The sequence below is a fragment of the Sphingomonas sp. Leaf339 genome, assembly GCF_001426195.1.
Lineage (GTDB): Bacteria > Pseudomonadota > Alphaproteobacteria > Sphingomonadales > Sphingomonadaceae > Sphingomonas.
In genome coordinates this window covers 1-55070 of record NZ_LMRS01000056.1, presented here as the reverse complement: position 1 = coordinate 55070, position 55070 = coordinate 1, and the positions used below count along the sequence as shown (strand labels likewise).

Genomic DNA, 55070 nt, shown 5'->3' with positions numbered 1-55070 from the left:
ACCGTACCCGAAGCGCCGCCGCGCAGCATTCCGGCGGGGACCACGGCTCTGCCGGTTCCCGTTCCGACGACCACTCCCGTAAGCGAGACCCGTTGATGGCCGACCAGAACACCGATGAATTTCTGGGCGTAAAACCCGTCCCGGCGTGGCGTCGTTACGTCAAATGGGTGGTGATCGTGGTCGTCGTGGTGGCGCTGGCGCTGTTGCTCAACCGCTGTTTCGGCGGATCGGATGCGGTGCAATATTCGACCGCTCCGGCGCAGCGCGGCAATTTGACGGTCAGCGTATCGGCGACGGGCAAGCTGGCGCCGACCAATCAGGTGACGGTCGGATCGCAGTTGTCGGGCCTCGTCACCAAGGTCGTGGTCGATGTGAACGACCGGGTCACCGCCGGCCAGCCGCTGGCGCAGATCGATCCTGAACAGATCGACGACCAGATCCGCGCCGGGCAGGCGACGCTGGCCGCCAATCAGGCACAGGTCGGGCAGGCGCAGGCGACCGTGTCGGAGGCCAACGCGCAACTGGCGCGGTTGCAGGAAGTATATCGCCTGTCGAACGGTCGCGTACCATCGGCCACCGAACTCCAGACCGGCCGCGCCAACGCGCAGCGGGCGATCGCAGGGCTGAAGACCGCGCAGGCCAACGTCGCCGCCGCGCGCGCGCAGTTGGCGCAGTCGCAGACGCAGCGCAGCCGGGCGATCATCCGCAGTCCGGTATCGGGCGTGGTGCTGGCCCGGCAGGTCGATCCCGGCCAGACCGTGGCCGCCTCGTTCAACACGCCGACGCTGTTCGTGATCGCCGAAGACCTGACCAAGATGAAGCTGGAGGTCGCGATCGACGAGGCGGACGTGGGCGAGGTGAAGCTGGGGCAGAAGGCGACCTTCACCGTCGATGCCTTTCCGGGGCAGACTTTTCCGGCGGAGATCACGCGGGTCGACCTGGGATCGAATCTGACGGTTAGTTCCGCGACTGCCTCCACCTCGACCAGCACGGCGGCGACGACGGGCCAGGTGGTGAGCTACGCCGCCGATCTGACGGTGGCCAATCCATCCGGCCAGTTGCGGCCGGGGATGACCGCGACGGCCGATATCGTGACGTCTGATAAGCGCAACGTGCTGCTGGTCCCGAACGCGGCGTTGCGGTTCAAGCCGACGGCCGGGGCTGGTGGCGCGCAGGGTGGCATCGCCGGCTCGCTGACGTTCCGTCCGCGCCGCGACCGGCCGGAGCGGACCGCGACGCTGGGGCGGGGTGCAACGCAGACGGTGTATGTGAAGTCGGCGGACGGCACGCCGCAGGCGGTGCAGATCACCACCGGCGACAGCAACGGCACGATGACCGAGGTGCTGGGCGGCGATCTGAAGCCCGGTGCGCAGGTCATCACCGGGCAGTTGGCGAGTGGCGATGGCGCGACCACGTCGCGACGTGCCGGTGGCCAGCGTCGACAGGGTGGCGCCGGTGGGCAGTGAAGCGCACTCCCCCTCTCCTTCCGGGGAGGGGGCAGGGGCAGCCCCGCCGCTGATTTCCCTTCGCGGCGTGACCAAGGTGTATGGATCGGGCGCGACGCAGTTTCAGGCGTTGAAGGGCGTCGATCTGGATATCACCGGCGGTGATTTTGTGGCGGTGATGGGGCCGTCGGGATCGGGCAAGTCGACGACGATGAACATCCTCGGCTGTCTCGACATGCCGTCAGCGGGCGAGTTCACGTTCCGGGGCCACCATATCGAAACGCTGGACCGCGATCAGCGCGCGTTGCTGCGGCGAAAGTATCTTGGCTTCGTGTTTCAAGGGTTCAACCTGTTGTCGCGTACCTCCGCCCTGGAGAATGTCGAGCTGCCGCTGCTGTATCGCGGTGAGGACAAGAAGGCGCGGCGCGAGCTGGGGATGGCGGCGCTCGACAAGGTCGGGCTGGCCGACTGGTGGGACCATACGCCGGCCGAACTGTCCGGCGGTCAGCAACAGCGCGTCGCGATCGCGCGGGCGATCGTGACCAGTCCCGACGTGCTGCTGGCGGACGAGCCGACCGGCAATCTGGATTCGGAACGTTCGGTGGAAATCATGCAATTGCTCACCAACCTGAATCAGGAGAGCGGCATCACCGTGCTGATGGTGACGCACGAGCCCGACATGGCGGCGTTCGCGCGGACGGTGGTGCATTTCAAGGACGGGCTGGTGGAGCGGATCGAGGCGCAACACCTGCAGGGTGAGGCGGTGGAGGCGTAATGTTCGGCACCACACTCGTCCTCGCGCTGCGGTCTATCCGGCGGCATTTGTTGCGGTCGTTCCTGACCATTCTCGGCATCGTGATCGGCGTCGGCGCGGTCGTGACCATGGTGACGCTGGGCAAGGCGACCACGGCGGCCGTGCAGCAGCAGATTTCGGCGCTGGGCACCAACGTGTTGCAGGTCCGGCCGGGGCAGGGCTTCGGCCGGGGCGGCGGTGGACCGCGGCCGCCCGATTTCAAGCCGGAGGACGTGACCGCGATAGCCAATCAGGTCGCCGGCGTGACCGCCGTGGCACCACAGGCGAGCGCGACGGCCACCGCGATCTATGAAGGTGCGAACTGGTCGACGACGATCAACGGCACCACCGCGGCGTTCCTGACGGTGCAGCCATGGCCGCTGACCGCCGGGCGATACTGGACACCGGCGGAGGAAGAGGCGGGCAAGGCGGTGTGCCTGATCGGCAATACCGTGCGCCAGAACCTGTTCCGGGGCGGCGCGGCGGTCGGCACGCGGATGCGGCTGGGCAATATCAGTTGCGACGTGATCGGCACGCTGTCGACGCGCGGGCAGGGCGGGTTCGGCGATCAGGACGATGTCGTGGTCATGCCGATCAAGGCGGTGCAGCGCCGTTTCACCGGATCGCGCGATATCCGGTTGATGCTGGTCGGTGTCGATACCGCCTATTCCACCGCCACGGTGCAGGCGGGGATCATGGACCTGCTCCGCGAGCGGCGGAACATCGTCGGCGGCAAGGAAGATGATTTCAACATATTCGACACCAAGCAGATTTCGGACACGCTGACCGGCACGACGACGTTGTTGACGCGCATCGTCGCGGCGGTGGCGGGGATCAGTCTGGTAGTCGGCGGCATCGGCATCATGAACATCATGCTGGTGTCGGTGACGGAGCGGACGCGCGAGATCGGCATCCGTCTCGCCATCGGTGCGGTCGCGCGCGAGGTGCTGTTGCAGTTCCTGGTCGAGGCGGTGGCGCTGTCGTGCCTAGGCGGGTTGATCGGGCTGGCGCTGGCGCAGCTCGTAATCCTGGCGCTGGTGCCGGTGATGCAGGTGCCGTGGACGTTCGATCCGCAGATCAACGTGGTCGCCTTCGCGATCTCGGCGGTGATCGGTGTCGTGTTCGGTTACTTCCCCGCCCGGCGGGCGGCGGCGCTCAATCCGATCGACGCGCTCCGGCACGAGTGAGCGCTTCCGGCGCGTTGACCAGCTCGCGGAGTTCTTCCAGTTCCTCGGGCGTATCGACGTCGATCAGTTCGGCCGGGGCGGTCACGACATGGCGGCCCGCCTTGATCATCTGGTTGGCGCCGTGTTCGCCGGTCAGCGCGAGCAGATCGTCGAAGCGGTCGCGGCCGAATAGCGCGGGTGGCTTGGGCTTGGCGCCGTCGCTCGACGCCACGACCGCGCTCACGCCGTCCACCGCATCGTACAGGCGATAGATGTGCGTGGCGGTGACGCGGGGCATGTCGGCCAGCGCGATCAGCACCGCGCTCGCGCCCAGTTCCTTCGCGCGCGCCACGCCGATCTTCACCGATTTCGACATGCCCTCGCCCGGATCGGGATTGTGCAATTGGGTGAAGCCATAGGGCGTGTAGTCGATCCGGCCGCCATCGACGATCGCCAGCCGCTCCATGAACGGCATGCTTTCCAGCGCGACGGCGACGTGCAGGCCGAGTGCGCGACCGAGGAACGGTTCGGTCAGCTTTGACCCCACATCGCCGAACCGGCCCGACTGGCCGGCGGCGAGCAGAATCAGGACGGTGTTCTCAACGCTTATCATGGAACGCGCCCACCATGGCGGCAGCGATCGACAGCGCGATCTCCGACGGGCCGATCGCGCCGATATCGATGCCGACGGGGGCGTCGATGCGATCGATCTTGTCCGCCGTGACGCCTGCCGCCGCTAGCCGATCCCGCCGCGCGGCATGGCTCCGGCGGCTGCCGAGCGCGCCGACATAGGCGGCGTCGCTGGCGAGTGCGGCGATCAGGCCGGGGTCGTCGATCTTGATGTCGTGGCTGAGCGTGACGACGGCGGTGGCAGGACCGGGCCGATACGCGGCGATCGCCTCGTCCGGCCAGCGATCGTCCAGCGTTACGCCGGGGAACCGTTCCTCGGTCAGGAAGCGCGCACGGGGATCGATCACGACCGTCGCGATGCCCAGTTCGCGGGCTAGGCCAGCGAGCGCCTGCGCGATCTGGACTGCGCCGACGATCAACAGGCGGCGCGGCGGGTCGTAGCGGTTGAGGAACACCTCGCCGGTCTCGGCCCCCATCAAAGTATTACTTTGATGGGAACTCTCAGCGGGGCGCAGGTCGGAATGGCCGGTCGCCAGATCGGTGGTGACGGTCAGGGCATCGCCCTGACCGCGGGCCTCGGCGATGCGGTCGAACAGTTCGGGGTCGAAGCCCTCCGCCGACACCGGCTGCACCATCACCGCGATCTCGCCGCCGCAGGGCAGGCCGACTTCCCATGCCGCCGCGTCGGCGACGCCGTAGTTCCTGACCTGGAACGGCGCGCCCGCGATTACCTCGGCGGCGGTCTGGAGGATGTCGCTTTCGACGCAGCCGCCCGAGACGGACCCCTCGAACCGGCCATCGGCGTGGACGAGCATATGGCTGCCGCGCGGACGCGGGGCGCTGCCCCAGGTCGACACGACGGTCGCCAGCGCCAGTTTCTCGCCCTTCCAGTCGCGTGCTGCCGCCAGCACGCTGTCATTCTCGGCCATGTCTCTTCTTTCGTTCTTCCCCTGACGCGGGGCGGATGGTCAGATCGGCGGCAGGTCCGCCAGCAGTTTGTCCAGTGTCACGGGCATGGCGCGGACGCGGATGCCGGTGGCGTTGTAGATCGCGTTCACCACCGCCGCGCCAGCGCCGGAGATACCCAGTTCGCCGACGCCCTTAGCGCCTACAGGATTGGCGGAATCGTCGATCTCCTCGACGAAATGCGCCTCCAGGGCGGGAATGTCGGCGCTGACCGCAACGTGATATTCGCCGAAATCGGGGTTCACGAAGGTGCCGGTGCGCGTATCGACGACCGCATCCTCGGACAAGGCATAGGCGATGCCCCACGCCATGCCGCCGATCAGCTGGCTGCGCGCGGTCTTGGCGTTAAGGACGCGGCCGATATCGAACACGCCGAGCATCCGCCGCACGCGTACCTCGCCGGTGACGGCATTCACCGCGACTTCGCAGAAATGGACGCCGTGGCTGGCCTGGCTGGTGCGTTGGCTTTCCTTGCCGGGGCCGGTCTTGCCATAGCCGGTCAACGGCTCGCCGCGTAGCAGATCGGCGAGCGGCACCTGTCGCCCGCCGGCGGTGACGCAGCCGTCCTTCAGGCGCAGTTCCTCGGGCGAAGCGTTCATACGGCGGGCGAGTTCGGCGAGGATATCCTCGCAGGCCAACACCACGGCGGAACCGGCGCTGCCCGCGCCGAACGATCCACCCGATCCGGCGCTAGGTGGCAGATCGGTGTCACCGAGCCGGGCATCGACGCTGGCCATCGACAGGCCGAGCATCTCGCCGGCCACCTGTGCCAGCACGGTATAGGTGCCGGTGCCGATATCGGTCATGTCGCATTCGACCACCGCGCGAGCGTCGGCCGTCACATGGACCCGCGCCTCGGCCTTCACGGTGAAGTTGCCACGCAGCGCCGCCGCCATGCCGATACCGACCAGCCATTCGCCATCGCGGACCGATGCCGGATCGGGCAGCACGTCCGGCCAGCCGAACCGGCGCGCGCCCTCGTCATAGCAATCGAGCATCCGCCGGGTGGAAAAGGGCTTGCCGCTGGTCGGATCGACGGTCGGTTCATTGAGCCGGCGAAAGGCGAGGGGGTTCATCCCCAGTTGTTCCGCCATCTCGTCCATCCCGCATTCGACCGCGAAGGTGCCGACCGCTTCACCGGGCGCACGCACGGCGCCGGTTTCGGGCAGGTCGACGCGAACCAGACCGGTGGTGAACTTGCGCGCCTTGCCGGCATAGAGCGGCAACGTGCCGAAGGGGACGGGCTCCAGGAACTGGCCCTGATCGTTCTGGGCGACGACGCTTTCATGCGCCATCGCGGCGATGTGCCCGTCCGCGTCGCAGGCGATGCGGATGCGCTGCACCGTGTCGGAGCGGTGGTGGACCATATAGGCGGTCTGACGGCGAGGGAGGGCGATCTTGACCGGCCGGCCAACATGTTGGGCCGCGATCGCGGCCAGGATCGCCTCCGCGCCGACGCCGGTCTTGCCGCCGAAGCCGCCGCCGACATAGGGGGCGAGCACGCGGACCTTGTCCTTGTCGATCTTCAGCGCCTGCGCGATCGTGTTACGGGCGGCGCCGATCACCTGATTGCTGATCCGCAGCGTCACCGCGTCACCGTCCCACCAGGCGGTGGTCGCATGTGGTTCGAGCGCGGCAGGGAAGTGGACCGGCGTGGTATAGGTCGCGTCGAGTGTGACCGCTGCTGCCGCGATTGCGGCATCGACATCGCCGATCTCGATCGGGGGCAGGAAGCCGATGGCGGGTTTCGCCTCGACCGGTTGGGCGCGTGGATCGAAACGACCGGGGGTGGCTTCGATCTCGACCTGAACCAGCCGGGCCGCTTCGTTGGCGATGGCCTGCGTCTCTGCCACGACGATCGCTACGGGCTGGCCGTAATGGAAGATCGTATCGGTCTGGAACGCCGGCATGGCGCGGGAATTGGCTTGTCCCGATGGCATGCGGGGATCGTCGGTGATAACGGCCAGCACGCCGGCGGTCGCCTTGGCGATCGCGGTATCGATCCGGACGATCCGTCCGGCCCCAGCGGGGGTGCCGACGATCGCCGCCACTGCCACGCGGTCCGGCGCGTGTTCGAACGCGTAGGTCGCAGCGCCGGCTACCTTGGCCGGCCCATCGACGCGGTCGAGGGGGCGGCCGAGAACCTGTTGCTGCCCCTGCGCCAGACCGGACGGGCGCAGGGGGTTGTCCATCATCACGTCACTCACCCGCGCCATCCTTTTGTTCCTGGCGGATGTAAGAGCGCGGGGACCATCATTACAGGGGCGGCAACCCGTCCAGCAGCTTGTCGCAGGTGATCGGCATGTCGCGGACGCGGACGCCACAGGCGTTGTAGATCGCGTTCACCACTGCCGCTGCCGCGCCGGCGATACCCAGTTCGCCGATCCCCTTGGCATGGATCGGGTTGGCGTGGATGTCGCGTTCGTCGATGAAATGCACCTCCAGTTGCGGCACATCGGCGTTCACCGGCACATGATATTCGGCGAGGTCGCGGTTCACCAGCTTGCCGTCGCGGGTATCGTGGATCAGATCCTCGGTCAGCGCGGTGCCGATGCCGAAGGTCATGCCGCCCAGACATTGCGAGCGCGCGGTCTTTGCATTCAGCACCCGGCCGGCGGCGAAGATGCCGAGCATCCGCCGAACGCGAACCTCGCCCGTCACCACGTTCACGCCGACTTCGGCGAAATGGGCGCCATACGACGCCTGCGTGGTTTCCTTTTCCTGCTTGCCCGGCTTGATCTCGCCGGTGGCATCCATGCCTTCGCCGACCAGATCGCCGATGGGACGCGAGCGGTTGTCGCCTATCGCCATGCCATCCTTCAGCGTTAGCGAATCTTCCGGCACGTCCATCGCCTTGGCGAGATTGCTGCGCAGCATTTCGCAAGCCAGATAAACGGCCGATCCGGCTGACCCGGCCCCCCATGAGCCACCCGATCCGGCGGCGGGGGGATCATTGGTGTCACCGAGACTCATTGTGATCCGGTCGACCGGGATACCTAGGATTTCCGACGCGATCTGCGCCAGGATCGTATAGCTGCCGGTGCCGATATCGGTCATCGCCGACGAAACCGTCGCAGACCCGTCGGGATGGATTTCCACCTTCGCCGAGGATTGCTGCAGCATGTTGGCGCGCGTGGCGGAGGCGACACCCATGCCGACCAGCCATTCGCCCTCACGCTGGGTCGCGGGTTGCGTGTGGCGCTTGTCCCAGCCGAACAGGCGTGCGCCGTCATCCAGCGCGCGGCTCAAATGGCGCGACGAATGCGGCACCTGCTTTTCGGGATCGGTCTGGGTGTCATTGACCTTGCGCAGCGCGATCGGATCCATGCCGAGCTTTTCGGCCAGTTCGTCCATCGCGCATTCCAGCCCGACCATGCCAACCGCCTCGCCCGGCGCGCGCATCGATCCGGACAGCAGCAGGTTCAGTCGCACCATATCGTGCGTGATCGAGCGGTTCTCACCGGCATACAGGAAGTGGGTGCCGATGCCGACGGGTTCGAAATACTCTTCGCTGGCGAGGTTAGAGGTCAGCGAGTCATGCCCGATCGCGGTCAGCTTGCCGTCGCGCCCGGCGGCCAGCCGCACGCGCTGCTCGGTGTTGGAACGGCGGACGGTCGCGTCGAAGACCTGACTGCGCGCCATTACCGCCTTCACGGGGCGGCCAAGCTGTTTGGCCGCGATCGCCGCGGCGACGCTTTCCGGGGCGATACCCAGCTTCGATCCGAAGCCGCCGCCGATATAGCGCGCGATGATCCGCACCTTCTTGGCGCTGATGCCGAGTGACTTGGCGAGCTGTTGCGCGCCGGACGTCGGCATCTGATGCGAACTGTAAAGCGTCAGCGCATCGTCTTCCCACACCGCGATCGAGGCATGCGGTTCCATCGCCGCCGAATTCTGGCTGGGGGTGATGTATGTCAGATCGACGGTGACGTCGGCATCGGTCATCGCCTGATCGACATCGCCCTGCGTGTAATGGGCGGGGATCATGGCGTCGGCGGGCTTGTCGGCCTCGTCGCGGTGCGCGGCGAAGTCGTATGTGCCTGCCGATTTCTCGTAGGTGATGGGCAGTCGCTGTGCTGCCTCCCGTGCCGCCTCGAAACTGTCGGCAAGCACGATTGCGACGATCTGGCCGAAATAATCGATGTCCTTGACGCCCTGTGTCGGCGCGCCCGTCTCACCACCTTGTTGCGGCACCTTGATGAAGGTGTCGAAGTCTGTGACGACGTCGATCACGCCGGGCAGGCACTTCACCGCGTCGGCATCGATCGACACGATCTTGCCGTGGCCGATCTTGGCACCGACCAGCACGCCGTGCGCCAGATTGTCGATCTGATATTCTGCCGAATAGGTCGCGCTGCCCGACACCTTCAGCGGCCCGTCCACTCGGTCGAGCGGGTGCGAGATCACACCCTGCACGCCGGTATCGAGCAGGCTGACGGGATGCGGCTTGTCCATCGTCAGGCTGTTGGTCTTGCTGTCGCCGAAACCGAACATCGCTTATGCTCCCGTCAGCTCACGCAGCGACGCGATCAGCGTGCGCCGCATGAGCGGAATCTTGAAATCGTTGGACCCGAAGCCGCGAGCCTCCGCCAGCAGCGCATCCGCCGCCGCCTCAAATGTCGCGGTCGTTGCTTCCTTGCCGACCAGCGCGGCCTCGACCGCGTCGGTGCGCCACGGCATTGGGCCGAGGCCGCCGAAGGCAAGTGCCGCAGACTTGATCGTGGTGCCGTCCATCACAATGACGCCGGCGACAGACACCAGCGCAAAGGCATAGGAGGCGCGGTCGCGGACCTTGCGGTACAAATGCCGCGCGCCCTCGACCGGCTTGAGCAGTTCGATCGCGGTGATGAGCTCGCCCGGTTCCAGCGCCGTCTCGATCTCCGGCGTCTCACCCGGCAGGCGATAGAAATCGGCGATGGCGATGCGGCGACGGTCGCCGTCCGCCTTCTGCGTCACGATCGTCGCATCCAGCGCACGCATGGCGACGGCCATGTCGGACGGGTGCGTCGCGATGCATTTGTCGCTGGTGCCGAGCACGGCGAGGATGCGATTGAAGCCGCCGATCGCCGAACAGCCGCTGCCCGGTTCCCGCTTGTTGCAGGGGGTGGCGGTGTCGTAGAAATAATAGCAGCGCGTTCGCTGAAGCAGATTGCCGCCGGTCGTCGCCTTGTTGCGCAACTGGCCGCTGGCCCCCGCGAGCAACGCGCGGCTGAGCACTTCATAGCCCTCGATCACGCGTGGTTCGGCGGCGAGATCGCTGTTCGGCACCAGCGTGCCGATCGTCAGCCCGCCATCATCGCGCGTTTCGATATAGCCCAGGGGCAACCGGGTGATATCGACCAGCTTGCCCGGCGTTTCGATCTGCAATTTCATCAGATCGAGCAGGTTGGTGCCGCCCGCGATGAACTTCGCGCCCGGGGTGGCCGCATCGGTCGCAGCGGTTTCGGCGCTGGTGGCGCGTTCGTATTGGAAGGTCTTCATGCGCCGACCTCCGCAGCCGCTACCCGCACCGGCTCGCGATCGCCGAGGCCGGCGACCTCGCGGATAGCATCGACGATGTTAGGATAGGCGGCACAGCGGCAGATGTTGCCGCTCATCCGCTCCGAAATTTCGGCGTCGGTCAGCTCGGCATCGGTCAGCGAGGCGGAGGCATGGCTGGCCCAGCCCTTCTTCGCCTCGTCCAGCATGCCCACCGCCGAGCAGATCTGACCGGGTGTGCAATAGCCGCACTGATAACCGTCATGCTTCACGAACGCGCTCTGCATCGCGTGAAGGTTGCCGACCTGACCCAGGCCCTCGATCGTCGTGATCTCGTCGCCGTCGTGCATCACCGCCAGCGTCAGGCAACTGTTCACGCGGCGACCGTTGACCAGCATCGTGCAGGCCCCGCACTGACCATGGTCGCAGCCCTTTTTCGAGCCGGTCAGGCCCAGATGTTCGCGTGCCAGATCGAGAAGCGACGTCCGTACGTCGACTTCCGCTTCATATCGCTGCCCGTTGATCGTCCACTGCATGCCGCTAGCCCTTTGAGCTGAATATGAACTCCCCAACGCGGGCGGACGGTCACGGCTCCCGTTGCGAGTGGTTATCAGGGCAGCTACTCTGCCGGGACATCGACAAAATCTTCATCGCTGCCCGCTAAGGCGGCGCGGTCCGTCGGAGTTCTTGATATGCGTCAATTTTTGCCCCTGATCCTCGCGTTGCCGTTGATGGTCGGTGGCTGCATCAGCACCGCCGCGTCGATCGTGAAGGCGCCGTTTCAGGTCGCCGGCAAGGCGGTCGACTGGACGACGACCAGCCAGGAGGAATCCGACCGCAATTACGGCCGCAAGATGCGCAAGGCCGAGGCGCGCGAGGGTAAGGAACGGCGCGAATGGGAAAAGCAGTGCCGCCGGGACCCCGACGATTGCCGGGCCTATGACGGGTATGTCGCGGGCCGGGGCTGAACCCTCAATCCTCGCCGACGATCGCGTCGATCGCCTGCGCCATCTCGATATCGCGTGACGACAGCCCGCCGGCATCGTGGGTGGTCAGCAGCACATCGACCCGGTTGTAGACGTTCGACCATTCGGGGTGATGGTTCATCCGCTCCGCGACCAGCGCGACCTGCGTCATGAAGCCGAACGCCTCAATGAAATCGGCGAACACGATGCGGCGGACGATGGCGTCGCGTGCCTCGTCATGATCCCATTCGGGCAGGCCATCCAGCGCGTCGGCCCGTTCGGTTTCGCTCAGCGACTCGATCATCCACCCCTCCGTCTTGCCGCCACCCGGCCACCCCGCCTATGGCGGTCGGCATGGATCGGCAAGGCTTCCCCGGCACGGCACCCGACGCCGCCCAGATCGAAGCGATCGCGCGCGCGACGATCGAGCGGTTGCCGCCCGAGTTCGCCCGGCATCTGGGCGATGTGGTGTTGCTGGTCGAGGAGTTCGCGGACGACGAGACGCTCGCCGCGCTGGGCATCGAGCATCCGCTGGACCTGACCGGCATCTATAGCGGGCGGCCGGCGGGCGAGAAATCGTCGGGCGAATCGGGGGCGCTGCCCGATCGCATCCATCTGTATCGCCGTGCGATCCTGGACGAATGGGTCGAAACCGGCGTTCGCCTCGACGATCTGGTCGCGCATGTCACCATCCATGAGATCGGCCATCATTTCGGCCTGTCGGACGCCGACATGCACGCGCTGGAGGACGAAGTGGGGGAGGAAGAAGTGGGCGAGCGCGGTTGAGCGTCGGACTGGTCGCCACTGGTCTCGGCGCGCGGCGGGGTGGCCGGACGGTGTTCGCCGATCTGTCGTTCTCGTTGCATCCTGGGGAAGCGCTGCTCGTCACCGGCCCCAATGGGGTCGGTAAATCGACGCTGATCCGCGTCTGCGCCGGGCTGTTGCTGCCTGCGGTCGGCGTGATGGATTATACGCCGGCCCCTGATCGCCCCGCCGTCGCGCTGCTGGCCGAGTCGGCGGCGTTGGACGGGGAGTTGCCGCTGGGCGACGCGCTGCATTTCTGGGCGCGGCTGGACGGACGGGCCGATCCTGCCGATCGTGTCGCCACCGCGCTGGCCGAGGTCGATCTGGCCGCGCTGGCGTCGGTGCCGGTGCGGTTGCTGTCGACCGGGCAGCGCCGCCGTGCCGCGCTGGCACGGGTGGTTGCCAGTGGCGCCCTGCTCTGGTTGCTCGACGAGCCGGCCAATGGGCTGGATGCCGCCGCCACCGCGCGGCTGGAGGTGCTGGTCGAACGGCATCTGGAACGCGGCGGCATGGCGATCGTCGCCACGCATCTGCCATTGCGGTTGCCGGGGGTGCGGACGCTGGGGTTGAGTGGCGTGGCATGAGCGGATCGCTGTGGCCGCTGATCTGGCGCGACGTGCGGCGTGGCTATGCCGGCGGCGGCGCGACGCTGGTGGTGGTGTTCTTCCTGCTCGTCGCGACGCTGTTCCCCTTTGCGATCGGGCCTGATGCGGCGTTGCTGGCGCGAATCGGCGGTGGCGTGATCTGGGCGGCGGCGTTGCTCGCGGCGCTGATGCCGGTTGAGCGGCTGGTCGCGCCCGATCTGGAGGCGGGGGTGTTCGATCAACTGGCGATCCGGGGCCAGTCGCTGGCGGCGGTCGCCGCGGCGCGGATGCTGGCGCATTGGCTGGCCTTCGCGCCCCCGTTGATGCTGGCGACGGTGATCGCGGCGGGGTTGCTCGACCTGTCGGCTGAGACGCTGTTGCTGGTTGAGGCGGGGCTGGCGATCGGGACGCCCGGTCTGGCCGCGCTGGCGGTGGCGACGGCGGCGCTCACCGCTTCGCTCCGCGGCGCGGGGGCGATCGCGGGGCTGGTGATGTTGCCGCTGGCGGTGCCGTTGCTGATCTTTGGCGCCGGCGCGCTGTCGGGCGGGGCGAGTGCGCTGAAGCTGCTGGCGGCCGTCAGCCTGTTGTTGGTCGCCGGGGCGCCGTTCGTGGCGGGGGCGGCGATCCGCGCGGCGATGGAGTAGCGTCCCGCCAGATGCCCGGCGCCAGATCGCCCAGCGTCCAGTCGCCGATCCGCCACCGTACCAGCCGCAGCGTCGGCAGACCGATAGCGGCGGTCATCCGGCGGACCTGCCGGTTCCGACCCTCCTCGATCGTCAGCCGCAGCCAGGCATCGGGCACCGTCTTGCGGAAGCGGACGGGCGGATCGCGCGGCCAGAGATCGGGGGTGTCGATGCGCTCCGCCTGAGCGGGACGGGTACGGCCGTCCTTCAGGTCGACACCGCCCCGCAACATCGCGAGATGCGAATCGGCCGGATCGCCCTCCACCTGCACCAGATAGGTCTTGGGCATCTTGAACTTCGGATCGGCGATCCGCGCCTGCATCCGGCCGTCGTCGGTCAGCAGCAACAACCCCTCGCTATCGAGATCGAGTCGGCCGGCCGGATAGACACCGGGCAGATCGATGAAATCGGACAGGGTGGAGCGCGGCGATACGGTGCCGCGATCGGTGAACTGGGTCAGGACGCCATATGGTTTGTTGAAGAGGATCAGCCGCGACATAGCCTCAATCCTTGTCGAAACGGGGCGTCAGCGGCTCCACCGCGCCCAGATGGCCGTGGGCAGCACCAGCCCGCGGGCTTCCTCGCGCACGCCCAGCTCGCCGCATTCCACCGTCCCCGGCAGGTCGGCGAACGCCTGGCGCAGCAGCTCGCCGATCGCCAGCGCCGACATGCGGACGGCATAGACGGTCAGGAACAGGAAGCGCGAATTTTCGTCGAGTAACTGCCGGCAATTCGCCACCAGCGCGGGGAGATCCTCCTCCAGCCGCCATATCTCGCCCTCTGGCCCGCGCCCATATTTGGGCGGATCGAGCAGGATGCCGTCATAGCGCCGACCGCGCCGAACCTCGCGCGCGACGAATTTGGCGGCGTCGTCGATCAGCCAGCGGATCGGTGCGTCGGCCATGCCGGACAGGGCGGCATTGCCCTTGGCCGCCTCAACCGATTTCTTCGACGCATCGACATGCACCATCCGCGCGCCCCTTGCGGCCAGCGCCAGCGTGCCGACACCGGTATAGCCGAACAGGTTCATACATTCCGGCGCGTCCATCCCGGCCACGCGTTCGCGCATCCAGCCCCAGACCGGCGCCATGTCCGGGAAGAACGCCAGATGGCGGAACGGCGTACATTGCGAATTGAACGACACCGCGTCCCATTTCAGCCGCCAGCCGTCGCGGGGAACCTGATCGTTATAACGCCACTGGCCGCCGCCATCCTCGTCCGATCCCGGCACGAATTCGGCCGCCGCCTGCCAGTCGTCGCCGGCGGGCGCCCACATCGCCTGTGGTTCGGGGCGGATGAAGCGGTAGCGGCCATAGCGTTCGAGTTTCCGGCCGTGGCCCGAATCGATCAGGCCGTAATCGGCCCATGGCTCGCCGATCAGCGTACCCGGCGTCATGTCGTTCACCGCGAGGGGTGGGCGTGGGCGGCGACGTAATCGCCCACCGCCGCCAATGTCGCGGGCATGGTGACGTAGCGTTCCTCGCGCTCGAACAGGTCGCCAACGCGGGCGGGCAGCACCGGCCGGGCCCCTGTAGCCCGTTCCACGGCGTCGCGGAACTTGGCGGGGTGGGCGGTGGCCAGCGTGACGATCGGTATGCCCGGGGCCAACTGTTGCCGGCGCGCGGCGGCCAAGCCGATCGCCGTGTGGGGGTCGATGACCTGCCCGGCGTTCTCGCAGGCCCAGCGCATCGCCATCGCCATGTCGTCGGGATCGACCCGTTCGCTGCCGAACAGGCCGGCCGCGCCCTGACTCTGCGCGTTGGTGAGGCGCATCGCCCCGGTCGCTTCGAAGCCCTTCATCTGGGCGGCCAACGCATGACCGTCGCGCCCGCCGAGATCGAACAGCAGCCGTTCGAAATTGGACGAGACCTGGATATCCATCGACGGCGTCGCGGTCTGTTCGACGGTGCCCTTGGAATAATCGCCAACGGTCAGCGCGCGGTGGAGAATGTCGTTGACGTTGGTGGCGACCACCAGCCTGGCGATCGGCAGTCCCATCCGGGCAGCGACATAGCCGGCGAAGACGTCGCCGAAATTGCCTGTCGGCACCGCGAACGCCACCGGCCGCGCCGGCCCGCCGAGGCGGACGGCGGCGTAGAAATAATAAACCACCTGCGCCATCAGCCGCGCCCAGTTGATCGAATTGACCGCCGACAGCGCATAGGTGTCGGCCAGCGCCGGCGTCGCGAACATCGTCTTCACCAGCGCCTGCGCGGTGTCGAAATCGCCCTCGATCGCGATGTTGTGGACGTTGGGCGACAGCACCGTCGTCATCTGGCGGCGCTGCACGTCGGACACGCGGCCGACCGGGTGGAGCATGAAGATGTCGACGCCCTCTCGCCCCGCCACCGCATCGATCGCCGCCGACCCCGTATCGCCACTGGTCGCGCCGATGATCGTGAGGCGTTTGTCGGTGCCGGTCAGGAAGCGTTCGAAGAACAGGCCCAGCAACTGCAACGCCACATCCTTGAACGCGAGCGTCGGGCCGTGGAACAGTTCCAGCAGCCACTGGTCGTGATCCAGCTGGACGAGTGGCGTGACGGCGGCGTGGCTGAAGCGGCCATAGGCGGTTTCGCAAAGGTCGCGCAGTTCGTCTTCGGTCAGCGCATCACCGATGAACGGCGCCATGATGCGGATCGCGGTTTCGGCATAGGACAGGCCGGCCAGTTCGGCGATCGCCTCAGGCGACATCGTCGGCCATGTCTCCGGCACGTAGAGCCCGCAGTCAGCGGCCAGCCCGGCGAGCGTCGCTCCACGGAAATCGAGAACGGGCGCGGTCCCGCGCGTGCTGAAATAACGCATGGGCAGGTTCGCTAGCGGCGGGGCGGCCCCGACACAACCCGCTGCGCCGTGCGGCGGCCCAAAGCCACGCTACCCATCGCTCCGCCGCCTAGCCGCCAGCACATAGATGATCCCGGCGATCGCGGCGAAGAAGAACCACTGGCCGGCATAGGCGAGGTGGTTGTTGGGCACCGACGCGATATCGGGTGGGGCGTTGGGTTCAAGACCGGCGAGCGGCGGTGTCGCAACCAGCATCAGTTGCGTCGGCTGCGGGCTGAGCGCGGCACCGATTAGCGAGCGGCCATCGGGCGCGTGGCCGATATAGCCCGTCACCAGCCCGCCGGCCCAGGTCACCGCCGCCTTGGGATCGCGGGTCGTGCCCAGCTGGACCGTCATGCCGTTGCTGCAATCGGCGATGGCTCGGAACCCCGCCTTGCCGGCGCCGGCCAGCCGCACCGTGACCGGTGGCACGCATTGCCCCAAGGACGGGCGGAACAGCAGCCGGTCGTCGGGGACACGCGGAAAGGGGACCGGCGATTTCGCGGGGTTGCTTTGCAGCTGCGCGAGAAACGCTTCCTTTCGCGGCAGCCGATCGAGCAGTTGCCACAGGCCGAGTGCGATCATGATCACCACCGCGAGCGTGACCAGCAGCGTCGGGATCGGCCGGAACCTCGTCATTGGTCGCTCGCGATCCGGCCTTCGCGGGCCGCATTATGGTATTCGGCGGCCATCAACGCGCCCTTGGCAATTCGCAGCGCGCCGATCACGCCGCCGGCGGTTAAGGGTATCCAGATCAGGACATGCACCCACCAGGGCGGTCCGATCGCCAGTTCCAGCCAGACCGCAAGCCCGACGACAATGGCGCCGAGGATGAGGGTGAGGAACGCCGCCGGCCCGTCGCCGACATTGAAGATCGTGAAGTCGAGCGCGCACACGCGACAGCGATCGGCGAAACCGATCCAGCTGGCGAACAAGGTCGGCTTGCCACACCGCGGACATAGGCCGCGCAGGGCGACCTGAGCCATCGTCGGTTCGCCCGATCCGGTGGGTAGGGCGGCGGCCGGGATCGACCGGCCGCCATCGTCGTCAGCGTTGCCGCTCAACCCGCATGGACCGGTGCGCCCCAGCCGCCCCAGACATAGACGGTCACGAACAGGAACAGCCACACGACGTCGACGAAGTGCCAGTACCACGCCGCCGCTTCGAACCCGAAATGCTGGCGCGGCGTGAAGTCGCCCTTGTAGGCGCGGATCAGGCAGACGGCGAGGAAGATCGTGCCGATCAGGACGTGGAAGCCATGGAAGCCGGTCGCCATGAAGAACGCGGCGCCATAGTTGATGCCCTTGAACGGGAACGGCGCATGGGCATACTCATATGCCTGGATCGCGCTGAATACCGCGCCCAGCACCACCGTCAGCCAAAGGCCCTTCAGCACGCTGTCGCGGTTGCCGACGCCGAGCAGGCCCCACGCACCGGTCTTCTCACCGCCGCGCTGATTGTGGATCAGCGCATGGTGCGCCCAGGTCACGGTCGTGCCCGACGTCAGCAGGATCAGCGTGTTGAGCAGCGGCAGTTCGAAGGCGTTGATGACCTCCAGACCCTTGGGCGGCCAACTGGCCGCGATCGCGGCCGCACCCTCGGCGGCGCGTTCAACCTGGCCATCGACGATCTGCATCGCGGTGGGGAACAGCGAGAAGTCGAAGAACGCCCAGAACCAGCCGACGAAGAACATCACTTCGGATGCGATGAACAGGATCATGCCGTAACGGAAATGAAGCTGCACGACGGGGGTGTGATCGCCGTGATGCGCCTCACGCACGACATCCGCCCACCACGAATACATGGTGAACAGGACGGCGGTCAGCCCGCTGAGGAAGACCCAGCCACCGCCACCGTAATCATGCATGAACATGATGCCGCCGACCGCCATGACGAAGGCGGACATCGATCCGACCAGCGGCCACGGGCTGGGTGGCAGAATATGATAATCATGGTTTTTGGCGCCGGCCATCGTCGCATCCCTGTCCGTATATTTTTCTGATCCTAGCCTGCCGTCTTGCCGGAATCCACCGGGTAAAACGTATAGGACAGCGTGATCGTCTCCACGTCGGCCGCATCCGGGTCTGCCAGGATCTTGGGATCGACGTAGAAGACGACCGGCATCCGCACCTTTTCGCCCGGCTGCAACGTCTGTTGCGTGAAGCAGAAGCACTGGATCTTGGTGAAATACTTGCCCGCCTGCGCCGGCGTGACGTTGAACGTCGCGGTGCCGGTGATCGGCTTGTTCGAGGTGTTGGTGGCGGAGAAGAACGCCATGTCACGGGCACCAACCGCGACGGTGTCGGATGGCGTTTCGGGGCTGAACTTCCATGGCAGCTTCGGGCTGACATTCGCGTCGAAATCGATCCGCACCTGCCGATCGGTCGCGCCGGGGGCGGCAAGCCCGCGCTGCGTGGTGCCGTTCAGACCCGTGACCTGACAGAACAGGCGGTATAGCGGCACGCTGGCCCAGGCGAGCCCGGTCATGAAGCAGATGCCGATCACCGCCAGCATCGCCGTGCGGCCGCGCCGATCGATCCGGCGTGCCGTCATCCGTGCATGCCCAATTGGATCTTGGCGATGGAGATCGCGAAGATCAGCAGGACGAGGCTGCCGAGCAGGATCGCCATCACCCGGGCACGGCCGCGCTGGCGCTTGCGGATCAGCTCAAGTTCGTCGGGCGTCATGCGAGCACCCAGCGGTCGACGACCAGCGCGCCGAAGATGACGAACAGATACAGGATCGAATATTTGAACAAGGCCTTCTCCGGCTTCATCGAATCGCCATCCGCGGCGGTGGTCCGCGTCGCCACGCGGAAGGCAAGCGCCCCGAAGATCGCGGTCGTCACCGTCGCCACGCCGCCATAGATCGCGCCGGTCAGGCCCAGCGGCCAGGGCAGGACGGCGGCGAGCGCCATCGGTATAGTGTACAGCCCGATCTGGGTCCGCGTGACCCGCTCACCCGCGACGACGGGCAGCATCGGCACGCCGGCATTGGCGTAATCGATCTTCACGAACAGGGCGAGCGCCCAGAAATGCGGTGGCGTCCACAGGAACACGAGCATGAACAGCAGGAAGGGGAGCAGCGCGACCTGTCCCGTTGCCGCCGCCCAACCGATCAACGGCGGAAACGCCCCCGCCGCGCCGCCGATGACGATGTTTTGCGGCGTCCGCCGCTTCAGCCAGACGGTGTAGACGAGGACGTAGAACAGGATCGATACGAGCAGGATCGCGGCGGCGGCGATGTTCACCGCAAGTCCCATCAGCAGGACGGAGAAGGCGGACAGGCCGACACCGAAATGCAGCGCGGCCTGGCGGTCCATACGGCCCGCCGGCAGCGGCCGTTTCTGCGTTCGGCGCATCACCGCGTCGATATCTGCCTCGTACCACTGGTTGAGCGCGCCCGCGGCACCGGCACCGAGCGCGATGCACAGGATGGCGGTGAAGCCGATTACGGGATGGACCGTTCCGGGCGCGGCAAGCATTCCACACAAGCCGGTGAAGACGACCAACGTCATCACGCGCGGTTTGGTCAGCGCCAGGAAGTCGCGCCAGTCGGCCGGCGGTAGCAGGGGGGCGGCAATGGTCATATCAGGAACCGGCCTATACGCCGCCACGCGGGCCATGGACAGTCGAACTTGCGGTACGGTCGACAGCTTAGGCGGCGATCGCGGCGGGGCCACGCCGACGTTCCCAGGTCGGCAGCACCAGATGCTCGATGAATGCGATCAACTCGGTCCGGCGCCGTGGTTCCTCGGCCACCTGAGCGTCGATGCCGAGACGCCACCAGAGCGCGTGGTCGTCGGGCGCATCGTGCAGGGCGTCGAATAGCGCGGCCTGTGCCTCGACATCATCGCCATCGCGCGCCAGTCCCGCCTCGACCAGACCATCCGCCTGCCGACGCAGCGCCGCACCGATCTCGCCGGGGGCCAGTTCGGGGTGATATTGCACGCCCCAGAATATGCCGTGGTCGCCGTGACGAATCTCGACCGCCTGCACGCGGACGGCGGCATTGCCGGCCAGCAGCGTGGCGCCTTCAGGCAGGGTTTCGACCTCGTCGCCGTGGATCGCGGGGGCGTCCCATACCGCCGGGCGGGCGGCCAGCATCGGGTGATCGCGCCCGGCGGCGGTGGCGGTCAGGCGTCGGGCGAGGCCGGCTTCCTGTCGGTGCGGCATTTTGCGCACTGTGCCCCCCGCCGCCGCGACCGCGACCTGCAAGCCGGCGCAGGAGCCGAAGGCGGGGGTGCCGCTGGTATAGACGGCACGCATGAAATCGAGCTGCCGGCGGGTTTCGGGTTGGTCTTCCCAGACGTGGAGCGGTGATCCTGACAGGAATACCGCGTCATAGGCCGCGAGCGTGTCTGGTCGCATGGGTGTGTGATCGGCGTCTGATGGGGTGACACGGTCGATCGTGCTGCCGGGCATCAGTTGCGCGAGCGTGGCGGCATAGCTTTCGCCGGCGCTGCGGCCGGCACTGGCGCGGCGCTCCTTGCGTTCCTCAGGAGTTTCGCTTTCGGCGACGAGCACGCGGAGGGGTGGGGATGTTGGCATGGGCGGTAAACGTGCCGGCGGTGCCGATGGTGCATCGGTGGGTGTGAAATGTTGATGAGGAAACGAAAACACCCCGGTTTTTAGCCGGGGCGCTTCGGTTCTCGTGGCCGGACACGGGAGTGAATCCCGTGTCGTCGATCGCGGCTTTGCCACGTCGGCCATGATGGTGCGTGCGTTTGCCGCACCGGTGCGTAGCCCTAGGCTACGCACTTCGCACCATCAGTCAATCCGCGGCAGGGTTTCGAACTGGTGGTACGGCGGCGGGCTGGAGATCGTCCATTCCAGCGTCGTGGCACCCTCGCCCCAGGGATTGTCGGCGGCCTTCTTACCGGCGATCAGCGACCAGATCAGGTTGACGAAGAAGATCGCCATGCCCGCGGCCATGATCATGTAGCCGACCGTCGCCACCGTATTCCAATGGGCGTAGGCGTCCGGATAATCCGGATAGCGACGCGGCATGCCCTGCAGGCCCAGGAAATGCATCGGGAAGAACATGACGTTCACGCCGATGAAGAATACCCAGAAGTGCAGCTGGCCGAGGACCTCGTTGTACATCTTCCCCGACATCTTCGGGAACCAGTAGTAGAAGCCCGCGAACAGCGAGAACACCGCGCCCAGCGACAGGACGTAGTGGAAGTGGGCGACGACGTAATACGTGTCCTGCATGTAGTCGTCGATGCCGCCATTGGCGAGGACGACGCCGGTGACGCCGCCGACGGTGAACATGAAGATGAAGCCGATCGCCCAGACCATCGGCGTCGGGAAACGCATCGATCCGCCCCACATCGTAGCGATCCACGAGAAGATCTTGATGCCGGTCGGCACCGCGATCACCATCGTCGCGGCAGTGAAGTACATCTTGGTGTTCACCGACAGGCCGGTCGTGAACATGTGGTGCGCCCACACGACGAAGCCGACCACGCCGATCGCGACCATGGCATAGGCCATGCCGAGATAGCCGAAAACCGGCTTGCGGCTGAAGGTCGCGATGATCTGGCTGACGATGCCGAAGCCCGGCAAGATCATGATGTACACTTCGGGGTGACCGAAGAACCAGAACAGATGCTGGTACAGCACCGGATCGCCGCCACCGGCCGGATCGAAGAAGGTCGTGCCGAAATTGCGGTCGGTCAGCAGCATCGTGATCGCCGCCGCCAGCACCGGGAGCGCCAGCAGGAGCAGGAATGCGGTTACGAGCATCGACCAAACGAAAAGCGGCATCTTGTGCAGGGTCATCCCCGGCGCGCGCATGTTGAAGATCGTGGTGATGAAGTTGATCGCCCCCAGGATCGACGAGGCACCGGCCAGATGCAGCGACAGGATCGCCATGTCGGTCGACGGCCCCGGCTCACCATAGGTCGAAAGCGGAGCGTACAGCGTCCAGCCATTGCCCGCGCCGCCGAAGAACGGTGAGGCAAGGAGCAGCGTAAAGGCGGGGATCAGCAGCCAGAACGACACGTTGTTCATGCGCGGGAACGCCATGTCGGGCGCGCCGATCATGATGGGCACGAACCAGTTGCCGAACCCGCCGACCATCGCCGGCATCACCATGAAGAACACCATGATGAGACCGTGCGCGGTGATGAGCACGTTCCACAGATGCAGCGACTGGTCGAGGCTCTGTGGCCCGCCGTGCAACATCGATGCCCAGGTGCCCAGATACTGGATACCGGGATGTGCCAGTTCGGCGCGCATCAAGCCCGAGATCGAGCCGCCGATGATACCCGCGACGATCGCGAAGATCAGATAGAGGGTGCCGATGTCCTTGTGATTGGTGGACATGAACCAGCGCGCGAAGAAGCCCGGCTTGTGATCGGCATCGTGATGATGCGCCTCACGGCCGTGGTCGTGCGCCTGGAACGCGGACGGGTGGAGAGCGGTGTCGGTCATCTTACTGTCCAGCGTTGCCCGTGGCGGGGTTGTTGGTGGCACCCTGCGGCACGGTCGGCGCGGCGGTGGTGACGTTTTCGGTCGGGCCGGTTACGGCATCGGTGGCGTTGGCGGTCGTCGCCTCGGCCGCCGATCCGTCGGCACCCGGCTGCGGAATGACCTTGTTCGATGCCTGACCGCGCGCCGGCATCGTGCCGCCCTTGGCCGCGATCCATGCCGCGAACTGGGCGGGCGTTACCGCCTCGACCGCGATCGGCATGTAAGCGTGACGCGCGCCGCACAGCTCCGAACACTGGCCGAAATAGACGCCAGGCTTGTCGATGGTGAAGCTGGTCTCGTTCAGCCGACCCGGGATCGCATCCAGCTTGATCCAGAAGGCAGGCACCGCCCAGCTGTGGATCACGTCATTCGACGTGGTGATGAGCCGGATCGGCACACCCACCGGCAGCACGATGCGGTTGTCGGCCGCCAGCAGTCGGGGGCCATCGGCATCGGTGCGGGTGCGCTCGCCGGGGGCGGCCTCACCCTTTTCCTTCAGCAGATTGGCGGTAATTTCGAACCCGCCATGATCGGGATATTGATAGGTCCAGTACCACTGGTTGCCGATCGCCTTCAGCGTCACGGCGCCAGCGGGAGCGGGCTTGAACTGCGCCTGCAACAGCCCGATCGACGGGACCGCGATCAGCACCAGCGCGAGCACCGGGAGCAGCGTCCACAGCACCTCGATCGTGGTGTTGTGGCTGGTCTTCGACGGCACCGGGTTGGCGGCGGCACGGTAGCGGAAGACGACCCAGCCGAGCAGCGCCAGCACGAACAGCGAGATCGCCGTGATCGTCGGCACCAGCACGATGTTGTGCATCCAGTGCGCAAATTCGCCGTTGCGTGTCACCTGCGGCTGCAGACCGTACACGCCGTTCACCGGCTGACCGATGCCTGCCTTGATCTCGGCACCCGGCGCGCCGTCGCGCGCCAGCATCGGGCTGGCGGGAGCGGCGGGCGGCGTGGCAGCGGCGGTGGTCGGCGCGACGTTGGAGACGCCCGCGGGGGCGGCGGCAGCCTGCGGCACCGGTGCCGCGGCATGGCCGGCGATGCTGCCCAGACCCGCCATGGCGAGTCCGGCGGCAATCGCGATTCGTTTAAACCCCTTGATCGACATCTCTCTTCGTTACCCCGTTGCTCGAATGATAGCCCGTGGCACGACCGGGCAGACAGAATGGGTCGACCCATGCCTGTTTGGCGACGACCTATAGGGCGGGGGTGCCGCCGCCTCAAGCGTTCGTGACGGAAATCGGCGCAGACGTTGCTTTGCGTTGCTTGGCGACGCTCGCGGCCCTATCCGCACGGCCGATACTGGCCCTATGGGAGCGACCATGACCGACGACGATGTGCTGGCCGAATTCCGCGCGGCAGAAGCCCTGCTGGAGGGGCATTTCATTCTGTCGTCCGGCCTGCGTTCGTCGCGGTATCTGCAGTGCGCGCGGGTGTTGATGGACCCGCGCCGGGGCGCCCGCTTGTGCGAGGCGCTGGCCGCGCGCCTGCCCGCTGACATCCGCGCCGGCATCACTGCCGTCGTGGCGCCGGCGATGGGCGGCGTGATCGCGGGACACGAAATGGCGCGCGCACTGGGCGTCGAGGCGATGTTCCTCGAACGGCCCGAGGGAAACTTCGAGCTTCGTCGCGGCTTCCGCCTGCACCCCGGTCAGCGGGTGTTGATGATGGAGGATGTGGTGACGACCGGGCTTTCTTCCCGCGAGGCGATCGCGGCGATCGCGCGCGCCGGCGGCGAGACGGTGGCCGCGGCATCGCTGGTCGATCGTTCGAACGGCGCGGCCGATCTGGGCGTGCCATTCTTTCCGCTGATCCGCCTCGATGTGCCGAGCTACGCCGCCGACGCGCTGCCGCCCGAGCTAGCCGCTATCCCCGCGAGCAAACCGGGCAGCCGGGCCGCCGCATGAAGCGCCTGCTGACCGCCCTGATGCTGTTCGCCGCACCAGCCACGGCCCAGACTGCTGCGGCGGGCGATGTGGCACGGGCGGACGCGGCGGCGAAGGCGCGGATCGACGCGGCTGTGCCGGCGTCTGGCTTTGCCGGCGTCTATACGGTCTATCAGGGACCGCGCCGGATCACCGGCGGCAGCGTCGGTGTGGCGGTGGTCGGCGAGCCCGGTGGCTTCGCGGCCGAATCGGTGTGGCCATGGGCATCGGTGACCAAGCAGGTCGTGGCGACCATGGTGATGCAGGAGGTCGACAAGGGCCGTCTGTCGCTGGATGTGCCCGCCGGCCGTTACCTGCCCGCGCTGGATCCGTCGGCGCCGACGCTGCGCCAACTGCTCCAGCATCGCGCCGGGCTTCGTAATCCCGATGACAGCGCGAAGGACGCGAAAGGGGAGCCGGGCTTCTATACGTCGGGCGAAACCGGGTTGGGCTGGTGCCTGAAGCGGCGCGGGGCGGCCGGGGGGCAGTGGCGGTATAATAATTGCGACTACATCGTGCTGGGCGCGATCCTGGAGCGGACGACGCGGACCGCATTGCCGGCCTTGTTCGCGCAGCGGATCGCCGCACCGCTTGGCCTGACCGCCCATTTCGCGACAGCGGCGCCAGTGACGGTCGATGAAGCATGGACCGGCGGGCCGGATGCGGCGGAGCGGGCGATGCTGGTTCGTTATGGCGCGGCCGGCGGGCTCGTCGGCACTTCCGGTGATATGGCGGCGTTCGATCGCGCTCTGCTGTCGGGAACGTTGCTGACCCAATCCGCGCTGACGACCATGTGGAAGGGCGATCCCACGCTCGGTTATATGGCGCTGGGTCAATGGACGTTCAACGCGCAGTTGAAGGGCTGTGCGGCACCCGTCCGCATCGTCGAGCGGCGAGGCGCGATCGGGCGGTTTCAGGTCCGCAATGTCATCCTGCCCGACCGGGGGATGACGATCGTCCTGCTGACCAATCGCGGCGATTTCGATTTCGGCGAGATCTGGCAGGGCAAGGGGCCGAGCTACGCGATCCTTTCTTCGGCGGCCTGCGCATGAACCATCCCCTTCGTCTCGGCGTGAACATCGATCATGTCGCCACCGTCCGCAACGCGCGGGGGGCGGGTTATCCCGATCCGGTGCGTGCCGCGCTGATGGCGGCGGAGGCGGGGGCGGACGGCATCACCGCGCATCTGCGCGAGGATCGCCGGCACATCACCGACGACGATATCGCCCGGCTGGCGGCCGAGCTGACGATTCCACTGAATCTGGAAATGGCGGCGACGGACGAGATGCTGGCGATCGCGCTGCGCCACCGGCCGCACGCCGCGTGCATCGTGCCGGAGAAGCGCGAGGAGCGGACGACGGAGGGCGGCATCGACGCCGCCGGGCAGCATAACCGGCTGGCGCCGCTGGTAAGCGAACTGGCGGCGGCGAACATTCGGGTGTCGCTGTTCATCGAACCCGACGCGCGCCAGATCGAGGCGGCGATCCGGTTGGGCGCGCCGGTAGTCGAGCTTCACACCGGTCGTTATGCCGAACTGGACGAGGAGGCCCGGACCGACGAGCTGCGTCGCCTGTCCGATGCGGCGGCGCTGGCGGTGAAGAACGGGATCGAGGTTCATGCCGGACACGGCCTGACATACGACAATGTCGGGCCGATCGCGGCCATTCCGCAGGTGCGCGAACTGAACATCGGCCATTTCCTGATCGGCGAGGCGCTGTTCCTGGGGCTGGGCGACAGCGTACGCCGGATGCGGGCGGAAATGGATGCGGCGCGTGGTTGATGGGTGGTCCTTCCTGGCCCCGATCCTCAACGGCATGGGATGACCGGTCGGTGATTATCGGCCTGGGGTCCGACCTCTGCAATATCGAGCGTATTCAGGCGTCACTGGACCGGTTCGGCATGCGTTTCGAGAACCGGGTCTTCACCGAGGTCGAACTGGCCCGCGCCGCCCGCCGCCCGTTCACGCGGGCCGGCACGCTGGCCAAGCGGTTCGCGGCCAAGGAGGCGTTTTCGAAGGCGGTGGGCACCGGATTTCGGGCCGGCGTGTTCATGAAGGACATCGGCGTCGTCAACGCCCTTTCGGGCGCGCCGACGCTGGCGTTGACCGGCGGCGCGCAGGCAAGGCTTGACGCCATGATCCCGCATGGCATGGCGGCGCGTATACATTTGACCATGACCGACGATCATCCCTGGGCGCAGGCTTTTGTGATTATCGAGGCGATACCGGACCCTGCCACATGAAGGACGCGCTGTTGGACGGCAATCAGGGCCCGCAGGCCAGCCCGAGCGAAGGCACTCCGCCCGATCCGGCGAAAAGTCCACGCGACGTGCGGCGCGGTGGCACCGACTGGTGGGCGGAGGTGAAGGGCATCTTCTGGCTTATCCTGATCGTGCTGGGCTTCCACAGCTTCATCGCCAAGCCGTTCTACATCCCGTCCGAATCGATGTTGCCGGGCCTGCAGGTCGGCGACCGGCTGGTGGTGTCGAAGTTCGCTTATGGCTGGTCGTTCGTATCGCCGACCATTCCCGATCCGATCTCGATCTTCCGTGGCGCGGTGCTGCGCCAGCCGGTCGACAGCTGGAGCGCGCAGTTGCCGTTCATCAAGGGACGGCTGTTCGGATCGCTGCCGACGCGGGGCGACGTGGTGATCGTGACGCCGCCGGGGACGCATACCGATTATATCAAGCGGGTCATCGGTCTGCCGGGCGATCGGCTGGAAGTGCGAAGCGGCGTCGTCATCCTGAACGGACAGGCGGTCCGCCGTGGCCGCGTACATGACACGCTGATCCCGGTCGATACCAACACCCCCTGTTCGGACACCGATTATCCCGGCGCGCGCGAGACGTTGGGGTCGGGCAAGATCGTCTGCCGCCTGCCGACGATCACCGAGACGCTGCCCAATGGTCGCCATTACGACACGATCGAACTCGGCTGGAGCCCCGGTGACGATTATGGTCCGATCACGATCCCTGCCGACCATGTCTTCCTGATGGGCGACAATCGCGATCGCTCTGCCGACAGCCGGTATTCGCTGGTCGAGCAGGGGCTGGGCGGACCGGTGCCATACGAAAATCTGGGCGGTCGCGCGGAATTTGTGACGTTCAGCCTGGATGGCGATGCATCGCTCAATCCGCTGACCTGGTGGGGATCGCTGCGGTCGGGTCGGGCGGGCACCTCGTTGCATCCGACCGAGGCGGAGAAGTGAGCGAACGGCCGACGCCGGCGGCGGATGTGCCGGTCGAGGCCGGGCCGATCGAATCGCGCGACCCGTTCGTCGGCAAAGAGGTAAAGCGGGCGGCGGTCTGGCTGGGCATGGCGGGTGCCATTGCCCTTGTGGTCCTGCTGATCCAGCCGCTCCTCATCATCTTTGCCGGGCTGGTGTTCGCGGCGTTGCTGGATGGCGGCGTGCGCCTGTTGGGGCGGGTGTTGCCGATCGGGCGTGGCTGGCGACTGCTGATCGTCGTGCTGCTGACGGTCGCGTTCCTGTTCGGCACCTTTTACCTGACCGGTGTGCAGGTCACCGAACAGGTGATGCAGTTGCGATCGACGCTGGAAACGCAGGCGAACCGCTTCACCACCTGGTTGAGCGCGCAGGGGCTGATGCCGGGGGCGTCGGACGTGAACGGCATCGTCAAGCAGGCGCTGGGGTCGGTCGGGCGGATTACGTCGTGGGTCGGCAGCGCGGTAGGTGCGCTGACCAGCATGTTCATGATCATGATCATCGGTCTGTTCGTGGCGATGGATCCGACGGCGTATCGACGAGGGCTGGAATGGATGGTCCCGCGCGACCACAGGGCGGAGTTCTCGATCACGATCGAGCGGATGGGCAATACGTTGCGCCGTCTGCTGGCCGGGCGCCTGTTGGGGATGGCGGCGGAGGGCGTCATTACGTGGTTCGCGCTGATGATCGGTGGCGTGCCGATGGCGATGATCCTGGGCATCCTGACCGGACTGCTGGCGTTCATTCCCAATATCGGTGCGTTCATCAGCGGCGCGTTGATGATCGCGGTAGGCTTTTCGGCGGGGACGAGTGTCGGCTTCTGGGCGATTGGCACCTATCTCGTCGTGCAGACCTTCGACGGATATGTCCTGTTGCCGATCGTCGCGAAGAAGACCGTCGACCTGCCGCCGGCACTGACGCTGGGCGCGCAGATCCTGATGAGCGCGTTGTTCGGGATCATGGGACTGGCGCTGGCCGACCCCTTCACCGCCATGACGAAGTCCGCGCTGGAGCGGCGGTCGCAGCGGAACGAGGAAAAGGACGAGGCGGCGGCCTGATCGTCCGGCCGCCGGAAGCCGGTCAGCCGTGCGTCGCGGTCAGCAGATAATCGAGCGAGGTCGATGCCCCCAGCGCGAACCCGCGCGTCGGGGTGAAGACCAGACCCTGGATATCGCGCACCACCATGCCTTCGCTGGCCAGCAGCGTCGTCAATTCCTCCGGGGTAAGGAACCGGTCCCAGTCATGCGTCCCCGGCGGGATCGCGCCGGTCCCCTCGGCGAGCGTAATCATCGCCAGTCGTGACAGCGGCGTGCGGTTGGGCGTCGACAGGATCATCAACCCGCCCGGTGCCAGCGCCGAAACGAGACCGCGCACGAAGGCGGGCGGCGAGGATACGTGCTCGATCACCTCCAGACTGGTGACGAGGTCGAATTGTTCGCCCGCCACCGTCTCGATCCCGCCGGCGCGATAATCGATCGACAGGCCGCCGGCGGTGGCATGGGCGGCGGCAGCGGCGATATTCTCGGGCGCGGCATCCACCCCCGTTACGGTCGCACCCAGCCGAGCCAGCGGTTCCGCCAGCAATCCGGCGCCACAGCCCACATCCAGCGCGCGCTTGCCGGCGAGCGGCGCGAAACCGCGTGCCTCGCCGCCCCAATGCGCGTCCACCGCCGCGCGAAGATAGCCCAGCCGTACCGGGTTCAGCCGGTGGAGCATGGCGGACGACCCCTTCGGGTCCCACCATGCCGCCGCCATCTTGCCGAAATGGGCGGCTTCGTTCGGATCGATCGTGTCGCTTGCGCTGTGCATGTCCGGTTCCTATCAGGGCCGCCGCTTTTACCCAAGGAGGTCGATCGCTTTCCATGGCGCGTATCGTGATGAAGTTCGGCGGCACGTCGATGGCCGGGATCGAGCGCATCCGCAGCGTCGCCGCGCGCGTGAAGCGTGAGGTCGATGCCGGCAATCAGGTGGCGGTCGTCGTATCGGCGATGGCGGGCGAGACCGATCGCCTGGTCGGTTTCTGTCGCGAGGCATCGGCGCTGTACGATCCGGCCGAATATGACGTCGTCGTCTCGGCGGGCGAGCAGATCACCAGCGGACTGCTGGCGATCGCGTTGCAGGCGGCGGGCGTGCCCGCGCGCTCATGGCTCGGCTGGCAATTGCCGATCGCCACGTCGGATGCGCACGCCCGTGCCCGTATCGGCGAGATCGATACCGTTGCGCTCGACGCCAGCCTGAACGCGGGCGAGGTGGCGGTGATCCCCGGTTTCCAGGGCGTCACCGACACCGGCCGCGTCACGACGCTGGGCCGTGGTGGATCGGACACCAGCGCGGTCGCGGTCGCGGCGGCGATGAAGGCGGAGCGGTGCGACATCTACACAGATGTCGACGGCGTCTACACCACCGACCCCCGCATCGTGCCCCGCGCCCGCAAGCTGGCGCGGGTGACGTATGAGGAAATGCTGGAGCTGGCCTCGGTCGGCGCCAAGGTGCTCCAGACCCGCTCGGTGGGTCTGGCGATGAAGGAACAGGTCCGCGTCCAGGTGCTCTCGTCCTTCACGGGCGAGGATGCGCCGATGGCGGACGCGCTGCCCGGCACGATGATCGTGGGGGAAGAGGAGATTACCGACGTGGAACGCCAGCTCATCACCGGAATCGCGCACGACAAGAACGAGGCGAAGATCACCCTCGTCGCGGTGCCCGATCGCCCCGGCGCGGTGGCATCGATCTTCGCGCCGCTGGCCGATGCGGGCATAAACGTCGATATGATCGTCCAGAACGTGGCGCATTCGGTCGGATCGACCGATGTCACCTTCACCGTGCCGATGGCCGATCTGCCGCGCAGTCTCGACGTGCTGAACGGCGCCGATATCGGGTTCGAGAAGCTGGTCCACGACACGCGCGTCGCCAAGATTTCGGTCGTCGGCGTCGGCATGCGCAGCCATGCGGGCGTCGCCGCCACGATGTTCACGACGCTGGGCGAACGCGGGATCAACATCCAGGCGATCACCACGTCGGAGATCAAGGTCAGCGTGCTGATCGAGGAGGATTACACCGAACTGGCGGTGCGCGTGTTGCATACCGCTTACGGTCTGGATGCCGAGGTCGCGGGCTGAGTAATCCGGCGGCTTGATGCATGATCCAAGTCGCCTCGAACCAGCGTTTCGCTGTTCGAGGCGGAGGGCTGGATAGGGGGCGCGCTTCTTGCGCGCGGCCGTCGATAATGCCATATGTTGGGAACGGACCGCCCTCTGGCATCGTTTGCCGCGCGGTATCCCGAGAATTCCAACCAAGAATTCCACGACGATGGGCGAGGACTTTGAGCAGCGGTCGCGCTCGGTCCATTCGATACGGATGATCGGCGTGACCGGACCAACAATCCGGTGATGGGCCGTTGTGTGTTCCTGCCCCGTGGGGCCGGTGAGCGACGAGGCCCGGACCGACATCAACGAGGCATGACGGTGCAATCCGCAACGACCAACAACAAGACCGGGTCACAGACCGGCCCTGTACCAACCGGTGGCGTGACCCGGCGCGGCCTGTTGGGCTCGGCGATCGTCGCGGGGTCCGCCGCGATGGTGCCAGGGGCCGCCACCGGCGCGGCGACCGAGCGTAACGTCGACGTGCTGTTGATCGGCGGCGGTATCATGAGCGCGACGCTGGCCGTGCTGCTCCACCAACTGGAGCCGAGCTGGACGATCGAACTGGTCGAGCGACTGGATCAGGTGGCCGAGGAAAGCTCTGGCGGCTGGAACAATGCCGGCACCGGCCATTCCGCCCTGTGCGAGCTGAACTATACGCCGGTGAACGCCGCCGATGGTCTGGTTGAGATCAAGAAGGCGGTGGAGATCAACGAGCAGTTTCAGGTCACGCGCCAGTTCCTGAGCCATCAGGTGCAGGCGGGCATGCTCGCCAACCCCCGGTCGTTCATCAATTCCACACCCCACATGAATCTGGTCTGGGGCAATGACAATGTCGCGTTCCTGCAAAAGCGGCATGCCGCGCTGGAGGCGAGTCCGCTTTTTTCCGGCATGGAGTTCACGACCGATCCGGCGCAGATCGCCGCCTGGGTGCCGTTGATGATGCAGGGTCGCCCGGCCGGCACGAAGCTCGCCGCCACCCGGTCGCCGCTCGGCACCGATTGCAACTGGGGAGAGGTGACGCGGCAATATATCGCGTCGATGAAGAAGCAGCCCGGCTTCACCCTGACCACTGGTCACGAGGTGCGGTCGCTGGAGCGCGAGACGGACGGCCATTGGCGCGTCACCGCCCGCGATATGAAAAGCGACGATAAGCAGGTCATCAAGGCCCGCTTCGTGTTCGCCGGCGCCGGTGGCGGGGCGCTGCCTATCCTGCAGAAATCAGGCATTCCCGAAGCCGACGATTACGCCGGCTTTCCGGTCGGCGGCTCGTTCCTGGTCACCGACAATCCCACGATCGCCCAGCGTCACCTGGCCAAGGTGTATGGCAAGGCGGCGGTCGGATCCCCGCCGATGTCGGTCCCGCATCTCGACACGCGCTACCTGGATGGCAAGCAGGTGCTGCTGTTCGGGCCGTTCGCGACGTTTTCGACCAAGTTCCTGAAACAGGGTTCCTATTTCGATCTGCCGGCATCGGTGACGATCGACAATTTCCGACCGATGTTGGCGGTCGGCTGGGACGATTTCGATCTCGTCGAATATCTCGCGGGCCAGCTCATCATGTCGCAGGAAGACCGGATGAATGCGCTGCGCGAGTATTTTCCGGGGGCGAAGGACGCCGACTGGCGGCTGTGGCAGGCGGGGCAGCGCGTGCAGATCATCAAGCGCGATCCCGACAAGGGCGGCGTGCTGAAACTCGGCACCGAGATCGTCGCGTCGAAGGATGGGTCGATCGCCGCCCTGCTCGGCGCGTCGCCGGGTGCGTCGACCGCGCCGTCGATCATGCTGGACCTGTTGAAGAAGGTGTTCGGCAACCGGCTGGCGACACCGCAATGGCAGGCCAAGATCCGCGAGATCGTGCCCAGTTACGGCAATTCGCTGAACGACGATCCTGATGGCATCGCAAAGACATGGGCATCGACGGCCGAGACGCTGCAACTGGCGGTCGCCTCGCCCGCCGTCCACGTCACCGACCGGCCCCGACCGGCGGCGACGCGGGTCAAGGTTGATCGCAGCCCCGATCTGGCCCTGTGACCCGCTGAAGTAACCTGCCGACCGGCCACCGCTTGCCGCCGGCCCGCCACCCGCGCTAGGCAGGGGGATGACCGACACCCTTGTTGCCGCATCCCCCGCTACTGCGGGCGCCACCGCCTCCACCGTGGGCGAGGAACGCCTCGCCCGCCGCATGGCGAAGGGCGCGGCATTCCTCGGCACCGAGGTGGCGATCATGGCCGGCGCCATGTCGTGGGTGTCGGAACGGCATCTGGTCGCCGCCATCTCGAACGCGGGCGGTTTCGGCGTGATCGCGTGCGGGGCGATGACCGTCGACCTGCTCGATCGCGAGATCGCTGCGACCAAGGCGATGACGGACAAGCCGTTCGGCGTGAACCTGATCACCATGCACCCCGACCTGATGGCGCTGATCGATGTCTGCACGCGCCACGGCGTCGGCCATGTCGTGCTGGCGGGTGGCCTGCCGCCCAAGGGATCGCTGGAGGCGATCAAGGCCGGCGGTGCCAAGGTGATCTGCTTTGCACCGACGCTGGCACTCGCGAAGAAGCTGATCCGGTCGGGCATCGACGCGCTGGTGATCGAGGGGATGGAGGCGGGCGGCCATATCGGCCCGGTCTCGACCAGCGTGCTGGCGCAGGAGATGTTGCCTGAACTCAGCGAGCAACTGCCGGTGTTCGTCGCCGGCGGGATCGGCCGGGGTGAGGCGATCGCCGGCTATCTCGACATGGGGGCGGCGGGCGTCCAGCTCGGCACGCGGTTCGTGTGTGCCACCGAATCGATCGCCCATGCCAATTTCAAGAAGGCATTCATCCGCGCTTCGGCCCGTGATGCCGTCGCCTCGGTCCAGCTCGATCCGCGCCTGCCCGTCATTCCCGTGCGCGCACTGAAGAATGCGGGTGGCGAGCTGTTCACCGCCAAGCAGCGCGAGGTGGCGGGACATCTGGACGAAGGTCGCGTCGCGATGGCCGAGGCACAGTTGCAGATAGAGCATTACTGGGCAGGGGCGCTGCGCCGCGCGGTGATCGATGGCGATGTCGAGCATGGCTCGGTGATGGCCGGCCAGTCCGTCGGCATGGTGACGAAGGAAGAGCCCGCCGCCGCGATCATCGCCGAATTGATGGCGGAGGCCGCGCACGCACTGGACAAGCGCGCCGCCTGAAAAAAGCCGGGCGGATCGCGGTAAACGGCGGCGAAACCGTGATCGGTAACCGGCGGTAGAGCCGGTTCGGGTCAATGTAACCCCCTGAACACTTGGGGGTTCTGCATGCTACGCGTATCGTTCCGCATTGCCGCGTTGGTGGCGTCGTTCCTGTCGCCGCCGGTTGCTGCACAAGAGATGTTGTTGGCACCAGCATCTATCATGCCGGCGGTGGCGGTAATCGACGATGCGGCGCCGGCGCTTCCCGCAGGAGCATCGCCCAATTTCGAACCGCCCGTCGCCGATGGCGCAGGCGGTTACCTGACCCCCAATCGGGGATTATCAACCGAGGAGACGACGTGGCACCTGCGGGTGGCACTGAACGTCGCGGCGCTCGGCTGTCGCGGGGCGGCGGCGGATCAGCTCATCGACGGGTACAACGCGTTGCTGACCACGCATAAAGCAACGCTGACGACGATCACGGATGCCGTGGCGCAGCGATATAAGGCGCGGTTCGGCGCCAACTGGCAGGCGTATCAGGACGATGCGATGACCCGCCTCTATAACTTCTGGGCGCTGCCGCCGGCCAAGGAGGCGTTCTGCGCCGCGGCACTGGGCGTGATCCGTGATGTGGCGATCATTGCGCCCGACTCGCTGCCGGCATTCGCCGCCACCGCGCTGCCGCGGTTAGAGGCGCCGATGCTGGCGTTCTTCGTCAAGTTCGATCGCTATCGCATCGCTCGTACCGCGTGGCAGGCCCGCCATGCTCCCGCGTCGGTCATGGTCGCCGCGCAGGCCGCGCCGGTGCAGATGGCCTCCGTTCGGATAGGCGTCGGCGAGCCGTGATCGCAGGCATCACCCCTTGATCGGCGATCCGATCGACCAGCGATGGCCGAACGGATCGACCACTTGCCCGTATCGATCGCCCCAGAACTGATCCGCAACCGGCATCGTCACCACCGCCCCCGCCGCTGCGGCGCGGGCGGCCCAGCGATCGGCATCGTCGACCTGAAGGTGCAGCGTCACGCCGGCCGGTGGCGGCGCGGCATGGCCCGTCCATTCGGGAAATTCGTCGGACAGCATGATCCAGCCGCCGTTCAGCCGCAGCGACGCCTGCATCAACCGCTCGCCATCCTCCGCGACATTGCGCTCCACCACCTCAGCGGCGAAGGCGCGTTCGTAGAAGGACAGGGCCTCGCGCCCGCGCCGTGCGGCGATGGTCAGGAACGCGGTCACGCCGCCGGTCGGTCGATCCGCCATCGTCTATCTCCTTGAACCTGACAGGCTATGCCGAACCGCGTGAGCCGCCAAGCGGGTTCCTTCTGCCGCCCGCTTCGGTTAACGCCTGCCGCGATGAACGGCCTGGATCAACCGGCGGCAGGACGCTTCGAGGGATCGGAACACCGGTTTCCCTTGCGCGTCTATTTCGAGGACACCGACCTGTCGGGCGTCGTCTATCACGCCAATTACCTGCGCTACATGGAGCGCGCCCGTTCCGACATGCTGCGGGTCGCCGGGATCGACCAGCGGGCGGTGTTCGAGGCGGGAGAGGGGGCGTATGCCGTCGCCAGCCTGAACATCCGCTACCTCGCCCCCGCCCGCCTCGACGATGCGCTCTTGGTCGTATCGCGGGTCATCGAGGTGGGTGCGGCGCGGGTCGCCATTCATCAGACAGTCAGGTGCGCCGACCGAGTGCTGGCACAAGCGGATGTGGTCGCGGCGCTCGTCGCCGCGTCCGGCCGTCCGCGTCGCCAGCCGCGTGCCTGGATCGACATCTATGCCAAGCTCGTCGCTCAAGGGGGCTGAATGAATCCGGTTTTGAACATGGACGCGGCGACATTGTCGCCGATCGCGCTTTTCCTGCAGGCCGACTGGGTCGTGAAGTCGGTGATGGCGGGGCTGTTGCTCGCCAGCATCTGGACCTGGGCGATCATCATCGCCTTTTCGGGCCGCCTGCGCCGCACCCGCGCCGAAATGGGCCGGTTCGAGCGCGATTTCTGGAAGGCCGAGGACATCGACGCGTTCCACAAGACCGAAGCGAACCGCGATCTGCCATCGGCGCGTGTCTTTGCGGCTGGCGTGCAGGAATGGCGCCGGTCGACCGCGAGCGGCACGGTGGACAAGGGCGGCACGCGCGAACGGCTGGCAACGTCGATGGGCGCCGCCGTCGCGCTGGAGATCGACAAGCTGTCCGATCGCCTGAACATCCTCGCGACGATCGGATCGGTCGCGCCGTTCGTTGGCCTGTTCGGCACGGTGTGGGGCATCATGCGCAGCTTCACCAGCATCGCCTCGGCGCAGAATACGTCGCTCGCCGTCGTGGCCCCGGGCATCGCCGAGGCGTTGTTCGCCACCGCGATCGGCCTGTTTGCGGCGATCCCGGCGGTGATCGCGTATAATCGCTTCAGCCACGGTGTGAACAAGGTGGAGGCGGGGCTGAACCGCTTTGCCGACGGTTTCCACACCACGCTGTCGCGCCAGCTCGACGCAGCCCGTTGAAGAGGCCGCTGACATGGCGATGAACCTTCCCTCCGGCCGTCGAGACCGGCGCGCGCCGATGGCGGACATTAACGTCACGCCGCTGGTCGATGTGATGCTGGTGCTGCTCATCATCTTCATGGTGACGGCGCCGCTGCTGACCGCTGGCGTGCCGGTGGATCTGCCCGATGCGCGGGCCAAGCCGCTGGATCAGGATCAGCAACCGGTGGCATTGTCGCTCGATCGGCAGGGAAAGCTGTTCCTGGGCGAGGATGAGATCGCCGAGGCGGCATTGCCCGGCCGGCTGGAGGCGATCGTCGCCAAGGCGCGCGGGTCGCAGCCGCCGCAGGTTCTGCTGCGCGCCGACCGGGCGCTGGATTATGGCCGCGTGATGCGGGTGATGGGCGAACTGAATCGCGCCGGGCTGAACCGCGTCGCGCTGGTCAGCGTGGAGCAATAACGGTGGAGCGCGGCGAAAAGCTGGCGATCGGTATCGCGGTCGCGGGGCATGCGGTGCTCTTTGCGCTGCTGTCGCTCGGCTTCCTCGCCAGTCCGGAACCGCTGAAACCCAGCGTGCCGCCGGTGGAGGTGTCGCTGGTCGAGGACGTCGCACTGGAACAGACGTCGCCCGCGCCCACGGCCGAGGCCGCGCCCTCGATCGCGCCCGAGCAGGGGCCGCCCGAAGATGCCGCGCCGCCCGCGCCCGCCGAGGAAGCGCCTGCACCCGAACCGGCTCCCGCACCCGTCCCTGTGCCCGCCCCGAAGGTTGCGCCCGCCCCGGCGCCGCAGCCGCGTCCAAAGCCGGCGCCGGCCCCTGTTCCCGTGCCGAAGCCCAAGCCCGCGCCACCCCGGCCGACGCCTGCTGCCCAGAAAGCCGCACCGGCCAAGCCAGCACCCGCGAAGCCGGCCGCCGCGACACCGGCCAAGGCCGCCCCCGCCAAGACCGCGACCGCCGCTGCGAAGCCAGCCGCCAAATCCGCCGCGACCAAGGGTAGCGGCAAATCGCCGACGGCGACGGCGGCGCGCCCGCGCGGTTCGCGCCTGGGTGACGATTTCCTGAAGGGGCTGTCCGATCGTCCCTCGCCATCGAAGGCGGAGGCCGCGCCGGCTGCCAAGATGGGCGCGCAGGCCGCCGCCAATATCGGCTCCGCGATCCTGCGGCAGGTGCAGCCCTGTGCCAACCGGCAGGTGAATCCCGGCCCCGGTGCCGAGCGTATCCGCGTCGCGATCAACCTGCGCCTGAACCGCGATGGCACGCTGGCCGGCAGACCGCGCGTCGTTGGGCATACCGGCGTCGATGACGAGAACCAGCGATACGTCGACCGGGTCGACGATCTGGCGATCGCCACCTTCACCGGTTGTTCGCCCCTTCGCGGCTTGCCCGATGAGTTGTATGACGTTCAGAATGGCTGGAGCAACTTCACGCTCCGTTACAAGCTGCCTGGTTGAGGATGCCCATGTTCCGCTCGCCTTTCGCCCTTGCGCTCCTGCTCGGCACCGCTGCCGCCGCCCAGCAACCCGCCGCCGCGCCGCAAGCGCCGCCGGCCGCCGCCGGCCAGCAGCCGGCGGGGCAGGGTGACGGCGGCCTGATCGTCGATGTCGAGGGTGGCATCTCTGCGCCGACGCCGATCGCGATTCCTGTGATGCCTGCCGCGGCAGTGGTGAACACGCGCGCCGGTTCCACCGACGCGCTCGGTCGGCAGTTGTCGGATATTATCGCCAACGACCTGCGCAATTCCGGCCTGTTCACGCCGTTGTCGCCCGGCCAGTTGAAATCGGTGTCCTTCCCGGAAGTGACGCAACCCGCCTATGACCATTGGCGCGGCACGCAGGCACAGGCATTGGTGCAGGGCTATATCCGCGCCAATGGCGACGGGACGCTGACCGTGGGCTGTTATCTGTACGACGTGTCTGCCCAGCGCGAACTGGCGCGGCAGGGTTTCGTCGTGCCGCCCGAAGACTGGCGCCGTGCCGCGCACAAATGCGCCGACACGGTCTATTCGCGCCTGACCGGCGAAGGCCCTTACTTCGATAGCCGTGTGGTCTATGTCGCCGAGACGGGACCGAAGGACAAGCGCATCAAGCGGCTGGCGATCATGGATCAGGACGGCGCCAACCACCGCTTCCTGACCTACGGCCAGTCGATCGTGCTGACGCCGCGCTTCGCGCCGAACCAGCAGTCGATCGTGTATATGAGCTATGCCGGGCGCATTCCGTCGATCTATGTGTACGACATCGGGTCGGGCCGGCAGCGGCTGGTGGTGCAGAATGTCGCGACCACTTTCGCGCCGCGTTTTTCACCCGATGGCCGCAACATCCTGTTCTCGATGGCGACCGGCGGCAATACCGACCTTTACCGCGTGTCGAGCCAGGGCGGCACGCCGACTCGGCTGACGACGTCGCCCGGCATCGACACCGGTGGCAGCTATTCGCCTGACGGCAGCCGCATCGTGTTCGAATCGGATCGCTCCGGCGGGCAGCAGATTTATGTCATGAATGCCGATGGATCCAACCAACAGCGGATTAGCTTTGGCGGTGGCCGCTATGCCACCCCCGTTTGGAGCCCGCGCGGCGACCTGATCGCCTTCACCAAGCTGGCGGGTAATTTTCGTATCGGCACCATGTCGCCATCGGGTGGTGGTGAGAAGCTGCTGACCAATGACTGGTCGGACGAGGGGCCGAGCTGGTCGCCGAACGGCCGCGCGATCACCTTTTATCGCTCGGGCCGGGGTTCGTCGGGCAAGGCGACCCTGTGGATGGTCGATCTGACCGGCGTCAACGAACGCCGCATTCCGACCCCCCTCGACGGTTCCGACCCCGCCTGGGGGCCGCTGCGCCCCTGAATTTTCGATACACACTGGGAGAGAATGTCATGGCCAAGCTGAAGACCAGCCTCATCATCGCCACCGCCGCGCTGGCGATCGCCGCCTGCTCCAAGAAGCGCCCCGAAGTATTGCCGCCCGCGCCCGTGCAGAACACGGGCGACACCGGCCCGACCGGCCCGGTCACGCCCACCGATGGCGCGATCACGCCGGGGTCGGACGCCGATTTCAAGCGGTCGGTGACGTCGAACACGGTGCTGTTCGGGCTCGACCAATACGACATCGATCCCGCCGCGCGCACGATCCTCGACAATCAGGCGCAGTGGCTGGCGCGCTATCCCAATGTCCGCATTACCATCGAGGGTCATTGCGACGAGCGCGGTACCCGCGAATACAATCTCGCGCTGGGCGATCGTCGCGCCAACGCCGCCAAGAACTATCTGGCGGCCCGTGGTGTATCGGCCACCCGGATGACGACGATCAGCTATGGCAGCGAGCGCCCGGTCGCTACCGGATCGGATGACGAGGCCTATGCCCAGAACCGCCGCGCGGTGACGATCGTCCTCGGTTGATCCTGTCGGGCGGACGGTTCTTCCCCGTGAAGCACCGTCCGTCGAAGGTAAATGAACTTGGCTGTGACAGCCGCGTTGTCCTTGTTTCGCCCCAAGGAGCAATTCGATGAAACAGCTGATCGCCGCCTTCGCCATGGCCGCCATGGTCGCCCCGATGGCCGCCGCGCCCGCCGATGCGCAGCGTCGCGAATCACGTGACAACCGTTGGCAGGGTGATCGCGATGGCGATTGGAACCCGTCGGACAGCTACCGTCGCGGCAATTATCGTGAGCGTCGCCTGAGTCGTAACGACCGCATCTATCGCGGTCAGGATGGTCGGGCCTATTGCAAGCGCAACGATGGCACGACCGGTCTGGTAGTTGGCGCCGTTGGCGGTGGTCTGCTCGCCAACCTGATCGGCGGTGGTACGCTCGGCACGCTGGCGGGTGCCGGCGGTGGCGCGTTGCTCGGCCGGTCGGTCGATCGCGGCAAGGTGAAGTGCCGCTGATCGAATATCGTCGATAGGCCTAAGGCGCCGGTGGAGATCGCTCCGCCGGCGCCTTCGTTTTAAGAACGGCTTGCCAACCTCCCGACAACGATATTAAAGTGATATCATATTAAGGGAGGCAGAGATGGCAATCGCATCATCGAACGAACGACAGGCACTCACCCATTCGCGCGAGTACGGCGCATCGACCTTCAGCGGGTTGGCGATGCTCGGGGCGCTCGCACTGTTGATCCTGTTCGGGGCATATGGTGTCTATAGCCTGGCGAGCGAGGCGTGGCCGCCGATCCTGTCCGTGGTGCCGATCGGGTGCATGCTGGCGGCGCTGTTCATCGTCTGCGGATTCTACATGCTGCAACCCAATCAGGCCGCGGCCATCACGCTGTTCGGCGCCTATCGCGGCACCGACCGGGTGGCGGGTCTGCGCTGGGTCTTGCCGTGGATGATCCGCCGCGTGATCTCGGTCCGGTCCAACAACGTCATTTCCGAGCGGATCAAGGTCAACGATCTGCGCGGCAACCCGATCGAGATGGCGGCGCAGGTCGTCTGGCGCGTCACCGATACCGCGCAGGCACTGTTCGACGTCGACGATTACAAGGCGTTCGTGAACGTCCAGATCGAGGCCGCCGTCCGCACGATCGGCTCACGCTATCCCTATGACGATTACGAGCATCAGGAGATCACGCTGCGTGGCCATCACGATCAGGTCGGTGGCGAGCTGCGCACCGAACTGATCGCGCGGCTGGTGGTGGCGGGAATCACTGTCGACGAATGCGGCTTTACCCATCTGGCCTATGCGCAGGAAATCGCCGGGGCGATGCTTCGCCGGCAGCAGGCGCAGGCGGTGGTCGCCGCGCGATCGACGCTGGTCGAGGGCGCGGTCGGCATGGTCGAGATGGCGCTGGCGCTGCTCAGCGAGAAGAACGTCGTCGAACTGGACGACGAGCGGCGCGCGGCGATGGTATCGAACCTGATGGTCGTGCTGTGCGGCGAGCGCGATACGCAGCCGGTGGTCAACGCGGGATCGCTGTACCAGTAATGTCGACCGCGCCGCGTAAGTCCTTTCCGCTTCGTCTCGATCCGGCGCTCTATGCCGCGATCGAGCGGGCGGCGGCGGGCGATCTGCGCAGCATCAATGCCGAGGTCGAATGCCTGTTGCGCGAGGCGCTGGCGCGGCGCGGCGTCAAGCTCGATGCCCCCGTGCCGGCCCGACGCGGCCGCCCACCGAAAGGGGAATGAGATGACCGTTCGCAAACTGATGTTTGGCCTGGCCGCCGCGATCGTCGTCCTGTCCTGCGCCGCCATGTCGGTCGCGGCGGCGCGGGCGCTGGGGTTCTTTTAGGACGTTATCCGAGCGACGCGTCGAGCAATCGCGCCAGTCGCAGGCCGCCCTTCACCACCTCGTCGCGGGCCAGCGGCACCAGCCGAGCGATCGTCGCGTCGTCCAGTTTCAGTCGCGCCGGGGTCGGTGCGCAGGGATCGCCGCCTATCGCCGCTGCATAGGCGGCATGGGCATCCCGCCAGCTTTCGCGGCTCCAGTCGGTGGTGGTGCCCGCCCCCAGTCGCCGCCGGACCGCCGCCGGGTAGCGTTTCACCAGCGGCGGCGGGGTGGAGATCGCGCGCTCCGCCAGCAGTCCGTCCCAGATCGAATGCAGGTTCAGCCGGGGCGGGGCATAGATGCCGTAATCGGCCTTCGCGTCGTTGCCGCCCTTGTCCCCCTTGTCGCCGGCATGGAGCGGCTGGTGCAGATCGCCGACGAAATGGACCAGAAAAGCCAGCGCCATCGCCCGGTCCTTCGCGCTGGCCCGGCGGTTCTTCAGCACCGCTTGCTGCCGGTCGATCTGGGTCGATACGCAGTCGTTGTCCTTGCAGGCGGGTTCCAGCGTGAAGGGCTGGCAGATGTTCACGTTCTGATAGTGCCAGCTATAGGCGTAGCCGAAGCGCGACTGGCCGGCGGCGTCCTTCAGCGGCTTGATGCAATCGGGCCAGACGCTCGCCTCCTCGATCGTCCGCGCCGGGCAGGTCGGCGTATCCAACTGGGCCTGCGCCGCCAGCACGCGGCGGATCGCCACCCGCGTCGCCGGCTTCACATTGGCCCAGGCGATCGCCGCGACCGTCTCATGGCCATATTCCCAATAGGCGGATGCGGGCTGCGCGGTCATCAGCAGCGCCAGCAGGGCGAGCAGACGCCGGATCATGCCTCGTCACCATAGATCGCCACGATCCGTTCGCCGGCCGAGGTGGCCGAGCCGCGATACATGCCCGGCGTGGCGAAGCTCCATACCGCCTCGCCGCCGGGACCGGTCGCGATCACGCCGCCGGTGCCGCCGAGTGCCTTTACGCTCGCGATCACCGTGTCGGCGGCCTGTTGCAGCGATTCGCCGAGCATCCGCACCCGCGCGCCGATCTCGTGGCCGACGCTTTCGCGAATGAAGAATTCGCCCGATCCCGTCGCCGACACGGCCACGGATCGATCATCGGCATAGGTGCCCGCGCCGATCAGCGGCGAATCGCCGATCCTGCCCCAGCGCTTGCCGGTCACGCCGCCGGTCGAGGTCGCGGCGGCGACGTGGCCGGCCATGTCGCACGCCACCGCGCCGACGGTGCCGTATTTCATATCGACGTCGAACCAGTCGTCGTCCGCCTTCATCGATTCGAGCTGCCGGCGGCGCGCCGGGATGACGAACCAGTCGTTGTCGATCCGCTCGATTCCCTGTTCGGAGGCGAAGCGTTCGGCACCCGCCCCGGCGAGCAGGACGTGGGGGCTGTGTTCCATGACCGCGCGGGCGAGCGCCACCGGATGTCGCGCCGTGGTGACGCCCGCCACCGCGCCCGCGCGCCGGCCGGTGCCCTCCATGATCGCGGCGTCCAGTTCGACTCCGCCCTCGAACGTCAGCGCCGCGCCGTGGCCGGCGTTGAAGGCGGGATCGTCCTCCAGCATCTCGATCGCCGCCTGCACCGCATCGATCGCAGTGCCGCCGCCGGCCAGGATCGCGGCGCCGGCGTCGAGTGCACGGCCGAGGGCGACGCGGGCAGCGGCGTCCGCCTCCGCGCTGAGCGTCGATCGGTCGATGATGCCCGATCCGCCGTGGATCACCAGCGTCCAATGTCGTTGGTCGGTCATTGTCGGTCAGGCTCCATGCGGTAACTGGCGTCGCGCCGGTAGCAGATCGGCGGCCGCTCGCCATGGTCTTCCTGTTGTCATCGCAGCGGCGTATAGGTTGCGCCATGTCCATTCGTCCGTGGCGCGACATCGTGCGCCGTCCGAGCCGCCAGATCATGGTCGGCAATGTCCCCGTCGGCGGCGACGCCCCCGTCACCGTCCAGACGATGACCAACACGCCGACCGACGACGCGCGGGCGACGATCGACCAGATCCGTCGCTGCGAGGATGCCGGCGTCGACATCATCCGCGTGTCCTGCCCCGATGTGGAAAGCACGGCCGCGCTGAAGCAGATCGTCCGCGCCTCGCGCGTGCCGATCGTCGCGGACATCCATTTCCACTACAAGCGGGCGCTGGAAGCGGCCGATGCGGGCGCGGCGTGCCTGCGCATCAACCCCGGCAACATCGGGTCGTCGGCGCGGGTGAAGGAGGTCGTGAACGCGGCCAAGGCCAATGGCTGCGCGATCCGCATCGGCGTGAACGGCGGATCGCTGGAGAAGCACCTGCTCGAAAAATATGGCGAACCTTGCCCCGATGCGCTGGTCGAATCGGCGATGGATCACATCAAGCTGCTGCAGGACCACGACTTCCACGAGTTCAAGGTCGCGGTGAAGGCGTCCGACCTGTTCCTGGCGGTCGCGGCGTATCAGCAACTGGCCGAACAGGTCGATTGCCCGCTGCATCTGGGCATCACCGAGGCGGGCGGCTTCGTCGGCGGGACGGTGAAGAGCGCGATCGGGATGGGGTCGCTGTTGTGGTACGGCATCGGCGACACGATCCGCGTCTCGCTGTCGGCCGAGCCGGAAGAGGAAGTGCGCGTCGGCTTCGAAATCCTGAAGGCGCTGGGCATCCGCAACCGTGGTGTCCGCGTCGTGTCGTGCCCCAGCTGTGCGCGGCAGGGGTTCGACGTGATCCGCACCGTGCAGGCGCTGGAGGAGCGGTTGCAGCATATCCGCACGCCGATGTCGCTGTCGGTGCTGGGTTGCGTGGTCAACGGCCCCGGCGAAGCGCGGGAGACCGATATCGGCATCACCGGCGGCGGCAACGGCAAGCACATGGTGTATCTGTCGGGCGTCACCGATCACCATGTCCAGGACGCCGACATGATCGAGCATATCGTGAAGCTGGTCGAGGCGAAGGCCGCGGAGATCGAAGCGGCGTCGGAGCCTGTCGCGGTGGCGGCGGAATGACGTTGGCGATCCGCCGGGTCGAACCCGGCGACGTGGCCGCGATCCTCGACCTGATCGTCGCGCTGGCGGTGTACGAACGCGAACCGGATGCGGTGCAGGCGACCGAGGCGTCACTGCACGCCACGTTGTTCGGTCCGGGGGCGGAGGTCTTCGCGCATGTCGCCGAGATCGGTGGCCGGGTCGAGGGCGTGGCGCTGTGGTTCCGCACCTATTCGACCTGGACGGGGCGGCCGAGCCTGTATCTGGAGGACCTGTTCGTGTCCGAGGCGGCGCGCGGCACCGGCGCGGGCAAGGCGTTGCTGACCGCGCTGGCGCAGGAAGCCAAGCGACAGGATTGCGCGCGGATCGACTGGGCGGTGCTCGACTGGAACGACACGGCCAAGACCTTCTACAGCCATATCGGCGCGAAACGGTCGGCCGGCTGGGAGCCGTGGCGGCTGGAAGGCGAGGCGCTGGACCGGCTGGCCGGCGAAGGGTGAGGCCTACACCGGCCGTCGTCTTCGCGGTCGCGGCGCTGGGGATCGGCGTCTTTTCGGTCATGGACGCGGCGATGAAGGCGCTGGTGCTGGCGATCGGCGTGTACAACACGATGTTCTGGCGTGCGTTCGGCAATGTCGCGATCGGCGGGGCGTTGTGGAGCGTCGGGCCGCGCATCTGGCCCGATCGCCGGACGCTAGGGCTGCACCTTGCCAGAGGCGGCGTGACGACGGCGATGGCGCTGCTGTTCTTCTGGGGACTGGCGCGGGTGCCGATGACGCTGGGCGTGGCGATCGGTTATACCGCGCCGATCCTCGCGCTGGGGCTGGCGGTGCTGTTCCTGGGCGAGCGGGCCGGGTGGCGGGCGCTGGTCGCCGGGATCGCGGCGCTGGCGGGCATCGGCATCATTCTGGCAGGGCAATCCCGGAGCGCATCGGCACCGGCGGCGTGGTGGGGATCGGTGGCGATCCTTGCATCGGCGATGCTGTATGCGATCAACCTGATCCTGGCGCGGTTGCAGGCGTTGGCGGCGAAACCGGTGGAGATCGCGCTGTTCCAGTCGGTGGTCGTGCTGGCGACGCTGGCGCTGGCGGCGCCGTGGCTGATGGAGGTGCCGCCGGTCGGGCTGGTGCCGTTGCTGGGCATCGCCGCCGTGCTGGGGTCGATATCGATGCTGCTGCTCGGCTGGGCCTATGCGCGGGGCGAGGCGAGTTATCTGGCGGCGACCGAATATACCTCGTTCGTCTGGGCGGCGGCGCTGGGGTGGATCGTGTTCGGCGAGGCAGTGTCGATCTGGACGCTGGCGGGGGCCGCGGTGATCGTGGCGGCGTGCCTGTTCGCGGCGCGGCGGCGGGATATCGCGGCGAGCGCGGCGGTCGGGGCGCAGACCTGATCCGGTAAAGGTCTCCGGCGCGGAAAGTCTCGAAAGTCACACCTGCGCACGTGCGTGCGTGCGTGCGCAAGGGTTTGCGCGGTTCGGGGTTAGCGGACGATGGGAAAGAGCGAGGTTTGCTCTAGCTGACTCTGCCGCGTGTAGGACAGGTGGGTGTTTGCTTTCACCCGGTAAGAAACGCTGTTTGTGAGTGGGCGCTGCCTCGGCACCAGTTCCCCGGCGGAGGCCGGGGTCCAGTTGGGAAGGCGGCGGTGAGTTATTACCACCCTTCACCCCACTGGACCCCGGCCTTCGCCGGGGAGCAGATACTTATTCGCGGCCCAGGTCGGCGCCGTTGTCCATTGGTTCGTGGCCGTCGGTCTTGGCGTTCTCGTAGCGCTCGATCGCCTCCAGCGTGATGCGGCGGGCTTCGTCGGCGTCGCCCCACTTGCCAACGCGGACCCACTTCTTCTTTTCGAGGTCCTTGTAGTGCGTGAAGAAGTGCTCGATCTGCTCGAACACGATCTCTGGCACGTCGGCGCGACCGCCGACGTTCGAATAATAGGGGAAGACCGAGTCGGCAGGCACGCAGACGAGCTTCTCGTCGCCGCCGGCTTCGTCTTCCAGGTTCAGCACCGCGATCGGCCGGGCACGGACGACGCAGCCGGGGATGAAGGGCGAACGGGCGATGACGAGCGCATCGAGCGGATCGCCATCGGGCGACAGCGTGTGCGGCACGAAGCCGTAGTTCGCCGGATAGCGCATCGGCGTATGCAGGATGCGATCGACGAACAGCGCGCCCGACGCCTTGTCGAATTCATACTTCACCGGTTCGCCGCCGGTCGGCACCTCGATGATGACATTCAGGTCGTCGGGCGGGTTCACGCCGACGGGAATCAGATCAATGCGCATATAAACCCCTTTTAGATCAACGACCCATCACCGTGGCGCGAGCAGGCGGTCCAATCCCGTCTCGCCAGTGCCGGTCTTCTGCAGGCGCGGATAGCGGGGGCCGTCATGATAGTCGATAACGACATCGCGGAAGCGTTCTCCATTCCGGACAAGTAGCCGGATCGGCTCCTTCGTGCCGCGCGCGGCGAGGATCGCGGCCTTCAACCGCTCGCCGCTATAAGACTGGCCGTTCACGCCCTCGATCTGCGAACCGACGTCGATCGAGGCGGCGTAGGCGGGCGAATCCCAGATCGACGTGGTGACGGCGCCTTCCTTGTTGACGACGAGGCCCAGCGAATAGCTGACATCGATGCCGCGCGCCTTTTCGGCCTTGGCGAAATAGCTGGTCGGCTCGGTCGTGTAGATCAGGCTGTAGCCGTTCATCGCGAACCCTCGCGTCGGGGCGGGCTTGCCCGTCTCGGTCAGGCGCTGTTGCAGGAAGCCGGCCCAGTCATAGGGCAAGATGCGGTTCAGTGTCGCGGCGACATCGGCGAAGGTGTAGGTCACCTCGCCCCAGTCACCGTCGCGGATGCCGAAGAAGGCGCGGGCGAAATCGTCGATCGATTTCGTGCCGCCGGATTTCTGGCGGAGCATGGCGTCCACCTCCATCCAGACCATCATGCCCTCGTTGTAATAATCCTCCGACCGTTGCCAGCTGGTCCAGCCCTTGGGCTTGCGCGACGAGATCACGGGATCGTTGGTGGTGTCGATCAACGGCCGCCACTGGCGCGCCTTCGCGGCGTCGTAGATCGCGATCGTCGCGGCATAGGCGTCGAGCGTATCCTGTTTGGAGACGATGCCGGAGCGCGCCTGCAGCACATAGCCCCAGAACTGGGTCTGGCCTTCATACACCCAGAGCAGCGAATCGCGCATCGGCGTGCGGAAATCGGGGGTCCACAGGTCGGCGCCGCGACGGAACTTCCCGTCCCAGCTATGCGTGAATTCGTGCGGCAACAGGTTGCGGCGGGTGACGCTGTTTTCCCAATCGATGAAATAGCCGGGGTTCACGCCGTTTTCGGAGCTGCGATGATGCTCCAGCCCGATACCGCCGAGCTGATCGGTGATCGAGAGCAGAAATTCATATTTGTCGTAATGCTGCGCGCCGAAGGTCTTCACCGCCTGATCGACCAGCCGCCGGTGCGCGTCGATCTGTTCGGGGGTGGCGGCCAGCTCCTTCGGATCGTCGGCGAAGACGTTCAGGTCGACGCGCGGCGACAATGCCCAAGTCTTGCCGTACTTGCCGGCGAGCACGGGCGAATCGACGAGGATCTCGTAATTCGTCTTCTCATAGGCATAGGTCGATCCCGACACCTTCGCGGGCAGCGCGCCCGCCGCCGTCCAGCCGGCGGGGAAGGTCGCGGTCATGCGGATCGGGATGCGGCGGGTGTAATAGCCGGCCGGATAGAGGCTGACCGAATTGGGTTGCAGGCTGACCATCGTCGGGGTCACGGCGATGCGGCCCTGATCGGCCTTGGTCGCGGACAGGAACTGGAACTGCACGTCGAGCGACTTCGCGCCCGAGGGGACGTCGATGTGGAAGGCAAAGACGTCGACCGGATCGCGCGTCCACGGCACGATGCGACCGTTCGCGCGGATGACGAGGCCGGCGAGCTTTTCGATCTCGCCGCGCGGCGAATGCGCACCGGGCAGCCATTTCGGGAACAGCAGCGTCATCGCCCCGGATTGGGGGACGGGAATCGTTTCCTTCACGCGCAGGATGCCGCGTTCGGTGTCGGTGGCGTCCACGTCGAGCTGGATCGTGCCGGGATAGGCGATGTCGCGCGCCGCCGGGATGGTATCGACGAACGGCACCGGTTGCGGCGCGGTGTTGCCGGCGGGGACTTGCGCGGCGAGGGGAAGGGCGAGAGCGGAGGACAACAGGCAGGCGACGACTGGCTTGACGGTCATGAAGAACCCTTATGGATGGGGATGATGAGAGGTTTAGGCGGCTGAAAGGTCAACCGTCCAGTCCTTCAGGCGCCGCCGAGGACGTTGATGGTGAACGCCAGCACGCCGATGTTGAAGACGAAGGCAGCCATGCTCTGACCCAGCACCACGCGGCGGATGCGGCTGTTGCTGATCTCGACGTCCGATGTCTGGAACGTCATGCCCAGCGTGAAGCTGAAATAGGCGAAATCCCAGTAATCGGGCGTGTCGTCGCCGGGGAAGCCCAGCCCGCCCTCATCCTTCCCGTTATCGCCCTCGGAATAATAGAGATGGGCGTAGTGGAGCGCGTAGATGGTGTTCGAGAATAGCCAGGCGAGCACCAGCGTGGTGACGACGAGGATGATCGACAGGGTGTCGTTGCGGCCCTTCAGCTCGCCGGCCACCGCGACGAGGATGACGATCATCGTCACGCCGGTGAAGCCGAGCAGCACCGCGCGGTTGGCGTCGTTCAACCGGGCGGCGGCGCGCATCCGGGCGGCCTCGCCATGCCCCAGCAACGTGGCGACCGAGATCAGGAACACGGTCGCGCCGATATCGAACGCCGCCATGATCCCGCGCCCGCGCCCCAGCCAGGGGATGCACCCGGCCAGCGCGGCGAGGAAGATGACCACGAACAGGACGAATCGCGGCGGCGCCACGCGTTGTCCCAACCTCCACCGGATCTTTTGTGCCATGTGTGGGGGCGCTAGCGCTTGTGCGTGCGCTCGCCTAGATAGCCGCGCTCTTATGGCCCGTATCCAGACCCCCCATCGCGTGCGCGGCACGCAGGACATCTTCGGCGACGAACAGCGGCGTTTCGCGCATGTGCTGGCGACGTTCGAGCGCGTGCGTGCGCTTTATTGCTTCCAGCGCGTCGACATTCCCGTGTTCGAGGCGACCGAGGTGTTCGCCCGGTCGATCGGCGAGACGACCGATGTCGTGTCCAAGGAGATGTATACCTTCCCCGATCGCGGCAACGACTCGCTGACGCTCCGGCCCGAATTCACTGCCGGGCTGGCGCGCGCGTACCTGACCGAGGGGTGGCAGCAATATGCGCCGCTGAAACTGGCGACGTCGGGCGCGGTGTTCCGGTACGAACGACCACAAAAGGGGCGGTATCGCCAGTTTCACCAGATCGACGCCGAGGTGATCGGCGCGCCCGAGCCGGCGGCGGACGTGGAATTGCTGGTGCTGGCGGATCAGTTGCTGCGCGAACTGGGTATCGAGGGCGTGACGTTGCAGCTGAACACGCTGGGCGATGCCGAGACGCGCGATGCGTGGCGCGAGGCGCTGGTGGCACATTTCGAGGCGCACCGGGCGGACCTGTCCGAAGACAGCCTGACGCGGCTGGCGAAGAACCCGCTGCGCATCCTCGATTCGAAAGACCCGCGCGATCGGCCGGCGGCGGATTCGGCGCCGGATATCGACGCGTATCTGACCGTGGAGGCGCGCGCGTTCTTCGATGCGGTGACGGCCGGGCTGGATGCGGCGGGGGTGGCGTGGGCGCGTAACCCGCGGCTGGTGCGCGGGCTGGATTATTACCGGCACACCGCGTTCGAATTCGTGACCGACCGGCTGGGGTCGCAGGGGACCGTGCTGGCGGGTGGGCGCTATGACGGGCTGATCGAGTCGCTGGGTGGGCCGGCGACGGCGGGGGTTGGCTGGGCGGCGGGGGTCGAGCGGTTGGCGATGCTTCTGGACGAACCCGTGGCGCCGACGATCGATGCGGTGATCGTACCGATGGGCGCGGCGGCGGAAGCGCGGGCGACGGGTATTCTTGCCGACCTACGACGTGCGGGACTGGCTGTGGACATGGCGTACAAGGGCAAGATGAAGCAGCGAATGGCGAAAGCCGACGCGCTGGGTGCACGGAAGGCGATCATCATCGGTGATGATGAATTGGCGGCCGGAATGGCAGCGGTAAAGTTGCTGGCTGATGGCAGCCAGCGCGCGGTGCCCTTCGCGACCTTGGCTGAGGCGCTGCGATGATCCTCCCGATGCCAGAGAGGAACTTATTGTGACCCCCATCTCCCCCGACCGCATCCGCGCGATCGAGGCGCGGCGGGACGAACTCGCGGCGCAGATGGCGACGGGTGATCTGCCCGGCGATCGTTTCGTGGCGGTGTCGAAGGAATATGCCGAGCTGGAACCCGTGGCGCAGGCCGCGGGCGAGGTGCGGCGGTTGCGGGCGGAGGCGGAAAGCCTGGCCTATATGGCCGAGGACAATGGCGACGAGGAACTGCGGCAGATGGCCGCGGACGAACTGCGCGACAACAAGGCCGCGCTCGACGCTGCGCATCATCGCCTGGCGCTCGCCCTGCTGCCGCGCGATGCGGCGGACGAACGCGCGGCGATGCTCGAAATCAGGGCTGGCACCGGCGGGGATGAGGCGGCGCTGTTCGCGGGCGACCTGTTCCGCATGTACCAGCGCTATGCCGATGGCCAGGGATGGCGCGTCGAGATGATCTCGGCCAGTTCGTCGGACGCGGGCGGCTTTAAGGAAGTGGTCGCGTCGGTGACGGGGCAGGGCGTGTTCGCGAAACTGAAGTTCGAATCGGGCGTCCACCGCGTGCAGCGGGTGCCGGCGACCGAGGCGGGCGGGCGAATCCACACCTCCGCCGCGACGGTCGCAGTCCTGCCCGAGGCGGAGGAGGTCGATGTGAAGATCGACGAGGCGCGCGACCTGCGCATCGACGTCTATCGATCGTCCGGCCCCGGCGGCCAGTCGGTCAACACCACCGACAGCGCGGTCCGCATCACGCATCTGCCCACCGGCCTGGTCGTGATCCAGCAGGACGAGAAGTCGCAGCACAAGAACAAGGCCAAGGCGCTGAAGGTGCTGCGGACACGGCTGTACGAGGCGGAGCGCGAGCGGCTGGCATCCGAACGATCCGGCACGCGCAAGGCGATGGTGGGATCGGGCGATCGGTCGGAGCGCATCCGCACCTATAATTTCCCGCAAGGGCGCGTGACGGATCACCGCATCAACCTGACGCTGCATCGCCTGCCCGAGATACTGGTCGGCGAGATGGACGAACTGATCGGCGCACTGATCGCCGAGGACGAGGCGGAGCGGCTGGCGAGCCTCGATGGCTGAGACGCCGCGCGGCGGGGTGCAGGCGGCGCTGGCCGAGGCGGCGGCGCGATTCGGGTTTTCGGATACGCCGCGACTCGATGCCGAACTGCTGCTGGCGCATGCGCTGGGGATCGACCGGTCGGCGTTGCTGCTGGATATGGAGCGACCGGTGCCGGCTGGGTTCGCGGCGCTGGTCGAGCGGCGGGCGGGGCATGAACCCGTCGCCTATATCACCGGCGTGCGTGGTTTCTGGACGCTGGATCTGGCGGTCGGCCCCGGCGCGCTGGTGCCGCGTGCGGACAGCGAGACGGTGATCGCCGCGGCGCTGGCGCATTTTGCGGGACGACCGCCGGCCAGCGTGCTCGATCTGGGCACCGGGCCGGGCACGTTGCTGCTGGCGCTGCTCGACGAGTGGCCGGCGGCGCGGGGACTGGGGATCGACCGGTCGGCGGCGGCGCTGGCCTATGCCCGGCGGAACGCACGGGGCTTCGGGGATCGGGTGGCGCTGGTGCAGGGCGACTGGACGGGGGCGCTCGCGGGTCGGTTCGACCTGATCGTCGCGAACCCGCCGTACATTGCCACCGACGAGACCCTGCCGCCCGAGGTCGCGGCGCATGAGCCGGTATCGGCGCTCTATGCGGGCGCGGACGGGCTGGACGATTACCGGCGGCTGGTGCCGGCGCTGCCCGGCCTGTTGGCGCCGGGTGGGGCGATAGTGCTGGAGATCGGCTGGACGCAGGCGCAGGCGGTGGGCGATCTGTTGCGCGCGGCGGGTCTGGGCGTGACGGAACACCGCGATCTGGGTGGCCGGTCGCGGGCGTTGCTGGCCAGCTGAACCGGCTTTTGCCTTGAAGTGGTACGTGTTGCGTCGATATTTCGCTTGTCGGACGGGTTGCTCCGCCGCTATGAACAGGTCGGGGCACACGATCTTCGATGATAGTCCAGGATCGCACGGCGACCCGCACCCATCGTCATGACGTCGCATTTCGCGGCTGTGGCAGGCCCGACGTCACGTCGGCCAAGGTGTCATGCGGCGATGTCAGCCATTGGGGCCGTGCCCGGGAGCCCGTTTCAGCGTTGGGACAAGGACAACAAGCTTGATCAACAATCGGCAGCAACAGGCTGGCCGTCGTCGTGGTCGCGGCGGCAATGGTACTGGTGGTAGCGGCAATACGGGCGGCCCGCGTCAGGGTGGCCAGGGACGTCCCGACAACGGCAATCGCATCGACAACCGCGCCCGCGGCAACGCGAACCAGTTGTACGAGAAGTACAAGAATCTGGCCGCCGATGCCCAGCGTCAGGGTGACCGGGTCAACACCGAATATTATCACCAGTTCGCGGATCACTATTTCCGTGTGCTGAGCGATCAGCGCGGTCGCTTCGAGGACCAGCAGCCGCAGCCGCGACGTCAGCAGTCCGATTTCGAGATGGATGGCGATGACGATTACGGCGACGAGGGCGAACCGATCCGCGCCGGCGAGCAGGGCGAGGCCGCCCGGCAGGAGCGGAACCGCGACGATCGTCCGCGCAACGAGCGGGTCCGGGAGGATCGTCCGCGCGAGGACCGTCAGCAGGGCGACGATCGCCAGCGCGACGCGCGCCCCCGCAACGAGGGGCGTCAGGATGGTAACCGGAACGATGCGCCCCGGTATGAGGGCCAGCGTAACGATGCGCCGCGCAACGACGGCCAGCGCAATGACAGCCAACGCAATGATGGACAGCGCAATGACGCCGCCCGAAACGAGGGTCAGCGCAACGACGGTCAGCGGTATGACGCCCCGCGCAACGACGGCGAGCGTCCACGCCGCTGGGAGCGCGAGGATCGCGCCCCGCGCCAGATCGAACAAGCGCCCGAACCCCGCGTCGAGGTAGAGGTTGCCGGCCAGCATCGCGCCGATCCGGTTGCGTCGGGCGAAAACCTGCAGGAACGGGCAGAGGCGGTATTGGAAGCGGATGCGCCACCGCCCCGTCGTCGTGGTCGTCCACGGCGTGATGCTCAACTGATTCAGCCTGATGTTCAGGCGACCAGCGAGGTTGAGTCTGTGCCGATGGTGGAGAGTAACGGCGTGGATGCGGATCGGCTGCCGCCGTCGCTCGGGATTTCAGCGGCCAGTGAGGCCGCTGGCAGCGGAGAGGCGCCGAAGCCCCGCCGTCGTCGAATCCGGACGGTGACGCCAGACGAGGTCGGCGCCGGCTGATTTGATCGGCTGATTGCTGAACGGGCATCGTTGAAACGGGAGGGGCCGGCATCACATCGATGCCGGCCCCTTTGGTTTGCGAGGCCGAAAGGTCGTTCAGTCGATCCGCTCGACATCCTCGTCATGGCCCGACCCCGAACTCAGGAAGACGAGGCCCATCAACAGGCCGGCCAGCATCACCGAACCGCCGACGCCACCGATGATCGCAGCCATGGTGACAATATGGAGCGGCCCCTGAAGATGTGCCATCACGACGATCACGGCACCGACGCAGATCGCCGCGACGACGGTCATCCAGCTGAGCAGATGTCTAAATCGGCCCCAGGCGAAGCGCGCATAGTCGGGATCGTCCAATCCGGCGGGTTGCTGCGTCATGGTGACAACATGAAACCGAATCGCGATTCGCTCAAGCGATCGTGATTCGGGTGCTACTGCCGGGGGGAAGGCCGTGCGGTATCAATTGGTATCTCCCAGCAACTATCTGACGAATAATCGGCTTTCCCATATTTCATCAAAAAACTGTCACATGGTGGTTGACGCATCTGGGGTGTGTGGGTAGAGGGGTTTCACCGCAGCGGTGTCGCTTACGAGCTGGTGCCGCGG

61 protein-coding genes (1 of these 61 running past the window's edge) are annotated in these 55070 nt (G+C 66.8%); 34 read left to right on the top strand and 27 right to left on the bottom strand.

Features of this window, described 5'->3' with window-relative positions; genetic code table 11:
- The 4 genes in view from ASG67_RS15775 to ASG67_RS15760 are tightly spaced (each overlapping or abutting the next) and all read left to right on the top strand, a layout consistent with a single transcriptional unit that may run on beyond the window.
- On the top strand, positions 1-96 hold the 3' portion of the coding sequence (locus ASG67_RS15775; RefSeq protein ID WP_056532104.1) for an efflux transporter outer membrane subunit. 1422 nt of this gene lie to the left of the window's left edge; the window shows 96 of its 1518 coding nt (coding positions 1423-1518); the start codon falls outside the window, past its left edge; it ends in the stop codon at positions 94-96.
- Positions 96-1466, top strand: coding sequence for an efflux RND transporter periplasmic adaptor subunit (locus ASG67_RS15770; RefSeq protein WP_056532102.1), 1371 nt, complete (start codon positions 96-98; stop codon positions 1464-1466). Before ASG67_RS15775 ends, ASG67_RS15770 begins: the two co-directional genes overlap by 1 nt.
- Positions 1402-2220, top strand: a complete 819-nt coding sequence (locus ASG67_RS15765) for an ABC transporter ATP-binding protein (RefSeq protein ID WP_235535251.1) — start codon at positions 1402-1404, stop codon at positions 2218-2220. Before ASG67_RS15770 ends, ASG67_RS15765 begins: the two co-directional genes overlap by 65 nt.
- Positions 2220-3425 (top strand): ABC transporter permease, encoded by a 1206-nt coding sequence (locus ASG67_RS15760; protein ID WP_056532100.1) that lies wholly within the window; start codon positions 2220-2222, stop codon positions 3423-3425. The genes ASG67_RS15765 and ASG67_RS15760 overlap by 1 nt, the downstream gene beginning before the upstream one ends.
- Here the strand turns inward: ASG67_RS15760 and ASG67_RS15755 are convergent.
- From ASG67_RS15755 to ASG67_RS15730, 6 genes are read right to left on the bottom strand one after another with little or no spacing between them, the layout of a single operon-like run.
- Entirely contained in the window at positions 3394-4017 is a 624-nt protein-coding gene (locus ASG67_RS15755; protein ID WP_056532098.1) for a nucleotidyltransferase family protein, read from the bottom strand. The two genes, ASG67_RS15760 and ASG67_RS15755, sit on opposite strands and share 32 nt — an antisense overlap.
- Complete coding sequence (locus tag ASG67_RS15750; RefSeq protein WP_056532096.1) at positions 4004-4963, bottom strand: XdhC family protein; 960 nt, start codon at positions 4961-4963, stop codon at positions 4004-4006. Before ASG67_RS15750 ends, ASG67_RS15755 begins: the two co-directional genes overlap by 14 nt.
- Before the next feature lie 39 nt (positions 4964-5002).
- Positions 5003-7216, bottom strand: coding sequence for a xanthine dehydrogenase family protein molybdopterin-binding subunit (locus ASG67_RS15745; protein ID WP_056532094.1), 2214 nt, complete (start codon positions 7214-7216; stop codon positions 5003-5005).
- A 40-nt stretch (positions 7217-7256) separates the two neighbouring features.
- Entirely contained in the window at positions 7257-9494 is a 2238-nt protein-coding gene (locus ASG67_RS15740) for a xanthine dehydrogenase family protein molybdopterin-binding subunit (protein ID WP_056532092.1), read from the bottom strand.
- A 3-nt stretch (positions 9495-9497) separates the two neighbouring features.
- Positions 9498-10481, bottom strand: coding sequence for an FAD binding domain-containing protein (locus ASG67_RS15735; RefSeq protein ID WP_056532090.1), 984 nt, complete (start codon positions 10479-10481; stop codon positions 9498-9500).
- On the bottom strand, positions 10478-11014 hold the full coding sequence (locus tag ASG67_RS15730) for a 2Fe-2S iron-sulfur cluster-binding protein (RefSeq protein ID WP_082543583.1): 537 nt from the start codon (positions 11012-11014) through the stop codon (positions 10478-10480). The genes ASG67_RS15735 and ASG67_RS15730 overlap by 4 nt, the downstream gene beginning before the upstream one ends.
- Positions 11015-11170: 156 nt before the next feature.
- Between ASG67_RS15730 and ASG67_RS15725 the strand changes: the two genes are divergently transcribed.
- Positions 11171-11446, top strand: a complete 276-nt coding sequence (locus tag ASG67_RS15725) for a hypothetical protein (RefSeq protein WP_056532086.1) — start codon at positions 11171-11173, stop codon at positions 11444-11446.
- Between the two features lie 4 nt (positions 11447-11450).
- On the opposite strand, the gene ASG67_RS15720 is transcribed toward ASG67_RS15725, so the two are convergent.
- Complete coding sequence (locus tag ASG67_RS15720; RefSeq protein WP_056532083.1) at positions 11451-11747, bottom strand: 4a-hydroxytetrahydrobiopterin dehydratase; 297 nt, start codon at positions 11745-11747, stop codon at positions 11451-11453.
- A 50-nt stretch (positions 11748-11797) separates the two neighbouring features.
- Between ASG67_RS15720 and ASG67_RS15715 the strand changes: the two genes are divergently transcribed.
- Genes ASG67_RS15715 through ASG67_RS15705 form a run of 3 tightly spaced genes read left to right on the top strand, consistent with a single transcriptional unit; the run spans position 11798 to position 13475 of the window.
- Entirely contained in the window at positions 11798-12229 is a 432-nt protein-coding gene (locus ASG67_RS15715) for a metallopeptidase family protein (RefSeq protein WP_235535250.1), read from the top strand.
- Positions 12226-12831 (top strand): heme ABC exporter ATP-binding protein CcmA, encoded by a 606-nt coding sequence (ccmA, locus tag ASG67_RS15710; protein ID WP_056532079.1) that lies wholly within the window; start codon positions 12226-12228, stop codon positions 12829-12831. The genes ASG67_RS15715 and ccmA overlap by 4 nt, the downstream gene beginning before the upstream one ends.
- The gene (locus tag ASG67_RS15705; RefSeq protein WP_056532077.1) at positions 12828-13475 is read left to right on the top strand and encodes a heme exporter protein CcmB; all 648 of its coding nucleotides are present in this window, start codon (positions 12828-12830) and stop codon (positions 13473-13475) included. Before ccmA ends, ASG67_RS15705 begins: the two co-directional genes overlap by 4 nt.
- Here ASG67_RS15705 and ASG67_RS15700 read toward each other — a convergent pair.
- The 12 genes from ASG67_RS15700 to coxB form a co-directional block, all read right to left on the bottom strand.
- Positions 13408-14013, bottom strand: coding sequence for a pseudouridine synthase (locus ASG67_RS15700; protein ID WP_056532075.1), 606 nt, complete (start codon positions 14011-14013; stop codon positions 13408-13410). The genes ASG67_RS15705 and ASG67_RS15700 overlap by 68 nt on opposite strands.
- Positions 14014-14040: 27 nt before the next feature.
- Positions 14041-14910, bottom strand: a complete 870-nt coding sequence (locus ASG67_RS15695) for a class I SAM-dependent methyltransferase (RefSeq protein ID WP_056532427.1) — start codon at positions 14908-14910, stop codon at positions 14041-14043.
- A gap of 5 nt (positions 14911-14915) precedes the next feature.
- Entirely contained in the window at positions 14916-16316 is a 1401-nt protein-coding gene (thrC, locus tag ASG67_RS15690) for a threonine synthase (RefSeq protein WP_056532073.1), read from the bottom strand.
- A gap of 69 nt (positions 16317-16385) precedes the next feature.
- Positions 16386-16973: an SURF1 family cytochrome oxidase biogenesis protein gene (locus tag ASG67_RS15685; protein WP_056532072.1), complete on the bottom strand. Its 588-nt coding sequence runs from the start codon at positions 16971-16973 to the stop codon at positions 16386-16388.
- On the bottom strand, positions 16970-17320 hold the full coding sequence (locus tag ASG67_RS15680; protein WP_056532424.1) for a DUF983 domain-containing protein: 351 nt from the start codon (positions 17318-17320) through the stop codon (positions 16970-16972). The genes ASG67_RS15685 and ASG67_RS15680 overlap by 4 nt, the downstream gene beginning before the upstream one ends.
- Before the next feature lie 74 nt (positions 17321-17394).
- Positions 17395-18306 carry a cytochrome c oxidase subunit 3 gene (locus ASG67_RS15675; protein ID WP_056532070.1) on the bottom strand — a complete coding sequence of 304 codons (912 nt, stop codon included), beginning with the start codon at positions 18304-18306 and terminating at the stop codon, positions 17395-17397.
- A 32-nt stretch (positions 18307-18338) separates the two neighbouring features.
- On the bottom strand, positions 18339-18887 hold the full coding sequence (locus tag ASG67_RS15670; RefSeq protein WP_056532068.1) for a cytochrome c oxidase assembly protein: 549 nt from the start codon (positions 18885-18887) through the stop codon (positions 18339-18341).
- On the bottom strand, positions 18884-19021 hold the full coding sequence (locus ASG67_RS19270; RefSeq protein ID WP_200940815.1) for a hypothetical protein: 138 nt from the start codon (positions 19019-19021) through the stop codon (positions 18884-18886). The genes ASG67_RS15670 and ASG67_RS19270 overlap by 4 nt, the downstream gene beginning before the upstream one ends.
- Entirely contained in the window at positions 19018-19923 is a 906-nt protein-coding gene (locus ASG67_RS15665; RefSeq protein WP_056532067.1) for a heme o synthase, read from the bottom strand. The genes ASG67_RS19270 and ASG67_RS15665 overlap by 4 nt, the downstream gene beginning before the upstream one ends.
- A gap of 67 nt (positions 19924-19990) precedes the next feature.
- Positions 19991-20884: a type 1 glutamine amidotransferase gene (locus ASG67_RS15660; RefSeq protein WP_056532065.1), complete on the bottom strand. Its 894-nt coding sequence runs from the start codon at positions 20882-20884 to the stop codon at positions 19991-19993.
- Positions 20885-21103: 219 nt separating this feature from the next.
- On the bottom strand, positions 21104-22774 hold the full coding sequence (gene ctaD / locus ASG67_RS15655) for a cytochrome c oxidase subunit I (protein WP_056532063.1): 1671 nt from the start codon (positions 22772-22774) through the stop codon (positions 21104-21106).
- A 1-nt stretch (position 22775) separates the two neighbouring features.
- On the bottom strand, positions 22776-23930 hold the full coding sequence (coxB, locus tag ASG67_RS15650) for a cytochrome c oxidase subunit II (protein WP_056532061.1): 1155 nt from the start codon (positions 23928-23930) through the stop codon (positions 22776-22778).
- 214 nt (positions 23931-24144) lie between these two features.
- Between coxB and pyrE the strand changes: the two genes are divergently transcribed.
- From pyrE to ASG67_RS15620, 6 genes are read left to right on the top strand one after another with little or no spacing between them, the layout of a single operon-like run.
- Positions 24145-24729: an orotate phosphoribosyltransferase gene (gene pyrE / locus ASG67_RS15645; RefSeq protein ID WP_056532422.1), complete on the top strand. Its 585-nt coding sequence runs from the start codon at positions 24145-24147 to the stop codon at positions 24727-24729.
- Complete coding sequence (locus ASG67_RS15640; protein ID WP_056532059.1) at positions 24726-25799, top strand: serine hydrolase domain-containing protein; 1074 nt, start codon at positions 24726-24728, stop codon at positions 25797-25799. The genes pyrE and ASG67_RS15640 overlap by 4 nt, the downstream gene beginning before the upstream one ends.
- On the top strand, positions 25796-26527 hold the full coding sequence (locus tag ASG67_RS15635; RefSeq protein ID WP_056532057.1) for a pyridoxine 5'-phosphate synthase: 732 nt from the start codon (positions 25796-25798) through the stop codon (positions 26525-26527). Before ASG67_RS15640 ends, ASG67_RS15635 begins: the two co-directional genes overlap by 4 nt.
- 50 nt (positions 26528-26577) lie before the next feature.
- Positions 26578-26988 (top strand): holo-ACP synthase, encoded by a 411-nt coding sequence (gene acpS, locus ASG67_RS15630; protein ID WP_056532054.1) that lies wholly within the window; start codon positions 26578-26580, stop codon positions 26986-26988.
- On the top strand, positions 26985-27953 hold the full coding sequence (gene lepB / locus ASG67_RS15625; RefSeq protein ID WP_056532052.1) for a signal peptidase I: 969 nt from the start codon (positions 26985-26987) through the stop codon (positions 27951-27953). Before acpS ends, lepB begins: the two co-directional genes overlap by 4 nt.
- Positions 27950-29026 (top strand): AI-2E family transporter, encoded by a 1077-nt coding sequence (locus tag ASG67_RS15620; protein ID WP_056532050.1) that lies wholly within the window; start codon positions 27950-27952, stop codon positions 29024-29026. The genes lepB and ASG67_RS15620 overlap by 4 nt, the downstream gene beginning before the upstream one ends.
- 22 nt (positions 29027-29048) lie before the next feature.
- On the opposite strand, the gene ubiG is transcribed toward ASG67_RS15620, so the two are convergent.
- Positions 29049-29777 carry a bifunctional 2-polyprenyl-6-hydroxyphenol methylase/3-demethylubiquinol 3-O-methyltransferase UbiG gene (gene ubiG, locus ASG67_RS15615; protein ID WP_056532048.1) on the bottom strand — a complete coding sequence of 243 codons (729 nt, stop codon included), beginning with the start codon at positions 29775-29777 and terminating at the stop codon, positions 29049-29051.
- 53 nt (positions 29778-29830) lie between these two features.
- On the opposite strand from ubiG, the gene ASG67_RS15610 reads away from it, so the two are divergent.
- The 4 genes from ASG67_RS15610 (at position 29831) to ASG67_RS15595 (ending at position 35105) form a co-directional block, all read left to right on the top strand.
- Complete coding sequence (locus ASG67_RS15610; protein WP_056532046.1) at positions 29831-31084, top strand: aspartate kinase; 1254 nt, start codon at positions 29831-29833, stop codon at positions 31082-31084.
- A gap of 339 nt (positions 31085-31423) precedes the next feature.
- The gene (gene mqo / locus ASG67_RS15605) at positions 31424-33142 is read left to right on the top strand and encodes a malate dehydrogenase (quinone) (protein WP_082543582.1); all 1719 of its coding nucleotides are present in this window, start codon (positions 31424-31426) and stop codon (positions 33140-33142) included.
- Positions 33143-33293: 151 nt separating this feature from the next.
- A complete protein-coding gene (locus tag ASG67_RS15600; protein ID WP_056532044.1) occupies positions 33294-34280 on the top strand; it encodes an NAD(P)H-dependent flavin oxidoreductase in 987 nt (328 codons plus the stop codon).
- Positions 34281-34385: 105 nt separating this feature from the next.
- A complete protein-coding gene (locus ASG67_RS15595) occupies positions 34386-35105 on the top strand; it encodes a hypothetical protein (protein WP_056532042.1) in 720 nt (239 codons plus the stop codon).
- A gap of 9 nt (positions 35106-35114) precedes the next feature.
- On the opposite strand, the gene ASG67_RS15590 is transcribed toward ASG67_RS15595, so the two are convergent.
- The gene (locus ASG67_RS15590; protein WP_056532041.1) at positions 35115-35519 is read right to left on the bottom strand and encodes a VOC family protein; all 405 of its coding nucleotides are present in this window, start codon (positions 35517-35519) and stop codon (positions 35115-35117) included.
- A gap of 93 nt (positions 35520-35612) precedes the next feature.
- Here ASG67_RS15590 and ybgC point away from each other — a divergent pair, with 93 nt between their 5' ends.
- From ybgC to ASG67_RS15545, 9 genes are all read left to right on the top strand, one after another.
- Positions 35613-36065 (top strand): tol-pal system-associated acyl-CoA thioesterase, encoded by a 453-nt coding sequence (ybgC, locus tag ASG67_RS15585; protein ID WP_056532418.1) that lies wholly within the window; start codon positions 35613-35615, stop codon positions 36063-36065.
- Entirely contained in the window at positions 36066-36758 is a 693-nt protein-coding gene (gene tolQ, locus ASG67_RS15580) for a protein TolQ (protein ID WP_056532039.1), read from the top strand.
- 13 nt (positions 36759-36771) lie between these two features.
- Complete coding sequence (tolR, locus tag ASG67_RS15575) at positions 36772-37197, top strand: protein TolR (protein WP_056532037.1); 426 nt, start codon at positions 36772-36774, stop codon at positions 37195-37197.
- 2 nt (positions 37198-37199) lie between these two features.
- Positions 37200-38186 (top strand): hypothetical protein, encoded by a 987-nt coding sequence (locus tag ASG67_RS15570; RefSeq protein ID WP_056532035.1) that lies wholly within the window; start codon positions 37200-37202, stop codon positions 38184-38186.
- 2 nt (positions 38187-38188) lie between these two features.
- On the top strand, positions 38189-39580 hold the full coding sequence (gene tolB, locus ASG67_RS15565) for a Tol-Pal system beta propeller repeat protein TolB (protein ID WP_056532033.1): 1392 nt from the start codon (positions 38189-38191) through the stop codon (positions 39578-39580).
- A 29-nt stretch (positions 39581-39609) separates the two neighbouring features.
- Positions 39610-40131, top strand: a complete 522-nt coding sequence (gene pal, locus ASG67_RS15560) for a peptidoglycan-associated lipoprotein Pal (RefSeq protein WP_056532031.1) — start codon at positions 39610-39612, stop codon at positions 40129-40131.
- 106 nt (positions 40132-40237) lie between these two features.
- Complete coding sequence (locus ASG67_RS15555) at positions 40238-40618, top strand: glycine zipper 2TM domain-containing protein (protein WP_056532030.1); 381 nt, start codon at positions 40238-40240, stop codon at positions 40616-40618.
- 124 nt (positions 40619-40742) lie between these two features.
- Positions 40743-41654 carry an SPFH domain-containing protein gene (locus tag ASG67_RS15550; RefSeq protein WP_056532028.1) on the top strand — a complete coding sequence of 304 codons (912 nt, stop codon included), beginning with the start codon at positions 40743-40745 and terminating at the stop codon, positions 41652-41654.
- Positions 41654-41854, top strand: coding sequence for a hypothetical protein (locus tag ASG67_RS15545; protein ID WP_056532026.1), 201 nt, complete (start codon positions 41654-41656; stop codon positions 41852-41854). The genes ASG67_RS15550 and ASG67_RS15545 overlap by 1 nt, the downstream gene beginning before the upstream one ends.
- Before the next feature lie 107 nt (positions 41855-41961).
- Here the strand turns inward: ASG67_RS15545 and ASG67_RS15540 are convergent, their stop codons facing one another.
- Together ASG67_RS15540 and ASG67_RS15535 are read right to left on the bottom strand one after the other, a co-directional pair.
- Positions 41962-42813 carry a S1/P1 nuclease gene (locus tag ASG67_RS15540; RefSeq protein ID WP_056532024.1) on the bottom strand — a complete coding sequence of 284 codons (852 nt, stop codon included), beginning with the start codon at positions 42811-42813 and terminating at the stop codon, positions 41962-41964.
- Complete coding sequence (locus ASG67_RS15535) at positions 42810-43739, bottom strand: isoaspartyl peptidase/L-asparaginase family protein (protein WP_056532022.1); 930 nt, start codon at positions 43737-43739, stop codon at positions 42810-42812. Before ASG67_RS15535 ends, ASG67_RS15540 begins: the two co-directional genes overlap by 4 nt.
- A 104-nt stretch (positions 43740-43843) precedes the next feature.
- Here ASG67_RS15535 and ispG point away from each other — a divergent pair, with 104 nt between their 5' ends.
- Genes ispG through ASG67_RS15520 form a run of 3 tightly spaced genes read left to right on the top strand, consistent with a single transcriptional unit; the run spans position 43844 to position 46337 of the window.
- A complete protein-coding gene (gene ispG / locus ASG67_RS15530; protein WP_056532020.1) occupies positions 43844-44968 on the top strand; it encodes a flavodoxin-dependent (E)-4-hydroxy-3-methylbut-2-enyl-diphosphate synthase in 1125 nt (374 codons plus the stop codon).
- The gene (locus ASG67_RS15525) at positions 44965-45447 is read left to right on the top strand and encodes a GNAT family N-acetyltransferase (protein ID WP_056532018.1); all 483 of its coding nucleotides are present in this window, start codon (positions 44965-44967) and stop codon (positions 45445-45447) included. The genes ispG and ASG67_RS15525 overlap by 4 nt, the downstream gene beginning before the upstream one ends.
- Positions 45444-46337 carry a DMT family transporter gene (locus ASG67_RS15520; RefSeq protein WP_056532016.1) on the top strand — a complete coding sequence of 298 codons (894 nt, stop codon included), beginning with the start codon at positions 45444-45446 and terminating at the stop codon, positions 46335-46337. The genes ASG67_RS15525 and ASG67_RS15520 overlap by 4 nt, the downstream gene beginning before the upstream one ends.
- A gap of 309 nt (positions 46338-46646) precedes the next feature.
- Here the strand turns inward: ASG67_RS15520 and ppa are convergent, their stop codons facing one another.
- From ppa to ASG67_RS15505, 3 genes are all read right to left on the bottom strand, one after another.
- Entirely contained in the window at positions 46647-47228 is a 582-nt protein-coding gene (ppa, locus tag ASG67_RS15515; protein ID WP_056532014.1) for an inorganic diphosphatase, read from the bottom strand.
- A gap of 27 nt (positions 47229-47255) precedes the next feature.
- A complete protein-coding gene (locus ASG67_RS15510) occupies positions 47256-49175 on the bottom strand; it encodes a M61 family metallopeptidase (protein ID WP_056532012.1) in 1920 nt (639 codons plus the stop codon).
- A 65-nt stretch (positions 49176-49240) separates the two neighbouring features.
- Positions 49241-49888 (bottom strand): DUF1345 domain-containing protein, encoded by a 648-nt coding sequence (locus tag ASG67_RS15505; protein ID WP_056532011.1) that lies wholly within the window; start codon positions 49886-49888, stop codon positions 49241-49243.
- Between the two features lie 52 nt (positions 49889-49940).
- On the opposite strand from ASG67_RS15505, the gene hisS reads away from it, so the two are divergent.
- The 4 genes from hisS to ASG67_RS15485 all read left to right on the top strand — a co-directional run bounded on the left by hisS (position 49941) and on the right by ASG67_RS15485 (position 54467).
- Positions 49941-51182: a histidine--tRNA ligase gene (gene hisS, locus ASG67_RS15500; protein WP_056532009.1), complete on the top strand. Its 1242-nt coding sequence runs from the start codon at positions 49941-49943 to the stop codon at positions 51180-51182.
- Between the two features lie 28 nt (positions 51183-51210).
- Complete coding sequence (gene prfA, locus ASG67_RS15495; RefSeq protein WP_056532006.1) at positions 51211-52290, top strand: peptide chain release factor 1; 1080 nt, start codon at positions 51211-51213, stop codon at positions 52288-52290.
- Positions 52283-53104, top strand: coding sequence for a peptide chain release factor N(5)-glutamine methyltransferase (gene prmC, locus ASG67_RS15490; protein ID WP_056532004.1), 822 nt, complete (start codon positions 52283-52285; stop codon positions 53102-53104). Before prfA ends, prmC begins: the two co-directional genes overlap by 8 nt.
- Before the next feature lie 262 nt (positions 53105-53366).
- Positions 53367-54467, top strand: a complete 1101-nt coding sequence (locus ASG67_RS15485; protein ID WP_056532003.1) for a DUF4167 domain-containing protein — start codon at positions 53367-53369, stop codon at positions 54465-54467.
- Between the two features lie 96 nt (positions 54468-54563).
- Here ASG67_RS15485 and ASG67_RS15480 read toward each other — a convergent pair whose 3' ends face one another.
- Positions 54564-54842, bottom strand: coding sequence for a hypothetical protein (locus ASG67_RS15480; protein WP_056532001.1), 279 nt, complete (start codon positions 54840-54842; stop codon positions 54564-54566).
- Between the last annotated feature and the right edge of the window lie 228 nt (positions 54843-55070).

Excerpts from the sequence above, each read along its gene's own strand:
- ASG67_RS15770 (WP_056532102.1), top strand. The coding sequence starts at position 96 with ATGGCCGACCAGAACACCGATGAATTTCTGGGCGTAAAACCCGTCCCG.
- ASG67_RS15765 (WP_235535251.1), top strand. The coding sequence starts at position 1,402 with ATGGCGCGACCACGTCGCGACGTGCCGGTGGCCAGCGTCGACAGGGTG.
- ASG67_RS15760 (WP_056532100.1), top strand. The coding sequence starts at position 2,220 with ATGTTCGGCACCACACTCGTCCTCGCGCTGCGGTCTATCCGGCGGCAT.
- ASG67_RS15755 (WP_056532098.1), bottom strand. The coding sequence starts at position 4,017 with ATGATAAGCGTTGAGAACACCGTCCTGATTCTGCTCGCCGCCGGCCAG.
- ASG67_RS15750 (WP_056532096.1), bottom strand. The coding sequence starts at position 4,963 with ATGGCCGAGAATGACAGCGTGCTGGCGGCAGCACGCGACTGGAAGGGC.
- ASG67_RS15745 (WP_056532094.1), bottom strand. The coding sequence starts at position 7,216 with ATGGCGCGGGTGAGTGACGTGATGATGGACAACCCCCTGCGCCCGTCC.
- ASG67_RS15740 (WP_056532092.1), bottom strand. The coding sequence starts at position 9,494 with ATGTTCGGTTTCGGCGACAGCAAGACCAACAGCCTGACGATGGACAAG.
- ASG67_RS15735 (WP_056532090.1), bottom strand. The coding sequence starts at position 10,481 with ATGAAGACCTTCCAATACGAACGCGCCACCAGCGCCGAAACCGCTGCG.
- ASG67_RS15730 (WP_082543583.1), bottom strand. The coding sequence starts at position 11,014 with ATGCAGTGGACGATCAACGGGCAGCGATATGAAGCGGAAGTCGACGTA.
- ASG67_RS15725 (WP_056532086.1), top strand. The coding sequence starts at position 11,171 with ATGCGTCAATTTTTGCCCCTGATCCTCGCGTTGCCGTTGATGGTCGGT.
- ASG67_RS15720 (WP_056532083.1), bottom strand. The coding sequence starts at position 11,747 with ATGATCGAGTCGCTGAGCGAAACCGAACGGGCCGACGCGCTGGATGGC.
- ASG67_RS15715 (WP_235535250.1), top strand. The coding sequence starts at position 11,798 with ATGGATCGGCAAGGCTTCCCCGGCACGGCACCCGACGCCGCCCAGATC.
- ASG67_RS15705 (WP_056532077.1), top strand. The coding sequence starts at position 12,828 with ATGAGCGGATCGCTGTGGCCGCTGATCTGGCGCGACGTGCGGCGTGGC.
- ASG67_RS15700 (WP_056532075.1), bottom strand. The coding sequence starts at position 14,013 with ATGTCGCGGCTGATCCTCTTCAACAAACCATATGGCGTCCTGACCCAG.
- ASG67_RS15695 (WP_056532427.1), bottom strand. The coding sequence starts at position 14,910 with ATGACGCCGGGTACGCTGATCGGCGAGCCATGGGCCGATTACGGCCTG.
- thrC (WP_056532073.1), bottom strand. The coding sequence starts at position 16,316 with ATGCGTTATTTCAGCACGCGCGGGACCGCGCCCGTTCTCGATTTCCGT.
- ASG67_RS15685 (WP_056532072.1), bottom strand. The coding sequence starts at position 16,973 with ATGACGAGGTTCCGGCCGATCCCGACGCTGCTGGTCACGCTCGCGGTG.
- ASG67_RS15680 (WP_056532424.1), bottom strand. The coding sequence starts at position 17,320 with ATGGCTCAGGTCGCCCTGCGCGGCCTATGTCCGCGGTGTGGCAAGCCG.
- ASG67_RS15675 (WP_056532070.1), bottom strand. The coding sequence starts at position 18,306 with ATGGCCGGCGCCAAAAACCATGATTATCATATTCTGCCACCCAGCCCG.
- ASG67_RS15670 (WP_056532068.1), bottom strand. The coding sequence starts at position 18,887 with ATGACGGCACGCCGGATCGATCGGCGCGGCCGCACGGCGATGCTGGCG.
- ASG67_RS19270 (WP_200940815.1), bottom strand. The coding sequence starts at position 19,021 with ATGACGCCCGACGAACTTGAGCTGATCCGCAAGCGCCAGCGCGGCCGT.
- ASG67_RS15665 (WP_056532067.1), bottom strand. The coding sequence starts at position 19,923 with ATGACCATTGCCGCCCCCCTGCTACCGCCGGCCGACTGGCGCGACTTC.
- ASG67_RS15660 (WP_056532065.1), bottom strand. The coding sequence starts at position 20,884 with ATGCCAACATCCCCACCCCTCCGCGTGCTCGTCGCCGAAAGCGAAACT.
- ctaD (WP_056532063.1), bottom strand. The coding sequence starts at position 22,774 with ATGACCGACACCGCTCTCCACCCGTCCGCGTTCCAGGCGCACGACCAC.
- coxB (WP_056532061.1), bottom strand. The coding sequence starts at position 23,930 with ATGTCGATCAAGGGGTTTAAACGAATCGCGATTGCCGCCGGACTCGCC.
- pyrE (WP_056532422.1), top strand. The coding sequence starts at position 24,145 with ATGACCGACGACGATGTGCTGGCCGAATTCCGCGCGGCAGAAGCCCTG.
- ASG67_RS15640 (WP_056532059.1), top strand. The coding sequence starts at position 24,726 with ATGAAGCGCCTGCTGACCGCCCTGATGCTGTTCGCCGCACCAGCCACG.
- ASG67_RS15635 (WP_056532057.1), top strand. The coding sequence starts at position 25,796 with ATGAACCATCCCCTTCGTCTCGGCGTGAACATCGATCATGTCGCCACC.
- lepB (WP_056532052.1), top strand. The coding sequence starts at position 26,985 with ATGAAGGACGCGCTGTTGGACGGCAATCAGGGCCCGCAGGCCAGCCCG.
- ubiG (WP_056532048.1), bottom strand. The coding sequence starts at position 29,777 with ATGCACAGCGCAAGCGACACGATCGATCCGAACGAAGCCGCCCATTTC.
- ASG67_RS15610 (WP_056532046.1), top strand. The coding sequence starts at position 29,831 with ATGGCGCGTATCGTGATGAAGTTCGGCGGCACGTCGATGGCCGGGATC.
- mqo (WP_082543582.1), top strand. The coding sequence starts at position 31,424 with ATGACGGTGCAATCCGCAACGACCAACAACAAGACCGGGTCACAGACC.
- ASG67_RS15600 (WP_056532044.1), top strand. The coding sequence starts at position 33,294 with ATGGCGAAGGGCGCGGCATTCCTCGGCACCGAGGTGGCGATCATGGCC.
- ASG67_RS15595 (WP_056532042.1), top strand. The coding sequence starts at position 34,386 with ATGCTACGCGTATCGTTCCGCATTGCCGCGTTGGTGGCGTCGTTCCTG.
- ASG67_RS15590 (WP_056532041.1), bottom strand. The coding sequence starts at position 35,519 with ATGGCGGATCGACCGACCGGCGGCGTGACCGCGTTCCTGACCATCGCC.
- ybgC (WP_056532418.1), top strand. The coding sequence starts at position 35,613 with ATGAACGGCCTGGATCAACCGGCGGCAGGACGCTTCGAGGGATCGGAA.
- tolQ (WP_056532039.1), top strand. The coding sequence starts at position 36,066 with ATGAATCCGGTTTTGAACATGGACGCGGCGACATTGTCGCCGATCGCG.
- tolR (WP_056532037.1), top strand. The coding sequence starts at position 36,772 with ATGGCGATGAACCTTCCCTCCGGCCGTCGAGACCGGCGCGCGCCGATG.
- tolB (WP_056532033.1), top strand. The coding sequence starts at position 38,189 with ATGCCCATGTTCCGCTCGCCTTTCGCCCTTGCGCTCCTGCTCGGCACC.
- pal (WP_056532031.1), top strand. The coding sequence starts at position 39,610 with ATGGCCAAGCTGAAGACCAGCCTCATCATCGCCACCGCCGCGCTGGCG.
- ASG67_RS15555 (WP_056532030.1), top strand. The coding sequence starts at position 40,238 with ATGAAACAGCTGATCGCCGCCTTCGCCATGGCCGCCATGGTCGCCCCG.
- ASG67_RS15550 (WP_056532028.1), top strand. The coding sequence starts at position 40,743 with ATGGCAATCGCATCATCGAACGAACGACAGGCACTCACCCATTCGCGC.
- ASG67_RS15545 (WP_056532026.1), top strand. The coding sequence starts at position 41,654 with ATGTCGACCGCGCCGCGTAAGTCCTTTCCGCTTCGTCTCGATCCGGCG.
- ASG67_RS15540 (WP_056532024.1), bottom strand. The coding sequence starts at position 42,813 with ATGATCCGGCGTCTGCTCGCCCTGCTGGCGCTGCTGATGACCGCGCAG.
- ASG67_RS15535 (WP_056532022.1), bottom strand. The coding sequence starts at position 43,739 with ATGACCGACCAACGACATTGGACGCTGGTGATCCACGGCGGATCGGGC.
- ispG (WP_056532020.1), top strand. The coding sequence starts at position 43,844 with ATGTCCATTCGTCCGTGGCGCGACATCGTGCGCCGTCCGAGCCGCCAG.
- ASG67_RS15525 (WP_056532018.1), top strand. The coding sequence starts at position 44,965 with ATGACGTTGGCGATCCGCCGGGTCGAACCCGGCGACGTGGCCGCGATC.
- ppa (WP_056532014.1), bottom strand. The coding sequence starts at position 47,228 with ATGCGCATTGATCTGATTCCCGTCGGCGTGAACCCGCCCGACGACCTG.
- ASG67_RS15510 (WP_056532012.1), bottom strand. The coding sequence starts at position 49,175 with ATGACCGTCAAGCCAGTCGTCGCCTGCCTGTTGTCCTCCGCTCTCGCC.
- ASG67_RS15505 (WP_056532011.1), bottom strand. The coding sequence starts at position 49,888 with ATGGCACAAAAGATCCGGTGGAGGTTGGGACAACGCGTGGCGCCGCCG.
- hisS (WP_056532009.1), top strand. The coding sequence starts at position 49,941 with ATGGCCCGTATCCAGACCCCCCATCGCGTGCGCGGCACGCAGGACATC.
- prmC (WP_056532004.1), top strand. The coding sequence starts at position 52,283 with ATGGCTGAGACGCCGCGCGGCGGGGTGCAGGCGGCGCTGGCCGAGGCG.
- ASG67_RS15480 (WP_056532001.1), bottom strand. The coding sequence starts at position 54,842 with ATGACGCAGCAACCCGCCGGATTGGACGATCCCGACTATGCGCGCTTC.